The sequence below is a fragment of the Candidatus Binatia bacterium genome (assembly GCA_023150935.1).
Lineage (GTDB): Bacteria > Desulfobacterota > Binatia > HRBIN30 > HRBIN30 > JAKLJW01.
The window spans coordinates 56,482-114,152 of sequence record JAKLJW010000003.1 but is presented as its reverse complement, the minus strand read 5'-3'; the positions used below and the strand labels follow the sequence as shown (position 1 = coordinate 114,152).

General features: G+C 67.1%; 51 protein-coding genes, 2 tRNA genes and 1 pseudogene (2 of these 54 only partly in view). 34 read left to right on the top strand and 20 right to left on the bottom strand.

The features are described 5' to 3' along the window. From L6Q96_03730 to L6Q96_03680, 11 genes are all read right to left on the bottom strand, one after another. Positions 1-1,057, bottom strand: partial view of a molybdopterin-dependent oxidoreductase gene (locus L6Q96_03730; protein ID MCK6553684.1) — the 5' portion only. Its footprint begins 1,889 nt before the window's first position; the window shows 1,057 of its 2,946 coding nt (coding positions 1-1,057); it begins with the start codon at positions 1,055-1,057; its stop codon lies off the left edge, out of view. Between the two features lie 84 nt (positions 1,058-1,141). Next, positions 1,142-3,283: an ATP-binding protein gene (locus L6Q96_03725; protein MCK6553683.1), complete on the bottom strand. Its 2,142-nt coding sequence runs from the start codon at positions 3,281-3,283 to the stop codon at positions 1,142-1,144. Further along, complete coding sequence (locus tag L6Q96_03720) at positions 3,280-4,218, bottom strand: ABC transporter substrate-binding protein (GenBank protein MCK6553682.1); 939 nt, start codon at positions 4,216-4,218, stop codon at positions 3,280-3,282. Before L6Q96_03720 ends, L6Q96_03725 begins: the two co-directional genes overlap by 4 nt. An 11-nt stretch (positions 4,219-4,229) precedes the next feature. Further along, positions 4,230-6,257, bottom strand: a complete 2,028-nt coding sequence (locus L6Q96_03715) for a TonB-dependent receptor (protein ID MCK6553681.1) — start codon at positions 6,255-6,257, stop codon at positions 4,230-4,232. Between the two features lie 69 nt (positions 6,258-6,326). Next, entirely contained in the window at positions 6,327-6,542 is a 216-nt protein-coding gene (locus L6Q96_03710; protein MCK6553680.1) for a hypothetical protein, read from the bottom strand. Positions 6,543-6,652: 110 nt separating this feature from the next. Further along, a complete protein-coding gene (locus L6Q96_03705; GenBank protein ID MCK6553679.1) occupies positions 6,653-7,453 on the bottom strand; it encodes an SDR family oxidoreductase in 801 nt (266 codons plus the stop codon). Between the two features lie 54 nt (positions 7,454-7,507). Then, complete coding sequence (locus L6Q96_03700; protein ID MCK6553678.1) at positions 7,508-8,599, bottom strand: Gfo/Idh/MocA family oxidoreductase; 1,092 nt, start codon at positions 8,597-8,599, stop codon at positions 7,508-7,510. A 28-nt stretch (positions 8,600-8,627) separates the two neighbouring features. Then, positions 8,628-9,863 carry an acyl-CoA dehydrogenase family protein gene (locus L6Q96_03695; protein MCK6553677.1) on the bottom strand — a complete coding sequence of 412 codons (1,236 nt, stop codon included), beginning with the start codon at positions 9,861-9,863 and terminating at the stop codon, positions 8,628-8,630. 33 nt (positions 9,864-9,896) lie between these two features. After that, positions 9,897-10,991, bottom strand: a complete 1,095-nt coding sequence (locus tag L6Q96_03690) for an acyl-CoA dehydrogenase family protein (protein ID MCK6553676.1) — start codon at positions 10,989-10,991, stop codon at positions 9,897-9,899. Next, positions 10,991-11,665: a TetR/AcrR family transcriptional regulator gene (locus L6Q96_03685; GenBank protein MCK6553675.1), complete on the bottom strand. Its 675-nt coding sequence runs from the start codon at positions 11,663-11,665 to the stop codon at positions 10,991-10,993. The genes L6Q96_03690 and L6Q96_03685 overlap by 1 nt, the downstream gene beginning before the upstream one ends. 193 nt (positions 11,666-11,858) lie before the next feature. Then, positions 11,859-12,446 (bottom strand): hypothetical protein, encoded by a 588-nt coding sequence (locus L6Q96_03680; protein MCK6553674.1) that lies wholly within the window; start codon positions 12,444-12,446, stop codon positions 11,859-11,861. 520 nt (positions 12,447-12,966) lie between these two features. On the opposite strand from L6Q96_03680, the gene L6Q96_03675 reads away from it, so the two are divergent. The 5 genes from L6Q96_03675 to L6Q96_03655 all read left to right on the top strand — a co-directional run bounded on the left by L6Q96_03675 (position 12,967) and on the right by L6Q96_03655 (position 19,121). Next, the gene (locus tag L6Q96_03675; protein MCK6553673.1) at positions 12,967-14,133 is read left to right on the top strand and encodes a tetratricopeptide repeat protein; all 1,167 of its coding nucleotides are present in this window, start codon (positions 12,967-12,969) and stop codon (positions 14,131-14,133) included. Between the two features lie 49 nt (positions 14,134-14,182). Then, positions 14,183-15,223, top strand: coding sequence for a uroporphyrinogen decarboxylase (hemE, locus tag L6Q96_03670; protein MCK6553672.1), 1,041 nt, complete (start codon positions 14,183-14,185; stop codon positions 15,221-15,223). Positions 15,224-15,318: 95 nt separating this feature from the next. Next, positions 15,319-16,296, top strand: coding sequence for a ferrochelatase (gene hemH, locus L6Q96_03665; protein ID MCK6553671.1), 978 nt, complete (start codon positions 15,319-15,321; stop codon positions 16,294-16,296). Next, a complete protein-coding gene (hemG, locus tag L6Q96_03660) occupies positions 16,293-17,717 on the top strand; it encodes a protoporphyrinogen oxidase (GenBank protein ID MCK6553670.1) in 1,425 nt (474 codons plus the stop codon). Before hemH ends, hemG begins: the two co-directional genes overlap by 4 nt. Positions 17,718-17,765: 48 nt before the next feature. Then, complete coding sequence (locus tag L6Q96_03655) at positions 17,766-19,121, top strand: beta-lactamase family protein (protein MCK6553669.1); 1,356 nt, start codon at positions 17,766-17,768, stop codon at positions 19,119-19,121. Between the two features lie 116 nt (positions 19,122-19,237). On the opposite strand, the gene L6Q96_03650 is transcribed toward L6Q96_03655, so the two are convergent. The 4 genes from L6Q96_03650 to L6Q96_03635 all read right to left on the bottom strand — a co-directional run bounded on the left by L6Q96_03650 (position 19,238) and on the right by L6Q96_03635 (position 22,302). Then, positions 19,238-20,014, bottom strand: a complete 777-nt coding sequence (locus tag L6Q96_03650; protein MCK6553668.1) for a hypothetical protein — start codon at positions 20,012-20,014, stop codon at positions 19,238-19,240. A 2-nt stretch (positions 20,015-20,016) separates the two neighbouring features. Beyond that, a complete protein-coding gene (locus L6Q96_03645; protein MCK6553667.1) occupies positions 20,017-20,952 on the bottom strand; it encodes a histone deacetylase in 936 nt (311 codons plus the stop codon). A gap of 787 nt (positions 20,953-21,739) precedes the next feature. Further along, positions 21,740-22,024: a DUF2442 domain-containing protein gene (locus L6Q96_03640; GenBank protein MCK6553666.1), complete on the bottom strand. Its 285-nt coding sequence runs from the start codon at positions 22,022-22,024 to the stop codon at positions 21,740-21,742. Positions 22,025-22,032: 8 nt separating this feature from the next. Further along, the gene (locus L6Q96_03635) at positions 22,033-22,302 is read right to left on the bottom strand and encodes a DUF4160 domain-containing protein (protein ID MCK6553665.1); all 270 of its coding nucleotides are present in this window, start codon (positions 22,300-22,302) and stop codon (positions 22,033-22,035) included. Positions 22,303-22,848: 546 nt separating this feature from the next. Here L6Q96_03635 and L6Q96_03630 point away from each other — a divergent pair. The 19 genes from L6Q96_03630 to L6Q96_03540 all read left to right on the top strand — a co-directional run bounded on the left by L6Q96_03630 (position 22,849) and on the right by L6Q96_03540 (position 41,721). Further along, positions 22,849-23,001 carry a hypothetical protein gene (locus L6Q96_03630; protein ID MCK6553664.1) on the top strand — a complete coding sequence of 51 codons (153 nt, stop codon included), beginning with the start codon at positions 22,849-22,851 and terminating at the stop codon, positions 22,999-23,001. Between the two features lie 86 nt (positions 23,002-23,087). Continuing rightward, the gene (locus L6Q96_03625; protein MCK6553663.1) at positions 23,088-24,644 is read left to right on the top strand and encodes a wax ester/triacylglycerol synthase family O-acyltransferase; all 1,557 of its coding nucleotides are present in this window, start codon (positions 23,088-23,090) and stop codon (positions 24,642-24,644) included. Next, the gene (locus L6Q96_03620; protein MCK6553662.1) at positions 24,641-26,119 is read left to right on the top strand and encodes a TonB-dependent receptor; all 1,479 of its coding nucleotides are present in this window, start codon (positions 24,641-24,643) and stop codon (positions 26,117-26,119) included. Before L6Q96_03625 ends, L6Q96_03620 begins: the two co-directional genes overlap by 4 nt. Before the next feature lie 640 nt (positions 26,120-26,759). Beyond that, a complete protein-coding gene (locus L6Q96_03615) occupies positions 26,760-27,077 on the top strand; it encodes a nucleotidyltransferase family protein (GenBank protein ID MCK6553661.1) in 318 nt (105 codons plus the stop codon). Further along, entirely contained in the window at positions 27,058-27,408 is a 351-nt protein-coding gene (locus tag L6Q96_03610) for a DUF86 domain-containing protein (GenBank protein ID MCK6553660.1), read from the top strand. Before L6Q96_03615 ends, L6Q96_03610 begins: the two co-directional genes overlap by 20 nt. 659 nt (positions 27,409-28,067) lie before the next feature. Next, complete coding sequence (locus L6Q96_03605) at positions 28,068-28,325, top strand: hypothetical protein (protein ID MCK6553659.1); 258 nt, start codon at positions 28,068-28,070, stop codon at positions 28,323-28,325. Continuing rightward, complete coding sequence (locus L6Q96_03600; GenBank protein MCK6553658.1) at positions 28,322-28,651, top strand: type II toxin-antitoxin system PemK/MazF family toxin; 330 nt, start codon at positions 28,322-28,324, stop codon at positions 28,649-28,651. The genes L6Q96_03605 and L6Q96_03600 overlap by 4 nt, the downstream gene beginning before the upstream one ends. Before the next feature lie 291 nt (positions 28,652-28,942). Next, the gene (locus L6Q96_03595; GenBank protein MCK6553657.1) at positions 28,943-31,609 is read left to right on the top strand and encodes a valine--tRNA ligase; all 2,667 of its coding nucleotides are present in this window, start codon (positions 28,943-28,945) and stop codon (positions 31,607-31,609) included. Further along, the gene (gene nadC, locus L6Q96_03590) at positions 31,606-32,451 is read left to right on the top strand and encodes a carboxylating nicotinate-nucleotide diphosphorylase (protein ID MCK6553656.1); all 846 of its coding nucleotides are present in this window, start codon (positions 31,606-31,608) and stop codon (positions 32,449-32,451) included. Before L6Q96_03595 ends, nadC begins: the two co-directional genes overlap by 4 nt. 4 nt (positions 32,452-32,455) lie before the next feature. Beyond that, the gene (locus L6Q96_03585; protein MCK6553655.1) at positions 32,456-33,307 is read left to right on the top strand and encodes a biotin--[acetyl-CoA-carboxylase] ligase; all 852 of its coding nucleotides are present in this window, start codon (positions 32,456-32,458) and stop codon (positions 33,305-33,307) included. Between the two features lie 5 nt (positions 33,308-33,312). Further along, complete coding sequence (locus tag L6Q96_03580; protein MCK6553654.1) at positions 33,313-34,095, top strand: type III pantothenate kinase; 783 nt, start codon at positions 33,313-33,315, stop codon at positions 34,093-34,095. Positions 34,096-34,107: 12 nt separating this feature from the next. Further along, positions 34,108-36,192: an elongation factor G gene (gene fusA / locus L6Q96_03575; protein MCK6553653.1), complete on the top strand. Its 2,085-nt coding sequence runs from the start codon at positions 34,108-34,110 to the stop codon at positions 36,190-36,192. After that, positions 36,189-36,755, top strand: a complete 567-nt coding sequence (locus L6Q96_03570) for a hypothetical protein (GenBank protein ID MCK6553652.1) — start codon at positions 36,189-36,191, stop codon at positions 36,753-36,755. Before fusA ends, L6Q96_03570 begins: the two co-directional genes overlap by 4 nt. A 73-nt stretch (positions 36,756-36,828) precedes the next feature. Continuing rightward, complete coding sequence (locus L6Q96_03565) at positions 36,829-37,905, top strand: glycosyltransferase (protein MCK6553651.1); 1,077 nt, start codon at positions 36,829-36,831, stop codon at positions 37,903-37,905. 10 nt (positions 37,906-37,915) lie between these two features. Next, positions 37,916-38,737 (top strand): hypothetical protein, encoded by an 822-nt coding sequence (locus tag L6Q96_03560; protein ID MCK6553650.1) that lies wholly within the window; start codon positions 37,916-37,918, stop codon positions 38,735-38,737. Between the two features lie 274 nt (positions 38,738-39,011). Further along, on the top strand, positions 39,012-39,968 hold the full coding sequence (gene cysK / locus L6Q96_03555) for a cysteine synthase A (protein ID MCK6553649.1): 957 nt from the start codon (positions 39,012-39,014) through the stop codon (positions 39,966-39,968). 79 nt (positions 39,969-40,047) lie between these two features. Next, positions 40,048-40,122 (top strand) — tRNA-Arg (locus L6Q96_03550). A gap of 131 nt (positions 40,123-40,253) precedes the next feature. Beyond that, positions 40,254-40,427 (top strand): hypothetical protein, encoded by a 174-nt coding sequence (locus tag L6Q96_03545; GenBank protein MCK6553648.1) that lies wholly within the window; start codon positions 40,254-40,256, stop codon positions 40,425-40,427. A gap of 217 nt (positions 40,428-40,644) precedes the next feature. Continuing rightward, complete coding sequence (locus L6Q96_03540) at positions 40,645-41,721, top strand: Zn-dependent alcohol dehydrogenase (protein MCK6553647.1); 1,077 nt, start codon at positions 40,645-40,647, stop codon at positions 41,719-41,721. A gap of 13 nt (positions 41,722-41,734) precedes the next feature. Here the strand turns inward: L6Q96_03540 and cysS are convergent, their stop codons facing one another. Both cysS and acs read right to left on the bottom strand, forming a co-directional pair. Then, positions 41,735-43,150, bottom strand: coding sequence for a cysteine--tRNA ligase (gene cysS / locus L6Q96_03535; GenBank protein ID MCK6553646.1), 1,416 nt, complete (start codon positions 43,148-43,150; stop codon positions 41,735-41,737). Between the two features lie 351 nt (positions 43,151-43,501). Continuing rightward, a complete protein-coding gene (acs, locus tag L6Q96_03530) occupies positions 43,502-45,451 on the bottom strand; it encodes an acetate--CoA ligase (protein ID MCK6553645.1) in 1,950 nt (649 codons plus the stop codon). Positions 45,452-45,648: 197 nt separating this feature from the next. Here acs and L6Q96_03525 point away from each other — a divergent pair, with 197 nt between their 5' ends. The 7 genes and pseudogenes from L6Q96_03525 (at position 45,649) to L6Q96_03495 (ending at position 51,475) form a co-directional block, all read left to right on the top strand. Further along, positions 45,649-45,918, top strand: coding sequence for a hypothetical protein (locus L6Q96_03525; protein ID MCK6553644.1), 270 nt, complete (start codon positions 45,649-45,651; stop codon positions 45,916-45,918). 95 nt (positions 45,919-46,013) lie between these two features. Beyond that, positions 46,014-46,086, top strand: a tRNA-Ala gene (locus L6Q96_03520). 125 nt (positions 46,087-46,211) lie between these two features. Next, the gene (locus tag L6Q96_03515) at positions 46,212-46,406 is read left to right on the top strand and encodes a hypothetical protein (GenBank protein ID MCK6553643.1); all 195 of its coding nucleotides are present in this window, start codon (positions 46,212-46,214) and stop codon (positions 46,404-46,406) included. Between the two features lie 83 nt (positions 46,407-46,489). Then, positions 46,490-46,684: a hypothetical protein gene (locus L6Q96_03510; GenBank protein ID MCK6553642.1), complete on the top strand. Its 195-nt coding sequence runs from the start codon at positions 46,490-46,492 to the stop codon at positions 46,682-46,684. 182 nt (positions 46,685-46,866) lie between these two features. Then, entirely contained in the window at positions 46,867-49,185 is a 2,319-nt protein-coding gene (locus L6Q96_03505) for a DNA topoisomerase IV subunit A (protein ID MCK6553641.1), read from the top strand. Between the two features lie 32 nt (positions 49,186-49,217). Next, positions 49,218-51,119, top strand: a complete 1,902-nt coding sequence (locus L6Q96_03500) for a type IIA DNA topoisomerase subunit B (protein ID MCK6553640.1) — start codon at positions 49,218-49,220, stop codon at positions 51,117-51,119. A 200-nt stretch (positions 51,120-51,319) separates the two neighbouring features. After that, positions 51,320-51,475, top strand: a pseudogene (locus L6Q96_03495) (ATP-binding protein). A gap of 1,515 nt (positions 51,476-52,990) precedes the next feature. On the opposite strand, the gene L6Q96_03490 reads toward L6Q96_03495, so the two are convergent. From L6Q96_03490 to L6Q96_03480, 3 genes are all read right to left on the bottom strand, one after another. Then, on the bottom strand, positions 52,991-53,242 hold the full coding sequence (locus tag L6Q96_03490; protein MCK6553639.1) for a DUF433 domain-containing protein: 252 nt from the start codon (positions 53,240-53,242) through the stop codon (positions 52,991-52,993). Between the two features lie 348 nt (positions 53,243-53,590). Next, entirely contained in the window at positions 53,591-54,037 is a 447-nt protein-coding gene (locus tag L6Q96_03485; GenBank protein ID MCK6553638.1) for a hypothetical protein, read from the bottom strand. A 128-nt stretch (positions 54,038-54,165) separates the two neighbouring features. Continuing rightward, positions 54,166-54,384, bottom strand: a complete 219-nt coding sequence (locus tag L6Q96_03480) for a hypothetical protein (GenBank protein ID MCK6553637.1) — start codon at positions 54,382-54,384, stop codon at positions 54,166-54,168. Positions 54,385-54,572: 188 nt separating this feature from the next. Between L6Q96_03480 and L6Q96_03475 the strand changes: the two genes are divergently transcribed. The 3 genes from L6Q96_03475 to L6Q96_03465 all read left to right on the top strand — a co-directional run. Next, the gene (locus L6Q96_03475; protein MCK6553636.1) at positions 54,573-55,121 is read left to right on the top strand and encodes a tetratricopeptide repeat protein; all 549 of its coding nucleotides are present in this window, start codon (positions 54,573-54,575) and stop codon (positions 55,119-55,121) included. A gap of 333 nt (positions 55,122-55,454) precedes the next feature. Further along, positions 55,455-57,110: a hypothetical protein gene (locus tag L6Q96_03470; GenBank protein ID MCK6553635.1), complete on the top strand. Its 1,656-nt coding sequence runs from the start codon at positions 55,455-55,457 to the stop codon at positions 57,108-57,110. A gap of 67 nt (positions 57,111-57,177) precedes the next feature. Further along, a protein-coding gene (locus tag L6Q96_03465) for a 2-hydroxychromene-2-carboxylate isomerase (protein MCK6553634.1) crosses the window boundary here: on the top strand, positions 57,178-57,671 show its 5' portion. Its footprint extends 43 nt past the window's final position; 494 of the gene's 537 nt are visible here — the first part of the coding sequence; the start codon lies at positions 57,178-57,180; the stop codon falls past the right edge of the window.

The following is a 57,671-nucleotide window of genomic DNA, read 5'->3' as shown; positions in this document are numbered from 1 at the left end:
CGTAAAAATAGAGCTGGTCTTCGCGGCCGCCGTCGACGTCCTCGGCGCGCAGGTAGCGGCCGGTGTCGCCGCGGACGAGCAGGGCCAGGTCGGTCTGCTCGCGTACGAAGGGGGCGTCGAGAAGACCTTCGGCGAGAATCGCCTGACAGATGCCGAGCCAGAAGGCCGCGTCGGTGCCGGGCCCGAGCGGGACATGGACATCGGCGGCGAGCGCCGTAGCGTTGTAGTCGGGCGCCAGCAGGACGATCTCGCTGCCGTTGTACCGCGCCTCGGTGAGGAAGTGGTACATCGGCGTGCCGGTGTAGGAGAGGTTGGAGTTGGTGAGCACGATCAGTTCGGCGTCCTGGAAGTTGTCCGCCGAGTAACCCAACTGCATCGTGCCGAAGGTGTGGAGGATCCCCTTGAGATCGTCGCCGATGGCGACGTTGAGGTCGGTGGTCAGCGCTCCGATCTCGTAGGCCAGTCGTTGAATTCCCGACAGCGCGACCGAGCCGGCGTGGATGTGCGGGGCGTCGACGATGACGCTCTGCGGTCCCTCCTTCCGGTGAGCGTCGAGTATCGCGTCGGCGATCCGGGTCAGGGCATCGTCCCACGAGATGCGCTGCCAGCGTCCCTCGCCGCGGGCGCCGAGGCGCCGCATCGGGTAAAGTACGCGGTCCGGACTCGCCAGGGCATGATGAAAACCGCAGCCTTTCTGGCAGCCCTGCGGATTGAAGTCGGGATATCCGGGCCCGGACGCCGCGGTGCTGGCGGTCTGCTCCTCGCGCCAGACGACCCCGTCACGGGAGAACACCCGGAACGAACAGCCGCCGGGAAAGCACTGGTTGGTGTGCGAGCCCCAGGTGACACGGTCCCAGCGCCACTGGTCGCGGTAGACGTCCTCCCAGGCGTCGTAGGCGGGTGCCGCGCTCGCCGCCGCACGCGGAAGAGCCTCTCCGGCATGGGCCGGACGCGGAGAGCTTCCGAGCCGGAGCAAGGCCAGGGACAGGCCCGCACCGCCGCCGAGTCGGAGGAAGTCGCGACGGGAGATCGGCTGAGGAGGTGGCGGCTGCGTCATCGAATCGCGCGTCTTGCCGTATTCCGGGCGGTGCCGCGAAACACGATCGAACACTACGCTGATACGATGCCGGCTGACGTTGGGTCAACGGGGTGTTTGCGAGACGTCGCGTATCTTCGACACGGCCGGTTCGCGCGCGAGGGCGCTTTCGGCACGGGCGGCGTGCTCTTCCATCAGCCGTTCCATGGTTGCCGCCAGTGCGGCGGCTTCGACCGGCTTGGAGAGGTAGGCGTCCATTCCCGCTGCCAGGCAACGTTGCTCGTCGCCCTTAACGGCGTGCGCGGTGAGGGCGACAATCGGCAGGTGCGCGCCCGTAGCCTTCTCGCGTTCGCGGATTGCCGCCGTGGCTTCGAAGCCGCCCAGACGCGGCATCTGCACGTCCATGAGTGCCAGGTCGAAGCGCTCCCGGTCGAGCGCCGCAAGGGCCGCGTTGCCGTCCGCGGCGACCACGGCAGTATGACCGAGCTTCTCGAGCACGCGGACGATCAGCTTCTGATTGATCGCGTTGTCCTCCGCCACGAGGACGTGCAGGGCCCTTGTGGCCGGCGCCACCGCGGTCGGCGACGGCGGTGCGACGACGGCCGGAGCCGGCTTGCGAACGGCCGTGGCCTTACGCAGCTTCGCGGCGAAATGGAAGGCGCTGCCGCGGCCCAGATCGCTCTCGACCCACATCCTGCCGCCCATCAGGTCCACCAGCTTGGCCGAGATCGCCAGTCCGAGCCCGGTGCCGCCGTAGTTGCGCGTCAGGGAGTTGTCCGCCTGCTCGAAGGCGTTGAAGATGCTCAGTTGTTTGTCGCGCGGGATGCCGATGCCGGTGTCGCGGACGGTGAAATGCAGATCGATCTCGTCGTTGGCCGCCGGCGATGCGTTCTCGACTTCGATGGATACGGAGCCGCGGTCGGTGAACTTGATGGCGTTGCCGACGAGGTTGATCAGGACCTGCTGCAGGCGGCGGCCGTCGCCGACTATGACTTCGGGGACATCCGCTCCGATAGCGTAGGTGAGCGTCAGGCCCTTTTGCGTCGCGCGGATTCCCAGCGGTTTGGTCACCGCGTCGAGAGCGTGGCGCAGGTCGAACTCGCCCACATCGAGCTCGAAACGGCCGGCTTCGATCTTCGAGAAATCGAGGATGTCGTTGATGATCTCGAGAAGCGTGGAGGCGCTCTCTCTGACCGTGGCGGCATACTCGTGCTGCTCCTCGTTGAGCGGGGTGTCGAGCAGCAGGTCGATCATGCCCATGACGCCGTTCATCGGCGTGCGGATCTCGTGACTGACGTTGGCAAGGAACTCCGACTTGGCACGGTTGCCCGCCTCGGCCGCCGTCTTGGCTTCCATCAGGTCGCGGTTCATCGCTTCCAGGCGCTCGGTTCGTGCCCGGACCCGTTCCTCGAGGGTGCGGTTGTGCTCCTCGATTTCCGCCCGACTACGCGCCAGGCTTTGCACCATCTCGTTGAACGACTCCGCAAGATGCCCGACTTCATCGCTTCTACTCACGGGTACCGTGGTGTGCAGCTCGCCGCCGGCGATCTTCTCGGTGGCCTTCGCCAGGGCGGCCAGCGGCCGCGTGATGGCCTTGGCGAAGAGCACCGCCATGGCAATACCTATCAACGTCACCAACGCGGTGAACGAAGCGGCGGTCACGAAGACTCGCTGGCGCAGCGCCCGCAGCGGCGCGGAAGACACGCCCACGATCGCCGTGCCGATCTCGCGCCGCGGCGCGCGCGCCAGCCGTTCCTCGACCGCAGAGTCGCCGAGGAAGCCAAGCTCCTCGCGCTGCAGCGGTGCGTCCGTCGTTACCACCGGCGCCCGGAATTCCCACACCTCGGCGGGCCGGCCGGTCCAACTGTCCGCAGCTTCCTCCGATCCCTCCACGGTGGCTCCCGTGCCCGCGTCGCCCGCGATCGACAGGAGCTGGCGCCCGGTGCGGTCGACGACCCGGCATCGAACCACATCGGGGTGCGCGCACGCTGCACCTGCAATCCGCGCCAGGCCGTCGACGTCGCCGCTCAACACAGTGAGTTCGGCCTGAAGGGCAAAGTGATCGGCGATGGTCTGGCCACGATTGCGCATGCTCGTACGGATCTCGTCCAGACTGCGCTGCACGAGCACCCAGCTCAAAACGACGCAGGCCCCGACCATGAGCAGCGACATCGCCACCGCCAGGCGGGTCGAAAAACCCCAGGTCGTCGATGCGTGGCGGGCCTTCGCCGGCGCCGCGGCGTTCACCGGATTACCTCCCGGGCCTCCGATTGCAGGTCGGGCGGGATGTTCACACCAAGATGTTCGGCCGTGCGGAGGTTGAGCGCAAGCCCAACTTTGCGCGGCACCGCCGTCGGCACGGGCGCGTCGCCGGCTCGGAGCACGGCCACTGCCACCTCCCCGGTCTGCTTGCCGATGTCGGTGTAGTCCGACGACAGAGCGGCCAGCGCCCCGGCGCGCACTTGCGCGGTTGACAGCCCGAACAGCGGTTTGCCGCGGCGCATGGTGGCAAGGATCAACGCCGAAGTGTTTTGCGACGTAAACACGTGGCCGTCGGCTACCGACCACAGTACGTCGACCTCGTTCATGAGCTTTTCCAACTCCGCAAGCGCGCGGGTCGGATCGTCGACCTGTCGGCCAACCAGTTCGAAGCCGTGGCGGGCGGCGGTGCCGCGCGCCTCCTCGACCACCGCGCCGGTCTCGGCAGGGTGGTACAAAACGCCGACGCGGAGTCGGTTCGGAAACAACCGGCGCAGGTAGGCGAACTGCACGTCGAGCGGGATGTCCAGCGATGCCCCGGTCACGCGGCGTCCCGGAACCGAGAGGAAACCGCTCTGTTGCGGATAGAGCACCATCGAGAACACCAGCGGCGCCGCGACATCTTCCTTCAATGCCGCGGCCGTGGCCAGCGAGCCGATGGTCACCACCAACTGCGGCGCGGCGCGGCGCACGTCGGCGAACACCGGCGCGCCGCGAGCCGGGTCGCCGTCCAGATCGAAGGTGAGCACCTCGGGCTGCGGCGCGGCGCCGGCCAGCACCGCCACAATCGCCTTCATGGCCTCGTCGAAGGGACCGACGGAACTGCTCTTGACGATCGCCACACGCGGCACGCTGCCGGCAGCCGCCCACTCGGCGACCAGCAGGCTGAGGATCGCCAAAAAACGCTTGAGGCCGGATTTCATGGCGCCAGCGTTCAGAAAGCGTATCGAACCTGAACCCGGAACGTGAAGCCGTTCTGCCGGATCACGTTTTCGCGCAGGTCCGGCCCCCCCGGATCGGCATAAGTCTGATCGAAGAGGTTGTAGAATCCGGCCGACACCCCCAGACCTTCGAGGGGCGTAGCGTAGTTCAGGTTGAGATTGGCGATCGTTGTGGTGGCGACGTCGCTGCCTTGCAGGGTCCTGCGCGGCCCGACGATGTCCAACTCCGCACCCCCCTGCACTCCGAACGGCAGCGGGAAGGTCGCGCCCAGATGGCCGAGGTTCTGGGGCGAGTTGGTCAGGCGCCCGCCACCCGCCCGGCGGGCGTCCTGCAACGAGTACGAGGCCCCGGCCATGACATCGTGGGGCAACGGCACGCGAACCTCGATTTCGAAACCGGCGGCGTGCGCGTCGCCGCTGTTCAGGTAAGCGTACGTGTCCGGCAGATCTTGCACCGCTTCGAGGGAGATCAGATCGGCCAGGTCCCAGTAATACACCGACGCGGCGGCACTGACGCCGTACCAGAGATCCTGCTCCAGCACGCCCTCGTAAGTCGTGATCGTTTCCGGCTCGATGTCGGGGTTGGCGATGAAGCTAAAGCCTTCGCTGGAGGTCTGATAGTAAAGCTCGAACGGACTCGGGGCGCGGAATGCCTGACCGAACAGGAACTTCGCGTTTGTGGTCGGTCGCGGCTTCCACATGAGAGCCGCGCGCGGGCTCGCCTGCTGGAAGCGGTTGTAGTAACGGTCGAATCGTACTCCGACGAGCAGAGTGAGGTCGTACGGCAGTCCCCATTCGTCCTGGGCGTAGACGCCCCAGTTGTTCAGGTCGTGCGCGTCGTCGAGCAGGACGTCGCCCGGCACGTCGTAGTTTTCCTGCGAGAGGTCGGGGTAGTAGGACGCCTCGGTGCCGAGCATCAGGTAGTTGCGGGCGAAGATCTCGTACTCGGCGCGCAACTCACCACCCAGCCAGTTGCTCAAGGCGAGGTCCTCGTTCTGGTAGCGCTCGTCGCCGCTGCCGTAAACGAAGATGCCGTGGTAGCGGTAGCCGTCGTAGAAAAGGCGGGCCGACGCCTGCAACTTCGGGAGCAAATCGCGCAAGGTGTACTGCGCTTCGGCAAACCAGCGCTCGTCGATCTGGTCGTTGCCCGGATCGTTGAAGGTGGTGTCGAAGCTGCCGGTCGGGATGTTCTTGTCGCGCCGGTTGGCGCCGCCCTGCACGAACAGGTCGCCATAGCGGGCGCTGACGAAGACGTCGTAGGCGCTCTCCCCGTCGACGTCGACGGCGATGCCGTTGTTGGTCTCGGGCGATTGATAGGCCGGGAAATACAGCTCGTGCGGGCCCGCGATGTCGACGATCGAGCCGCTGGCGAAGACCTCGATCCCATTGCCGAACACATGACCCGCCGACACCTGTCCGCGCAGGCGCTGGAAGCTGCCCACCTCGAAAAGCGCCCGCACACCGGGGAGATCGCGGGCGCCGGTGGTGATCACGTTGATGACGGCAAACATGGCGCTGCCGCCGTAAAGCGCCGAGCCGGGACCGCGCACGACTTCGATGCGTTCGATCGCTTCCATGTCGATGCCGAAATCGAAGCCGACCGGCGCCTGCTGGTAGACGGAGTTGTTGTACGTATGGCCGTTGACGAGCAGCAGGAGGCGGTTGTTGTAGTCGCCGGGGAGCTGAAAACCGCGCACGCCGATGTAGTCGTAACTGCGGTCGTAAGTGCTGTAGAAGCCGCGCAGCGAACGCAGCGCCTCGGCCAGGGTGCGATAACCGAAGCGCCTGATGTCCGCGCGCGTGATGACGCTGACGGCGGCCGGAGCGTCCGACACGCGTTGCTCGCGCTTGGCCGCCGCGGTGATGACCGGTTCGTCGAACAGCAGCATTTCGCGCTGCGCAGACACCGGCGGCGGCTCCTCCGCGCGCGCCCGGACGTCGGTACACAAACCGACAACGCAGACCGCAGCGATGCCCAGCAGGATGCGTATCGGGTCAGGCCGGCCCCGGGGCAGACACATGGGCGCACCATACAGCAGGGCGCATGCGGTGGGCAAAGCGACCGCAGGCACCAGACGGCGGCCGCCCGGTCAAACGTCCCAGACGACGTACTCGTCCAGGTCCTGCCCGTCGACCTTGATGTGGTAAGGGCCGGCAACCCGCAGGTCGCGCGCCGCCGAGTTGCCGGACAGACGCAGGCGGGTACGGTCGAGTTCGATGGCGGCACGCAGCGCGGCCTCGTTCGGCGCAGCGGCGCCGCGCGGAACGCGCAAGACGGTCAGGGCGGACGGGCTACCGGCAGACATGCAGTCGATTGACCTCCGCGTTCCTATTACGAACGTGCCGCGGCACGGTCAACCGGGGCGGCGTGAAGCCGGGAGCGTGGAGCGGGAAGCGCGCCGCGCCGAGCCGGGGGTTACCGGCGGCGGCCGCCGATCGTCGTACGTTTCGTGTTACGACGCATGAACTCCGGCGCCAGTGCCTTGACGACGTAGCCGGCGCCGATAAACCGCGGCACGGTGATCTCTCTCTTGCCGCGAGCGAGGGCTTCCACGACGGCATCGACCACGCGACGCGGCGCCGTCAGCGTACGCCGCGCCACGGCAGGCATGCGCTTCAAAGCCTCCGCATCGAAGAAATCCGTGTCGATCGCTCCCGGGCAGACGGTGAGCACGTGAACTCCCGCGTCCTCGACCTCGATCGACAGCGCCTCGGCGAGACCGACCATGGCGAACTTCGAGGCCGCGTAGGCGCTCTCGTCCGGCACGCCGATCTTGCCGGCGACCGAGGCCATGAAGACGATCCAGCCCGCTCCCCGCTCGACCATCTGGGGCAGCAACGCCTTGGTAGCGTACACCGTGCCGAGGAAGTTGACGCGGACGATGCGTTCGATGTCGTCGACGTCCCAATCGAGGAAGCGGCGATGGCGTCCGTAGCCGGCGTTGTTCACCAGGATGTCGACGCCGCCGAACTTGCGTACCGCCAGATCCGCCGCCGCGAAGACCTGGGTGCGGTCGGCAACGTCGCAGGGCAGCACGAGGGCGCGGCTCCCGAGACGCTCGATTTCGGCGGCCACGCCGGCCAGTTCGGTTTCGCGCCGCGCCACCAGGGCGAGGTTGGCTCCGGCGGCCGCGAAACGCACCGCCAGCAGCCGGCCCATGCCGCTCGATGCTCCGGTCACGAACGCCGTCTTGCCGCCGTAAGACGTCAGACGCATGGCAGCAGGGTAAACGGACCGGTCGAAAAGTCGAGGCGTCGACTTCGGGACCCCTCAGACGAATCCGCCACCGCCGATCTCCATCTCCTTGCCGCTGCGCGCGGCTTCGTAGACTGCGGCGGCGAGCTGTTGGGCGGCGAGCCCTTCACGTAACGTCGGGCCGATGCGGGGCCCGCCGAGCACGGCGTTAACAAAGGCGTGATCCTGGACGAGATACGGTACGCCGGCCCACACGTGCAGCTCGGCAGGCAGGCTCGGGTACAGCTCGATGAAACGGCGCTGCACCTCGTCCGCGGCGACCTCCGCTTCCACGTCGTCCCCGAACTGGCAGCGCATCGGTCCCCCCATGTCATGGTCGCTGGCGACGAATGCGCTCTGGCAGAAGATCTCCAGACGGCGGTTGGAAGGTCGCTGCACCATGTCGTGCCACAGGTTCAGCAGTTGTGCCCGCAGTCCGGTGCCGAACTCCAGTTCGACGGCGACGTAGTCCTCGATCCCGGCATGGCCGGCGTGGTTCTGCTCCCACGCGCGTAGCCGGCGTACCGGCCCGAACATCCACGTCAGCAGGTCGAGGTCGTGGACCCCGTGTTCGACGAGCGTGCCGCCGGCGGTGAGGCTGCGGTCGGCGCGCCAGGCGCTGCTGTGCAGGCCGCGAATCGGGAAGCACTGGTCGTCGCGGAAGAACACCGCTCGTGGGGGCCCGGCGCGCGGGTCGCGCGCGAGAGCACGCATGACCGTGTAGACGGCGGAAAAGCGGAGCACGAGCCCGATCTGCGCCGTGACGCCGGTGGCCTCCGCGGCGGCGACCATGCCGGCCGCTTCGGCGGGGTCCATGGCCAGCGGTTTCTCGCAGAACAGGTGCAGGCCGCGCTCCGCGGCGGCGTGGACGAGCGCGGCGTGGTGGCGTGTCGGCGCGCACACGAAGACGGCGTTGATGTCCGCGTGGCGGATCAGATCGAGGCCGTCGGCGAATCGTGCCGCGTAGCCGTAGGCCTCGGCGCAGCGATCGCGCGCGGCGCCATCGGGGTCGGCCACCGCGACGAGCGCGAGCCGCTCGCCGAAGAAATGACGGAGCTGTTGCAGCGCCGCGGAGTGCGTGTGCCCGATGACGCCGGCGCCGATCAGACCGACGGCTGCGGTGGACATGGACGGCTGGTCGCTCCCGGCGCCGCGCTCAATTGAGCTCCTTGCTCGAATACCCCAGGATGCGACGGGCGACGACCATGAGGTTGATTTGCTGGGTACCTTCGAAAATGTCGTTGATCTTGGCGTCGCGCATCCACTTCTCGAGCAGCAACTGGCGCGAGTAGCCCAGCGGCCCGAGTATCTCCACGGCCTTTTGCGTCACCTGGGTCACCGCCAGGCCGGCCTTGGCCTTCGCCATGGACGCCTCGAGGTTGTTGCGCATACCCTGGTCCATCATCCACGAAGCCCGCCACGTCAGCAGGCGGGCGGCCTGGAGGTTTGCTTCCATTTCCATGAAGTCGCGCTCGATGGCCGTGAGCCGGGCCCGTGCGATCCCATAGCGAACTTTCACGCCTTCCTTTTCCAGGGCCTCGCGGGTGAAGTCGAGCGCCGCGCGGCCGATGCCGATGGCGCTGGCCGCAACGGCGGGTCGGGTGGCGTCGAAGGTCGCCATGGCGCCCTTGAAGCCCTCTGTCGTTTCCTGCACCACCGGGCTACCGAGGATATTGTCGCTCGGGATGCGGCAGTCCTCGAAGACGATCATCGCCGTGTCCGAAGCGCGGATGCCCATCTTGTTCTCGCACTTCACGACGGTCATGCCGGGGGTGTTGTTCTCGACGACGAACGCCTTGATGCCGGCGCGTCCCGCCGACTTGTCGACGGTGGCCCAGACGACGACGAAGCCCTCGGACTTCTCGGCCGCCATGAGGCCGCTGGTCACGAAGATCTTCGTGCCGTTGAGGACGTACGAATCGCCGTCGCGCCGCGCGGTCGTCTGAATGGCGGCGGTGTCCGAACCGCAGTGCGGTTCGGTGTAGGCCATCGCGCCCCATTTCGGCTTGCCGCTCTTGAAGCGGTCGAGAAAGCGCTGGCGCTGCTCGGGAGTGCCGGCGGCGGCGACAGCGGCGCCGCCGAGCCCCGGATTGGGGATCGACAGGTAGAGGCCGGCATCGCCCCACGAAAGCTCCTCGATGGCAACCGCCGCCAGCAGGCCGCGCTGCGGCGCCGCACTCGGTTCCTGATCGGCTTTCTTCTTCTTGCCGTCGCCGCCGATGGAGACCGGGCTGTTGCGCGAGGCCTCCCACATCATGTTGAGGAAGTCCCACGGCTTTTCGTGCTCGTTTTCGTCGAACTGGTGCGACAACGGCCGCATGTACTGCTCGGCCACCATGTGCACCATGTCGCGGTTGTTCTTGATTTCCGGCGAAAGCTCGAAATCGATCATTGCGAATCTCCTTCCTACGGGCGCCCGGACGCCTCAGAGCATTACGAGACCTTCGAACGTGACGAAGCCGCGGCCGTTGCGGAGCCACATCTCCACGGGATGTTCGCGGATGTAGCCGTGGCCGCCGAGGATCTGCACGGCGTTATCGGTAACCTTCAACGCAACGTTGGCGGCGTAGTTCTTGGCCAGATAGGCCTCGCGGGTGGCATCGAGGCCGCGGTCGATGCGCCAGGCGGCCTCCCAGGCGAGCAGCCGGGCGGCGTCGATTTCGATGGCCATCTCGGCCAGCATGAAGGCGATCGCCTGCTTGCGGGCAATGGCCATGCCGAAGGCGTGCCGCTCCCTGGCGTAGTCGCGGGCGTATTCGAATGCCGCCCGGGCGACGCCCACGGCCATGGCCGCGAGGCCGACGCGCCAGTGATTGGCCAGCGCGAGGACGTTGGCATCGTCGCCGCCGAGGCGATGAGCCGCCGGTACGCGGCAGCTCTCGAGCGTGAGTGTGTACGTCGCCAGGGCCTTGATGCCCATGTGCTGCTCGCGCTCTCCGATGGTCAGGCCCGGCGTGTCGCGGTCGACGATGAACGCGCCCACGCCGCCGCCGTCGGTCCGGGCAGTGACGACGATACGATCGGCCTGATCGGCCAGCGGCACGTAACACTTGGTTCCGTCGAGAACGTAGCCGCCATTGCTCCGGTGGGCGGTGGTGGCCGGCTCGGTGGCGTCGAAGTCGAAGCGCGGCTCCATGACCGCGGCCGTGCCGGTGCGGAAGCTGTTGCCGGTGTACGCACCGAGAACGCTTGTTTGTTGCTCCGCCGAACCCAGCATGAGCACGGGCCACACCGCCAGCCGCGGGGTCAGCAGGTGCATGGCGACGGCGAGGTCTCCCCAGGCCAGCTCTTCGGCGATGAGCGCGCCGGTGACCGCGGATCGAGTGTCGCCGTGGCCGCCGTGAGCCTCGGGAATGGAGCTCTGGACGAGGCCGAGTTCCCAGCCCTGTTGCACGATAGCGGCAGGCACGGCGCCATTTTCGTCGGCGTCGCGGGCGTGCGGACGGATCTGCTCGTGCGCGAAACTGGCGATGGTGTCGCGAATGAGTTGCTGCTCTTCGCTGGGTTGGAAACTGACCATTACTTCCTCCTTGCTGTGACCCGGCGGCGCGCTCCTCCGGAGGGTGCCCGGGTGGCGCCGCGCGGCGGCGCACCCGTCAGCCAGGCGATGTACTGCTCGACAAAAGCGTCGACGGTGGCGGCGAGATCGAAGGCCGCCCCGTCCTGGTAGAACTGGATCTCGGCCCCCATGACGGCCCCCGTCCAGACGGCGGCGGCCGTAACGGGGTCGACCCGCGGACCGAAGGTCCCGCGTTCCTGCCCGAACTCGATGATGCCGCTCACGAACTTGCGGAAGCGGTGCATCATTGCCTGAAACTCGGCGGCCAGGCGCGGGTTGGTGTCGAACGCCTCCACCATGACGGTGACGATGAGGCGGCGGTGGTTGGACTTGGTGGCGTGGTCGACGCAGATGCGCGCCAACTGGCGGAGCGCGGCGACCGGGTCGGTGACGGGAGTGAGATCGGCGCTGACGCGGTGCTCGAATTGGCCGATGCGGTTCAGGACGGCCTCGAACAGCAGCTCTTCCTTGTCGGTGAAATGGTAGTACAGAGCGCCTTTGGTGACCCCGGCGGCGCGAGCGATCCGCGCAATCGACGTCGGCTGATACCCGTAGCGGGCGAAACAATCGATAGCGACGTCCATAAGGTCCCGGCGTGCATCGACGGCACGTCCGGGCCGAGCCGGAACCTGCATACTGAACGTTCAGTATGCGCGTGTACACGCTATTGCAAGGGGGTCGGACCGGCGCCGCACCACGTGTACCCGCACCGGGACGTTGCGCCCCTCGTCGTCGGGTTCGCGCATCTCTTGGGCTTCGACTTGCAGGCCGGCGGCGGCGCAGGCGCGGGCGAAGCCGACGCGCGGCGCCTCTCGGCGCCGCCCGGCGTCAGTCCTCGCCCTCGTCGCCCCACTCTACCGGCTTTTCCTCCTCGTACATGATCGCAATGATCTGCTGGCCGGGGTTACGGGCGTCTTCGGCGATCGTCACATTGGCGATCAGCGATCCCTTCTTGTAGGTCGCAAAGCCATAATTCGGACGCGAGATCTGCTGCGTCACCTTGAAGCCCGACTGCGCCATCTTGTCCTGGTAGAACGCGAAGACTTCATCGACCTTGCCGGTGGTGCTGAACAGGACGTTGTTGGCGTCGTTGGCGAGGCTTTGAACCTGGGTTACCTGCGCATCCTTGAACACGGGTACATCGGACGGGAAGTTCGAAGGCAGCGCCACGGGCTCCGCCGTGGGCGTCTTGGCGACCGCCGCCGCCGGCGCAGTCGGCGTGGCCGCCGTTCGTCCGGCAACCGTCGCCGTGGCGCTCGCGCTGGCGCCTCCCGCCTGAAATCCGCTCTTGCGCTCCGGCACGCCGGCCGGTGCGGTCGTGGGTGGCGGCGGGTTTTGATTTCGGCACGTACAGGACGCGAAGAGGACAGCGGCCAGGAGTACCCCGGTTCCGGCAACGGCCAACGTACGCATCACGAATCCTCCTTCGTCAGACGCGTCCGCAGACGCCCCGACCGTCTATAGCCGATCAAGCGACAAAGCACAGCAACCATAGTCGCAGACGAGAAGCGGGCGACAAAATTCGAGCCGCACGGAGTACCTCGCGGCGGTGGAGAGGCGAGCGTGCACACGACCTGGCGGTCATCTCGAGACGATGAAGACGCGGTCCCCTCTGTGGGGTCGGGGTCGGAATCGCTATCGGGGTCGAGGGAATCGGACCGATACCGATGCCGATACCGACGCCGACCCCGATGGTTGCCCGCCATTGCGCTTGCCCGTCCCCGGTTCCCGCCCCCCCCCAATTTCCGGAAGAGGAGTCGAGGAATTGGGGGCCTTGGGACCGTGGGGGCTTGGCGGGGGGAGGGCGGGTTGTTACGGTGTGCAGCCGTTACGCAGCCTGGCCGCCGGACGATGACGAACGACGAACCTCGTACGACGAGCGAAGCTCTCCCTGACGACGAATAAGGTCCTCCGCGCGACGACTTTGTGAGCAGGCATGGCGAAGCGGTTCTGTACTCACTGCGGGAAAGCGTTGGTCATCGGGGCGCGTTTCTGCGTTGCCTGCGGGCAGGCGGCCGACGGTGCGGTGCAACGCGGTTTCCGCCGGCGCTGGCCCTCGGCACGCACCGCACCGCTCACGGTCACGCTCGTCGTGCTGCTGGTGGGTGGTGGCGCCGTGGTCGCGGGCCGCATGTCGCCGCGGCCGCAGCCGCGCTTGCCCGGCCGTGGCGGACCGCTGGCCGGCACGTCCGATACTGCGGCCGGCGAACAGCAACTGCCGAGCGGACACCCGCCGTTGCAGATCCCGGACGACGTCCGCGACGCGATTCGCGGTCTGTCGGAGCGGGCTGCCGCCGCCCCTGCGGACGTCGCCCTGTGGAAGCAGCTTGGCGAAGTGCAGTACCGCGCCGGGCTCGTCGATCCCACCTACCTGGGCGCCGCCGAGACAACATATAAACACGTACTGGCGCACCAGCCCGACGATCTCGACGCCCTGCGCGGCCTTGGGAATGTCGCCTTCGATCGGCAGCAACCGGAAGCGGCGATCGGCTACTACGAACGCGTGCTCGCAGCGCGGCCCGACGACCGCGACGTGCGCACCGATCTCGGGACGATGTATCTCACCGCCGGGCGAACCCGGGAAGCCATCGACACTTACGAGGCCGTGCTCAAAGCGCACCCCGGTTTCTTCCAGGCGCAGTTCAATCTTGCCCTTGCCTACCGGGCCGCCGGCGAACCGTTGCGAGTCGTCGCCGCCCTCGAGCGGGCGCAGGCCCTGGCCCCCGACGAAAGCACCCGTCAGCAGGTGACCGAGGCGATTGCCCGGCTGAAGGCGGCGCCGCCAACGGCGGCGGGGGCGCCCGCCGCGCCGACCGCCGCGGGGCCCCTGAGCTTCCAGGCCGACACGGAGCGGCTCTTCCGCGAGAACCCCGTGCTCGGACCGAAGGTGCAGAGCATAGAATGGCCGGATCCGCTGACGGTCCGGGTACTGGTCGCCAACTTCCCGATGGACCGGATGGGCGAGGCGATGCACACGACGTTCGTCGAGCGCATGCAAGGCCGATTGCGCGAGAAGAAGGCCGCGCACGGCGTGACCGCCAGTGCCCGCATCGACTTCATCGACGCGCCGACCGGCGCGGTCATGGCAACCGTGACCGAATGACCGCGCGGTACCTTGACCCGTCCTGGGCGCCAACGTAGCTAGGAGTATCTTGAGCGACGCGCCGTTCCTCCGCGCCTGCCGGCGCGAACCGACACCGTTTACGCCGATCTGGTTGATGCGCCAGGCGGGCCGGTACATGCCCGAGTACCGCGCCGTGCGTTCGCGCTTCGGCTTTCTCGATCTCTGCAAGGATCCGGCTGCCGCCGCCGAGGTGACGGTCACGGCGGCAGAACGGCTCGGGGTGGACGCGGCGATCGTCTTTGCCGACATCCTGCTCATCCTCGAGCCTTTCGGCGTCGGCCTCGAGTACTCGAAAAACGATGGGCCGGTGCTGCACAACCCCGTGCGCACGCCCGCGGACATCGACCGTTTGCCGGCGGTGGACGCCGCCGCCGCGGTCCCTTTCGTCTACGACGCGGTCCGCGCCGCTCGGGCCGCCCTGAAGGTGCCGCTGATCGGCTTCGCGGGCGCCCCGTTCACGTTGGCGTCTTACGTCATCGAGGGCGGCGGTTCGCGCAACTACGTTCACACCAAGACCCTCATGTACGGGGCGCCCGAGTCGTGGCACACGCTGATGCGCCGTCTCGTCGGCGCCGTGGCCGGTTACCTCAATGCGCAGATCGCGGCCGGTGCCGAGGCGGTGCAGCTCTTCGACAGTTGGGTCGGCTGCCTGGCTCCCGACGACTACGAACGTTACGTGCTGCCGCACATGCAGCGACTGTTCGGCGCTCTAACCCCGGGCGTACCCGCGATCCACTTCGGTACCGGCACCTCTGGCCTACTGGAGTTGATGCGCCGCGCCGGCGGCGATGTCATCGGCGTCGACTGGCGGGTCGATCTCGCCAGCGCCTGGGATCGCCTCGGTACCGATGTGGCCGTTCAGGGCAATCTCGATCCGCTCGCCCTGTTCGCTCCGCTCCACGAGCTGCGCGACCGTGCTGTCCGCGTACTCGAGCGGGCTCGCGGCCGCCACGGCCACATCTTCAACCTCGGTCACGGTATCCTCCCCGGTACCCCGGTCGACCAGGTCATTGCACTGGTCGATATGGTCCACGAAATGAGCGGAAAGAAGGGAGCCGCGGGTTCGTGAGTCGCCGCGCGTCGATCGGCCGTCGTCTTTCGCGGCGGCGGCCCTCGCGCCTCGGACCCCGGACGTGAGCCCCCGGAATCCGCCGCCCTGTCCGCATGAACCGCCAGCCTCCCGCCGCCGCTTTCGATGCCGTCCTGCTCATCGCCTTTGGCGGACCGACGTGCATGGATGACGTGCGGCCGTTCATCGCGAACGTGCTCGGGGGGCGGCCTGTACCTCCGGAGCGTCTCGAGTCGGTCGTCGGGCACTATGCGCTCATCGGTGGCCGCTCGCCGTTGAACGACCTCACCTTCCGGCAGGCAGACGCCCTGGCCGCCGCACTGCGCACCGATGGGCTGGCCCTTCCCGTTTACGTCGGCATGCGCAACTGGAATCCGTATCTCCGGGAAACTCTGGCTCGGATGGCCGGCGACGGCATCCGGCGCGCCGTCGGGATAATCCTCTCGCCGTTGCAGTGCGACGCGAGTTGGGCGCGTTACATGCGCGACGCCGCGGCCGCGCGCCACGAGGTCGGCGATGCCGCGCCGCAACTCGATTATGCCGCCGGCTGGAACACACATCCGTTGTTCGTCGAAGCCATGGCGGACAACCTTTCCCGGACGCTGGAGGCTGTACCCGCGGCCCGCGTGGCGGCCGCGGCAGTCGTCTTCACGGCGCACAGCATTCCCGTGTCGATGGCGGCATCGGCGCCGTACGCGGCGCAGTTCGAGGAAACCGCCGCGCTCGTCGCCCGGCATGCGGGCGTGAGCCGTTGGTCACTCGCGTATCAGAGCCGCAGCGGCAATCCGCGCGATCCGTGGTTGGAGCCGGACATCCTCGGGGTCGTACGCGCGCAGGCCAGCGCCGGGGTGCGTGACGTCGTCGTGGTGCCGATCGGTTTCGTTTGCGATCACGTCGAGGTGCTGTACGACCTCGACATCGAGGCCCGGCAGGCGGCCGCAGCGGCGGCAGTCGGCTTCCACCGCGTACCGGCGGTGAACGCGCACCCGGCCTTCGTGCGCATGCTGGTCGATCTGGTCCGCCGCACAACCGCCGCTGCGGATGCCTCTACCGCGCCGGGGTCGGAGACATGAGCGTCCCTCGCGTGCCGCGTATCGCGGTCATCGGCGGCGGTGTTGCCGGCCTGGCTGCGGCGCATCGTTGCGTGGAGATCAGCCGCGAGCGACGGCAACCGATCGCCCTCACGTTGCTCGAAGCTCAGCCCCGGTTGGGCGGATCGATCGACACCGAATGCGTCGACGGCTTCGTCATCGAAGCCGGACCGGATTCGTTCATCTCCGAGAAGCCCTGGGCGTTGCGTCTGTGCGAGCGCATCGGCCTAGGGCCGCGGCTCGTGCGCACCAACGACGAGTCGCGGCGAACCTTCGTGGTTCACGACGGTCGTCTGCACCCGTTACCCGACGGCTTCCTGCTGCTCGCACCGACGCAGTTCTGGCCGCTGGTGAGGTCGGGGCTGTTCACCTGGCCGGGCAAGTTGCGGATGGCCCTCGACCTGCTGTTGCCGCGCCGGCCGGCGGCCGGAGACGAGAGCCTCGGATCGTTCGTTACGCGGCGGCTCGGTCGAGAGGCTCTCGATCGGGTCGCCCAGCCGCTGGTCGGCGGCATCTACACGGCCGATCCCGACCGGCTCAGTCTGGCGGCCACGATGCCGCGCTTCCTGGAGATGGAGCGCACCCGGCGCAGTCTGATCTGGGCGATGTGGTCGCAGGCGCGTCGCGCGCCGGCGAGCCGCGGAAACAGCGGGGCGCGCTGGAGTCTGTTTGTGAGTATAGACGACGGTATGCAGGTGCTGGTGGACGCCCTGGCGGCAAAGCTGCCGCCGCAGGGCGTGCGGCTGCGTACGCCCATCAGGGCCGTGGTGCCGGGCTCGCCCTGGCGACTCGTCCTGGCCGACGGCTCGACGCTGGAAGCCGACGCTGTCGTCATGGCCACGCCGGCCCACGGCACGGCGCGGGCGCTGGCCGACTTCGCCCCCGCGCTGGCCGAGGAGTTGCGCGGCATTCCGTACGCGTCGTCGGCGACCGTAAGTCTGGCCTACCGCCGCGAGCAAATTCCCAACCCGCTCGACGGCTTCGGCTTCGTGGTGCCGCTGACCGAGGCGCGCGCGCTGGTGGCGTGTACATACAGCAGCGTCAAGTATCCGGGGCGGGCGCCGGACGGCCATGTCTTGCTGCGGGCGTTCGTCGGCGGCGCGTTGCAGGAGTCGCTATTTCACCAGGACGATGGGGCGATGGCGGCAAGTATTCGGCGCGAGCTCGAAGCCCTGCTCGGGATCGCCAGCGAGCCGCTGCTGACGCGCATTCACCGGCATCCGCAGGCAATGCCGCAGTATCACGTCGGCCATCTCGAACGCCTGCAGCGTATCGACGCACGACTCGCGCCGCACGCGGGTCTGGCGCTCGCCGGCAATGCCTATCGCGGCGTCGGCATCCCCGACTGCATTCGCGGCGGCGAGGATGCCGCCGAGCGGGTGTGGGCCGGTCTGCCCGGTTGATGCCCCCGACACGTGCCTTTTTCGCCAGCCTGCGGTAGCGTCCCCGCCATGCCTTTCACCCTGATGACGCGGTGCCGGGTGGCCGCCGATCTCGCTGCTGTCACCACCGCACGGGCCGACCGCGAGGTCGACCCGCGCAGTGTCGGAGTCAGGCCGTCGGCAGTGGCGAGGATCTGGAACGCCGTCGAGTCGCTCTATCAGACCGGTATTCACCCGGCCATCGCCCTCTGCGTGCGGCGGCGGGGCGAAGTGCTGCTCGATCGGGCGATCGGTCACGCCGCGGGCAACGGACCCGGCGATCCCCCCGACGCGCGTCAGGTGCTGGCCCGACCCGACACGCCGTTCACCATCTTCTCGACCTCCAAGTCGATTACCGCGATGCTCATCCACCTCCTCGACGAGCGCAACCTCATCCGGCTCGACGATCCGGTGTGCGAGTACATCCCGGAATTCCGCGCCCACGGCAAACACACGATCACCATCCGGCACGTGCTGACGCACCGGGCCGGGATTCCCGACCTGCCCCCGGAGATCATGGAACTCGATGCGCTCGACCAGCCCGAGCGCATCGTCAAGGTCCTCTGTGCGGCGCGGCCGAGTTCCCGACCCGGGGCACGACTGGCGTACCACGCCATCTCCGGCGGTTTCGTCCTCGGCGAGGTGGTGCGCCGGGTCACCGGAGCCGACATCCGGCGGTTGCTGCACGAAGCGGTCGTCGAACCGCTCGGCTGGCGTTGCTTCAGTTACGGCGCCGCGGCGCGCGACTTGCGGCGCGTCGCGACCAACTACTTCACCGGTCCGCCGCCCCTGCCGCCCCTGTCGGGTTTGCTGCGTCGCGCGCTCGGCGTCGATTTCCAAACCTGCACGGAGCTGTCTAACGACCCGCGGTTCCTTACCGGCATCATCCCGGCGGGCAACGTCGTGACCACCGCCGACGAGCTGTGCCAGTTCTATCAGCTACTGCTGAACGGCGGCGAATTGGACGGCGTGCGGGTTTTTCAACCGCGCACCGTGCGGCGGGCAACCCTTGAGCAGTCGTATCTCGAGGTCGACCTGACCCTGGGGGTGCCCGTGCGCTACGGCATGGGGTTCATGCTCGGCGGCGGACGGCTGCTCAGCATGTACGGACCGGACACCGACCACGCCTTCGGCCACCTCGGCTTTACCAACATCGTGGCCTGGGCGGATCCGGAACGGCAGGTGGCGGCCGCATTGCTGACCAGCGGCAAACCGCTCATCTACCCGCAGCTCTATTACCTCTGGAACGTGCTCCGGCAGATCGGTTTGGCGTGTCCACGGGGACCGTACGAGTGGCCGCCGCGCGTGCGCCTCGTGCCGGTGCACGTGCGTGCTGCGACCCCACGTGTCCTGCCGCGGCGTAAGCGCGTTACGACCTCGGCCTGACGCTCGCTCGAGCGGCGGCTCGGACGGCGGCCGCGGAAACCGGGGAGCGCCGGCGCCACTCGTCGGCGGCCAGGCTCCTTGTCGCGTTGCCCGTTGCGGGAACTCGGCAGACCGTCTCACGCCGGGGTGGCGATGCTGGCGCGCGTGGCGGCAAGGGCGTCGGGGTCCCACGTAAAGCGATGTGCGGCGTAGGACGCCGCTACCTGGTCGGCATAGCTCGTCGAGTGGAAGTAGGCGACGATTTCCGGCGCGATCGGGAACACGAGGTAGCCGGGCTCCCACTGTGCCACCGCACCGTGCGCGTCGCGTACCCCGCCGCCGACGAGCGCGAGCGAGGCGTCGCCGAGCGGCAGCGCCGCGAGATCGCGGAGCAGGGCCTCGAAGCGGCCCTGCTCCTTGCCATCTAGAAACAGGAACAACCGCGACCGAAAGAAAATGACCGCGTCGTGGAAGAACTTCGGGACGTTGGCAACACCGTCCATTTGCAGCTCCCCGGCCATACGAACGACAACGCGGAAGGCGTGCCGTAGCACACCGAGTCCCGGATGGCGCTGCAAAGGCAGGGGCGGCCGAGCGGCCGAGAAGCGTGCGGTCGGGTCCTGCTCGCGCACCCAGTGCACGACGGCAAAGTCGAGCGCGCGCTCCAGCGCATATCCCCGGGCGGCGAAGAACTCCGGGCGCACCACGGCCTCTCCCACGCAGGCGTCCAACAGCAGGTACCGAACGCCACACTTGCAGCCGTAAAGGAGCGCGTGCGGCAGGGCGCGGCCCGCGGTCTCGACTTCCACCGCACAGCTCGTAAAACCCTTGCGCGCCAGGATGTCCAATACCCCCGCTTCCTCCAGAAGATGCCGAACGCCGGGGCCATCGTAGGTGCCGAGGACGCCGCCCATGCTCACTCCCACGGCGCGTCGGCGGCCAGCAGCCAGCGGAAGTAGTTGAAGTGGATGCGCCAGCTCTGCGGGCCGTAGCCGCCGGCCGTTACCACGAGCATCGGAATGCCGCGGCCCCAGACTGCCTGGGTAACGAAACGGTCGCGCGCGAGCATGCCCGCTTCGGTGACCTTGAAGTCGCCGAGCAGGTCGCCCTCGAACGGATCGCTGCCGGCCACGTACACCGCGAAATCGGGCGAGAAGTCGCGCACGATCCCCGGCAGGTGCTCGGCCAGCGTGCCGAGGTACGCGTCGTCGCCGGTACCCGAGGGTAATTCGATGTCAAGGTTGTTGCGCTTGGCGATCCAGCACCAGTTGCCGGCGTGGATGGAGAACGTGAATACCGATTCGTCGTTGGCGAAGATCACGGCGTTGCCGTTGCCGTGATGGTAGTCGAGATCGACGATCAGCACGCGGTGTACAAGACGGGCGCGCTGCAGCAGGCGGATGGCAATGGCGACGTCGGCGATGGCGCAGAAACCCTCGGCTTTGTCGGCCTGGGCGTGGTGGTAGCCGCCGCCGAGGTTGACCGCGAGGGCGCGCTCCGCGACCGCGAGGCGGGCGCCGCGGACAGTGCCCCCGGTGGCAAACAAGAACGGATCGGCAAGGCGCGCGTCCCAGGGATGCGCGGGGTCGAGGAAGAGCAGACGGGCCAGCGTTTCCGGACGGGCGATCTGTTCGAGGTAGTCCGGGCTGTGCACGCTCAAGAGCTCGTTACCGGAGACGCGGTCGGGGGCGACGAAATCGGCTTGCTGTGCCAGCCGGTCGTCGATCAGGGCGCGATGAATGCGCCTGGGCTTCTCGGTATCGAAGGTGTGCCGGGCCCCGGCTTCGAGGACGTCGTACACGTACTCCGGACGAAACAGGAGCCGGACGTGCGGGCGGGTCTGGTGTGGCATTGGCGGGCACTCCCCGGTCAGTGCGGCCGGCGGTGCCCGGCCGCCCTCGACCACCGCGCACTGGACTCGCCCCAACCCGGTTCGAACTTCTGCATCGTTCCGCGCCCTCGGCCCTTCGGCGGCAACGATCCGGCGCTGCCGACCGCGTCGCCGACCCTGTTTCGTACGGCCATTCAGCCTCAATCGAAACAGAATTTCACCACGAACACGCGGACGCAAGGCGAGCGGTCTGTCCTTCCGCCCGCACCGGCCTTTCCCCGTTCGTGCCGAACCTCGAAGAGGCTCAGCCCAAGTCTTCTTCGGGACGTCAGCGGCGGGTCGTTACCCGGTCGGCATCGGAATCGCTATCGACATCGGGATCGAATTTCGCCGCGGACCGATTCCGATCCCGATTCCGACCCCGCCCCCGGGGGGCAAGTCCAACGCCCCTGGCGCTCAGGCGACGGCGTACTGTTCGCCCTCCGGGAACTCTCGAATTTGCAGGATCGCAGCTTGAAACGTTTCGATGAAACGAAGACGGACATCGTGCCGGTCAGCCGCGCACCTTTCCGCCGTCGATCTCCGTATCTCGCCCGACACGAGGCTGGGCACGAGAGCGTGCGCCAGTCGTAAGCGTGCCTGCTGCGCAAGTGTCAAAGCGGCATTCTCGATTTCATCAGGCCGCATTTTCGTCCTCCGAATCGCCTGGACCGGAGCGTACGCCGACTAGGCTGCGCGGCCGGGCGCGAGGTCTCAGCCTCCTCCCACGTCGTGAAAGCCGAACGCCGGCAATCAGCGGCGCACGGCTTCATCGCGCGTCCGCCGGATTGCCCTGTTCGACCCGACGGGTCGTGGCTACGATCGGCTGCCCCTCGACATAGAGGGTGTCGTAACTGAGGTCCAACCCGTTCGCCCACTCCACCGAGCCCGCGACAGCTCGTACGGCGCGAAATGCATCGCGGTCGCGGAGGCGCACGAAGATGCCGCGATCGAGATACGGCTTCACGTCGAAGCGCCGCGATTCGCCGTTTTCAAACGACACCTCCAACTCGTAGTCGTCCAGCGCGCGTACGGACTTCACGTGTGGGTTCATCGATCCTCCTAGGTCAGCGGGTCGATCCTGAAGAGCTCCTCGCCGTTGACGGCGAGCTGCCAATCGGCCAGCAGCTCGTCGCTGTGTATCTCGATCCAGGCCTGCACGAGCCGCGTCTTCCCGGCAGGGAGCTTGCCAGCCAGAACGTCTCCGGTGAGAATCGAGAACACCGCCTCATCTCCGGAGCATTCCGCGTGCACGTGCGGAACGTGGTGCTGCTTGTCGTCGAAGAAGTACATCCGCACCACGATCCCGTAGAACATCGCCAGGATCGGCATGGTCGTCTGTCACCTGGCTCACCGTAGCACGTCGCCCCGGGCATGCCGAACGAGTGAGGGCTCGTCCGCCATCCGGCTCGACGCGTCGCCACGCGAGCCAGCACAGCGCCGGCAGCCGGGTGGCGGAAAGGCCCCGCCTTCGCCAGGGCTTCGGCGGGCCTGCCCGTTGAACTGAACCGCTGGCTGCTGACGGTGTTCCCCACAGGCTATGGGGATTCTGTGGCGTCTGGGAGTGGGGGGAGCAAACGGCAGCGCCGAACGACACGGGGTGAGGCGAGGCCGGGGTCGGGGCAGAGGGGGCGAGTGCGGCGTAAGATGGAGCCGTGGCGTGGATTCAAGGGACCGACCGCAGGCGGTTCCGAGCGCGTGAAGCGACGCACTGCTGCGGAATTCCCGCCCGTCATATAAGGACACCCTGCCTCAAAACATGCGGCCAGGGTCAAGGTGTACGAGGGGAGAAGAATGTCTCCGTAACTGCATGCCACACGGCACGACACTTGCTCGCTCTTAGTATACAAAGGGCCCTTCGCCTGGGGATGGAGGTGCATGATGGAGCGGGCGGTACAGATGGCGGAGATGGCAGTGGAGGCGGATCGGGAGACACTGAGGCTGCCGCTCGCGGGCCTCGTCGCGGCGGTAGTCCTCGGTGGGGCGCTGTGGGCGGCGATCGCGTGGTCCGTGTGGTCGCTAATCGGTTAGCTCCGGTAAACCGCTGAAGTTGCGGGGCGACGGGTTGAACTGCCCACCGGGCGGCGAGATAATCCGCCTGCCGGGAGGCCACGTTCATGCCGTACGCCCACTACGAGCGCCTGAGCGCGCTCGACACCGCGTTCCTCGATGTCGAAGACGACAATGCGCACATGCACGTTGGAGCGGTGTCGCTCCTCGATGCGGGTCCGCTGCTGAAAGCCGACGGTACGGTCGACATTGAAGAGATTCGCGGGTTCATCGAGGCCAGCATCCACCGCATCCCGCGCTACCGCCAGCGCCTCGACACGGTTCCGGTGTTCGGCAATCGCATCTGGGTCGACGATCAGCGCTTCAACCTGAACTACCACGTGCGGCACGTGGGCCTGCCGTATCCGGGAGACGAGCGCCTGCTGAAGCGGCTCGCCGGCCGGATCATGTCGCAGAAGCTCGATCGCGGGAAGCCGCTGTGGGAGCTGTGGGTCGTCGAAGGGGTGGAAGGCGGCAAGCTGGCGATGATCAACAAGGCGCACCATTGCCTGACCGACGGCATCGGCAGCGTGGAGCTGTTGGGAACGCTCATGCGCCCGGCGCCCGAGCAGCGGCGGGAGGCTGAGGAACGGCACCGCTGGCTTCCCCGTCCCGTCCCGAGTGCCGGTGACCTGGTTCGCGGCGAGCTGGCGCGGCGCGTCACCGAGCCACTGGCAGCTCTTGGCGCGGCCGGCGCGGGCGTGCGCGACCCTTTGGGCTCCATCGAAAAGCTGCGCAACGCCGTTCTCGGTCTGGGCGAGGCGCTCGCCCCCGGCTTGCGTCCGGCGTCGCCGACCCCGCTGAACACCGATATCGGTCCGCACCGCCGCTTCGACTGGTTGACCATGGACCTGAACGCCGTGAAAGCGGTGAAGAACCGGCTCGGCGGAACCGTCAACGACGTTGTGCTGGCGATCGTCGGCGGCGCTCTCAGGCGCTTCCTGCGCGCCCGCGGGCTACGGGTCGACGACCTCGACTTCCGGGCCATGATTCCGGTCAACTTCCGCTCGGAAGGCGAGCGCGACCGTCTCGGCAACCGCATCACGATGATGGTCGCATCGCTGCCCGTCAACGAGCGCGACCCCCGCGCCCGTCTGGCGCGCGTGATCGAGACCACCCGCGACCTGAAGAAGTCGCGCCAGCCGACCGGTATCAAGACCCTCGAGGAACTCAGTGACCTTACCCTGACGACGCTGTTCACGGCGTTCAGCCGGTTTTCGACCCGGACGCGGCCGTACAACGTCGTCGTCACCAACGTGCCGGGGCCGCAGATCCCGATCTATTTCCTCGGGGCGCCGATGCACTCGATCTTTCCGCTGGTTCCCCTGAGCAACGACCAGGCGCTCGGCATCGCCCTGTTTAGCTACAACAGCTCGCTGTTCTGGGGCTTCAACTCCGACTGGGACGCGATGCCCGACTTGCACGAGGTGGTGGCGGCGATCGAGACGGAGTTCGGGCGTCTCGAGGAAGCTGCGGGCGCGGGGCCGCTCGAGGTCCGTGCGGACGGCAACGGCGAAGAGGCCGACGCTTCGCCGCGTCGCAAGCCGGCGAAACGCGGCCGGGCTTTGCCGCCCAGGGTCGAGTCGGCAAGACGCGGCAACGGAGCGGTGCGTCGCGCGCGTTGAGTGTCGCCGCCGCGGCGATCCGTCGACAGCGCGGCGTGCGCGCGGATTACGGTACCCCGAGCCACAGGAGAGGCGTTACCGCCGTGCTCAGCACCCACGAGAAGGTCCGGCGCATCAACCTCGACCAGCGCCCTTACGGCACGTTCGCCGAAATCGGCGCCGGGCAGGAAGTGGCGCGCTGGTTCTTCCGCGTCGACGGTGCCGCCGGAACGGTCGCCAAGAGCATCTCGGCCTACGACATGGCAGTCAGCGACGCCTTCTACGGGCAGACCCATCGCTACGTCAGTCGCGAACGGCTCGAGGCCATGCTCGCCGCCGAATTCGACCTTGTCTGCGACCGGCTGCGGACTCAGCGCGGCGGTTCCTGCACCTTCTTTGCCTTCGCCGACACCGTGGCAACGCGAAGTTACAGTCGTCACGACGACGGCCACGGCTGGTTGGGCGTGCGCTTCGAGACCGCGCCCGGAGGGCCGCCATCGGAGATCATCGTCCACGTCATCCTCAAGGATCGCGACCGTGTGCACGAGCAGGAGGCACTGGGAATCGTCGGCGTCAACCTGCTGTTCGGCGCGCTGTACCACCATGACGACGCGCCCGTGGTGCTGATCGGTCTGCTCGACCACCTCGGACGCGAGCGGGTCGAGATCGACATGATCAAGTGCACCGGCCCGGCGTTCGGCGCGGTCGACAACCGCCTGCTCAGCCTGCTGCTGGTGCAGCACCACCTCACCGATGCCGCCATGTTCACGGCGGCAGGCGAAGTCGTGCAGCCCGGAGAGGTCCTCTACAAGAAACCGGTCGTCCTCGAACGTGGCCGCTTCCGGCCGATCACCCGGCTGTCGCTCGACATCGTCGAAAAGGCGGACGCGCAAATGCGGGCCGATCCGGCGCTTGCGGACCAGGCGCCGGTGACGCTCATGGAGATGACGCTGCGCGGGTTGGCGGCGGGAAAGGGCATCGATCACGCCGACTTTCTGGCACGCGTAGACCTGCTGGCGGCGCTCGGAAAGACCGTGCTGGTATCGGACTACCGGCGGTTCTTCCGATTGGCCGAGTACCTGCGGCGAGCGACACAACAGCGCATTGCCATCGCGCTCGGTATGCCGAGCCTCATCGAGTTCGCCGACCCCGATTTGTACGCCGACCTCGACGGCGGCATCGTCGAGGCGATGGGCCGACTCTTCGGGCGCGACCTGCGTTTCTACGTGTACCCGACACGCGAGACGTCGGGCGGACCGATAACCTCGCTCGATACGTGGAGTCCGCCGCCGCCGACCTCGCATCTGTTTGCCTATCTGCGCGCGCGCGACTTGCTCGTACCCATCGAGCGCTACGAGGAAGACTACCTGCACATTTCGCCGCACGAGGTGGCGGCGCGCATCGCGGCGGGCGATCGGACCTGGGAGTCGCTGGTCCCGCCGCCGGCTGCCGCCACGATTCGTGACCGCAAGCTCTTCGGCTGGCCGGGTTCGTAGCCTCCCGAGCTGGTAGCGGGTCGGACCATTGCAAGATGCGGAAAGATCAGGATTTCACTCCCCGGGATCCTACCCTGCAGAGGCTTAGCGACGCGTTTTCTGGGGCAGGACGATCCGTGTAAGAGGCGGCAACGCCCGCGCTGTGGGTGTCCTGCAGGCGCACGGGGTCTACAGGGGGTGCGGCGAGATACCCACTCGCCCCGGAGCGGTGGGTGTCCAATGTGCCTCCACCAATGTGCGGTTCCCGGAGCGGTGGGTGTCCAATGTGCGTCCAATGTGCGGCCAGGAGCGGTGGGTGTCCAATGTGCGTCCAATGTGCGGCCACCTTCCCACGCTGGCCCCGGGCGCGGCTCGCCGTGATCGCGCAATCACGGGTGTCTCGGATATCGCGGATATCGGATGCCTACCGTTTGTCACCCCGGCGAAAAGCCTGCACCGGACCCGATCCGGGGCCACTTTGCGAAGCCGCGGAAGCCCGATGCGGATACGCCCGACCCCGCGGCGACTCGGCCCACTCGGCCCAACGTCCCGAGTCGAATCCCCGGGAACCTACGTCCGCTCTGGGTCCCCTCGTTGGAAAACTTCGGCCGGACACCCGCGCCGCTTCACTCCCGCCCCGCTTTTCCATAGGATGTCACCGATGAAGACCGCCGCCACAAATCGGGACGATGTGATCGAGCGCTGTAGGCAGGCGGAACCCGACATCCGCAGGCTGGGCGTCCGGCGGATTGCGCTGTTCGGCTCCCTGGTGCGCGGAGAAGCGAACGCCGACAGCGACGTGGACCTGCTGGTCGAGTTCGAGCCGGGCGGCAAGAGCTTCGATCGTTTCCTCGCCCTTTCGGACCTGCTCGAGCACCTGCTGGGACGGCGTGTGGAGCTCGTGACCACGGAGGCCCTCAGCCCCTATATCGGACCCCACATCCTGGCCGAGGCTGCGGATGTCGTTCGAGCCGCTTGAGTATCTGCGGCACATCCTCGCGGAGGCCGACTACCTGACCGAGCAGACCGCCTCGATCAGCAAGGACGACTTCCTGAAGAATGAAACGCTCCGCCGAGCGTTTGTGCGCAGCCTGGAAGTCATTGGCGAGGCAACCAAGAAACTGCCGGACGAGTTCCGAGCCCGGTATCCGCAGGTCGAGTGGCGTGCGATGGCGGGCATGCGCGATCGGTTGATTCACGGCTACTTCGGCGTCGACCACGACCTCGTCTGGGAAGCGGCGACACAGAAAGTCCCGGAGCTCAGGGTCGCGCTCAGGCGGATTCTCCAAGGCGCCGGCAAGCGTGATTGAGCCCGCCTGGAGGACGTTCTTTTCGAGACACCCGCGATTCATACCTTCCCACGCTGGCCCCGGCCGCGGCTCGCCGTGATCGCGCAATCACGGGTGTCTCGGATATCTTCCTCTCGGATATCGCGGATATCGGATGCCTACCGTTTGTCACCCCGGCGAAAAGCCTGCACCGGACCCGATCTGGCAGTGGTAGCGGGTCGGACCATTGCAAGATGCGGAAAGATCAGGATTTGACTCCCCGGGATCTTACCCTGCAGAGGCTTATCGACGCGTTTTCTGGGGCAGGACGATCCGTGTAAGAGGCGGCAACGCCCGCGCTGTGGGTGTCCTGCAGGCACATCTCCTGCAGGCGCATTGCGCTGTGGGTGTCCTGCAGGTGTCCTGCAGGTGGGTGTCCTGCTGTGGGTGTCCTGCAGGTGCTGAGGCGCACGGGGTCTACAGGGGGTGCGGCTAGATACCCACTCGCCCCGGAGCCGTGGGTGTCCAATGTGCGGTTTCAATGTGCGGTTTTCTCCAATGTGCGGTTTTCGTGGGTGCCCAATGCGGTTTCCCCGGCGAGTGCGCCATCCCGACGACGATGAGTAGGGGCTCCAGTGGGTCGGCCTGCCCAAGCCGAGAAGAGCAGAGACTACCGATTGTATCTCCATACAGGTCTCTATATGTTGAGTTATATGAAGCAGATGCTGATCGAGATCGACGACGAGTTGGCGGTGCGATTGGAGCGCGTCGCCCCGGCCCGCTCCCGACGGCGCTCGGAGTTCGTTCGCGCCGCCATCGCGAGGGCGCTTTCCGAGTTGGAAGAGCAGCGCACCGCGGAGGCGTACCGGCGGCAGCCCGATGGCACCGACGATGCCTATCTGGATCCACGCGTCTGGGAGCCGGGGGCGTCCTACCGAAGAAAGGCGAAGAGCCGGTGAGGCAGTACGAGATCCGCTGGGCGAACCTCCCGGCGCCGATCGGTCGTCGCCCGGTGCTGCTGCTGACCCGCACGCCAGCCTACGCCTATCTGAACAAAGTCATCGTCGCAGAGGTGACCACGACGATTCGCGACATCGCGCAGGAGGTCCCACTCGGGCCGGAGGAGGGCCTCGACCGGTTGTCGGTTGCGAATCTCGATAACCTCCACGTCGTCGCGAAGGCCATCCTGGGCGCGCGATTGGGAGGCATCGCCCCACGGCGCCAGCGCGAGATCAAGCGCGCGCTGGGCCACGCGCTCGCCTGGCCCGAATTGCAGCGCCTCTGACGGCCGCTGGCCGGCGTCTGTATGCCCCCCCTGACGGATGCTCGGCAGGCCGGGGCAAGGGCCAGCGAAAACCGCATGGGTGGCCGTCCTGTACTGCCCGAGGCTAACCCCTCGATATGCCCCTGAGAAGACGGGGCTACTCGGGGCGAACGGAAAGCGTCGTACGGAATACGTCGCCGTAATTGTGCCCATCGCTACTTAGCGCCGGATTGCGGGCACCGGCGCGCCGGTTGCGAAGCTCAGTCCTTTTAGATAGCCAAGTCGAACGCCCGCTGCGTGCGGGCTTCGCCTATGGCAGAGCTCAGTAAGACTTACGATCCGGCCCTCGTCGAAGACAAGTGGTACGCGGTATGGGAGGCGCGGGGCTACTTCTCGGCCGACGAAACCCGCCCCGGCCCTCGCTTCTGCATCGTCATTCCGCCGCCGAACATCACCGGTGTGCTCACCATGGGGCACGTCCTCAACAACACGATTCAGGACATCCTGGTGCGCTTCAAACGCATGGACGGCCATGTCACGCTCTGGCTTCCGGGCACCGACCATGCGGGCATCGCCACGCAAAACGTCGTCGAGAAGCAACTCGCGACGGAAGGCCTGAGCCGTCACGACCTCGGCCGCGAAGGGTTCGAGCATCGCGTCTGGGCGTGGAAGGAACGTTACGGCAGCACCATCCTGCGCCAGCTCAAGAAACTCGGCTCCTCGTGCGACTGGCGCCGCGAACGCTTCACCATGGACCCGGGGTTGTCGCAGGCCGTGCGCGAGGTGTTCGTGCGCCTCTACGAGCGCGGACTCATTTACCGCGGCCAGCGCATTATCCACTGGTGCCCCCGCTGTCACACCGCCCTCTCCGACGAGGAAGCGGAGACCACGGATGGCGGCGAGCCCGGCAGTCTCTGGCACATCCGCTATCCCGCCGCCGACGGCCGAGGCGACGGCGTGGTCGTGGCAACGACGCGCCCGGAGACGATGCTCGGCGACACCGGCGTCGCCGTCAATCCCGACGACGACCGCTACCGCGCGCTACTCGGCCGCCACGTCGTCCTCCCCTTGATGGAGCGCGCGATCCCCGTCGTCGCCGACCCTCTCGTCGACCCGGCCTTCGGCACCGGGGCCGTAAAGGTAACCCCGGCCCACGACGCGAACGATTTCGAAATGGGCCGGCGTCACGGTCTGGACCCGCTGGTCATCATGACCACCGACGGCAAGATCGACGCCAACGGCGGCGCCTATGCCGGCCTAGATCGCTTCGCGGCCCGGAAACGGATCGTCGCCGACCTCGAAGCCCGCGGCCTCCTCGAAAAGACCGAGCCCTACCGCGTCCCCATTCGGCGCTGCCAGCGCTGCAATACGGTGGTCGAGCCTTACCTCTCGCAGCAGTGGTTCGTCCGCATGCAGCCGCTCGCCGTACCGGCGATTGCGGCGGTACGCAACGGTGGGCTGCGGCTCTCGCCCGAGCGCTGGGTGGGTGTCTACCTGCACTGGCTCGAAAACATCCGCGACTGGTGCATCAGCCGGCAACTGTGGTGGGGCCACCGTATACCCGTGTGGTACTGCGACGCCTGCGGCAAAGAGACAGTAGCGCGTACCGACCCGACGCAATGCGGGCACTGCAACAGCGACCGCATCGCCCAGGACCCCGACGTCCTCGATACCTGGTTCAGCTCCTGGCTGTGGCCGTTCTCGACCATGGGATGGCCCGAGCAGACGCCGACGCTGACCCGGTTCTACCCGACCGATACGCTGGTCACCGCGGCGGACATCATCTTCTTCTGGGTCGCCCGCATGGTCATGGCTGGCTACGAGTTCATGGGCGAACGCCCCTTCGGCGAGGTCTACTTCAACAGTCTCGTGCGCGACGTGCAGGGCCGCAAGATGTCCAAGTCGCTCGGCAACTCGCCCGATCCACTCGACGTCATTGCGACCTACGGAGCCGACGCTCTGCGGTTCACCATCGTATCGTTGGCACCGCCGGGCGAGGACGTGCGTTACGCCGTCGAGAAGACCGACCTCGGCCGCCACTTCGCCAACAAGATCTGGAACGCCGCCCGCTTCGTGCTGATGAACGCTCAGGTCGACGAAGTGCCGCCGCTGTCGACCTTGCCGAACGCGCAGATCGGACTGCCGGAGCGCTGGATACTGTCGCGCCTGCAAACCGTGGCCGCCGAAGTTCGCGCCGCCTTCGAGGCCTTCCGTTTCAACGATGCGGCCATGGCTCTCTATCAGTTCCTGTGGCGGGAGTACTGCGACTGGTACGTCGAAATCAGCAAGCTTGCTCTCAACGGCGCCGACGCGGCGGCCCGCGGGGCAACGCAGGCGGTGCTGGTGCACACCCTCGAGCAGGCTCTGCGCCTGCTGCACCCGTTCATGCCCTTCTTGACCGAGGAGATCTGGCAGGCTCTGCCGCTGGCGCGTGGTGCCGACAGTATCATGGTCGCACCGTACCCGAAGCCCGATGCGGAACGGCGCGATGCCGCCGCCGAGGCGGCCATCGAGCAACTGATCGGCACGGTTCGCAGCGTGCGCAACATCCGGGCCGAGCTTGGCATCCCGCCGACGGCCGAACTGGCCGTGCGCATCGCCGCCGACGGCCGCGAGACGGACGTCGGGCGCCTCGAACCGTACATCAAGATGCTCGCCCGGGTCGGACGCGTCGAGATGCTGCCCGCCGGCGAACGCCCGTCTGGCGAACCATCGGCCCTGGTGCCCGGGTTGGGCGATATCTTCGTGCCCCTGCGCGGCGTCGTCGACGCCGACAGCGTCCGCAAGCGGCTCGAGAAGGACCTCGCCAAGGTCGACAAGGAACTCTCGGGCGTTGACGCGAAACTGGGCCGTACCGACTTCATCGAACGAGCCCCCGCTGAGGTCGTCGAAAAGGAGCGCCAGCGTGCCGCCACTCTGCGCGAACGCGAAGGCATGCTCCGACGGCACCTGACCAGCCTCGGAGCGGGCGTCTCATGACCCCTGCCGACCTGCCCAGCGTCGATGCGCTGCTGCGGCTGGCTCTCGCCGAGGACCTCGGGGCGGGCGACGTGACCACGCGCCTCACGGTGCCTGCCGACGCACAGGCGGCGGCGCAGATCGCCGCCAAGGACACTGCGGTCATCGCCGGCGTGCCCCTGGTGCGCAAGCTCTGCGACCTTACCGGTGGCGGCGTCGCGGTGCACGAACGAGTCGGCGACGGCGCTCGGGTGCGCAGCGGCGACGCGCTCGTCGCTCTCACGGGTCCCGCCCACACGCTGCTTGCGGTCGAGCGGGTCGCGCTCAATCTCCTGCAACACCTCTCGGGCATCGCGACGATGACGGCGCGCTTCGTCGGCCTCGTCGCCGGCACCCGCTGCCGCATCGTCGATACGCGCAAGACGCTCCCCGGCCTGCGCATTCTGCAGAAGTATGCGGTGCGCGCCGGCGGCGGGTCGAACCACCGCTTCGGACTCGCCGACGGCATCCTCATCAAGGGCAATCACATCGCTGCCGCCGGCGGACTGGCGCAGGCGGTCCGCGCGGCGCGGGCCGGCGCTCCGCACGGGCTGCGGGTCGAAGTGGAATGCCGCGATCTCGACGAGGTGGGTGCGGCCTTGCAGGCCGGCGCCGAACTGGTCCTGCTCGACAACATGACCGTGCCGCAACTTGCCGAAGCGGTCCAGTACATCAATCGCCGCGCCCTCGTCGAAGCGTCCGGCGGCGTGAACGAGGACACGGTTGCCGCCATCGCCGCCACCGGCGTCGATCTCGTCTCGGTCGGCGCGCTGACCCATTCGGTCCGCGCCGCCGACATCCACATGGTGTTGACCCTCGGGTAGGCGAATGCAGCACGACGCCTCGACTGCCGCCGTCCTCGCCGTGCACCACGTGCCGCTCGACGTTGACGGCCTGCGCAGTCGCCGGGCCGGAAGCCGATTCGGAGGCGTCGTACACTACGCCGAAGCCCTCGGATCGACCAACGACCGTGCCCGCGAGCTGGCCGTGGACGGCGCTGCCGAGGGCACCGTGGTCATTGCCGAACGGCAGACCCACGGGCGCGGGCGGCTGGGCCGTTCGTGGGTGTCGCCGCCGTACCGTAACCTGTATGTCTCCATCGTCCTGCGGCCCCCGATTCCCGCCCAGCAGGCGCCGCAGCTCGCGCTGATCGTCGGCCTGGCGACGGCGGAGACGGTGCGCGTTTGGACCGATGCGGCAGGTCTCAAGTGGCCGAACGACGTCGTCATCGGCGGTCGCAAGGTGTCGGGCATACTCACCGAGATGGAAGCCGCCGGCGGCGACGTGCGTTTCGTGATCGCCGGCATCGGAGTCAACCTGAACAGCGTCGCCGCGGACTTTCCTCCCGAGCTGCGCGACCGTGCCATGGGTCTGTGTACGGCTGCAGGCGGCGCCGTCGACCGCGCCGCTTTCGCCGCCGAGCTGCTGGCCCGGATCGAGGCCCGTTACGAAACGTACCTGACCATGGGTTTCGCGGCCCTGCGTCCGGCCTGGGAAAGCCTGTCGTGTCTGCACGGCCGGCCGGTGCGCGTCGTCGACGGGGCGCGGCCGGTCGAGGGCGTTGTGGCCGGGTTGACCGAAAGCGGCGCCCTGCGGCTGGTCGACGCCGCGGGGCGGGAGACGTGCGTGCTGGCCGGCGACGTTACCGTGGTCGACGGGTACGCCGACTTGCGAGGATGACGGGCATGACCGCGACGCGATCTCCACTCTTTCTCGCCATTGACGTGGGCAACACGCAGACGGTTCTCGGGGTGTACGACGGTGCCCGGCTGAGCGATCACTGGCGCTTGCAGACCGACCGTGACCGGACGACCGACGAATACGGAGTCCTGGTGCGCGAGTTGCTGCGCGACGTCCGCGGCACCATCGGCGGCATCGCCGTATCGTGCGTGGTGCCCCCGATGGCGCGAACCGTCGACGATTTCTGCCGGGCGTATCTCGGCACCGCGCCGCTGTTCGTCGGACCGGGAGTGCGCACCGGCATGCCGATCCTTTACGACAAGCCGCAGGAGGTCGGGGCGGACCGTATCGTCAATGCCATTGCCGCCTACGAGCGGACGAAGACCACGACGATCATCGTCGACTTCGGCACCGCGACGACCTTCGACTACGTATCGGAAAAGGGCGAGTACGTGGGCGGCGTGATCGCCCCCGGGCTCGGCATCGCCAGCGAAGCGCTGTTCCAGCGCGCTGCCAAGCTTTATCCCGTCGAGCTGGCAAAGCCGAAGCACGTCGTCGGCCGCAACACCGTGCACGCCATCCAGTCGGGGCTCGTGTACGGGTACGTGGCGCTCGTCGACGGGTTGGTGCACCGCATCCAGAAAGAGAACAAGGTACAGGCGCGGGTCATTGCCACCGGAGGCTTTGCCACCCTGCTTGCACCGGAGTCCGAAACCATTCACGAAGTCGACGAGTTCATCACGCTCGACGGTTTGCGTCTCATCTACGAACGCAACCTCGATGATTGAGCCGGAGGAGACATGGCTGGTGACGTGACCAGGATTCGCAGTGTCGGGATCGTCGGGCAGGGCGGGGTCGGCAAGACCACGCTCGCCGATGCGGTGTTGTTTGCCGGGGGAGCCGTGAACCGCGTCGGACGGCCCGACGACGGGACCTCGAACTTCGATTTCGAACCCGAGGAGATCCGCCGCAAGATCTCGTTGAGCACCGCGTTCTACCACCTCGGTTGGAAGGGCCACGAGATCACCCTGCTCGATATGCCCGGCTACGCCAACTTCGTCATGGATAGCCTCAACTGCCTGCGCGCCTGTACCGGGGTGGTCTTCGTCCTGGCGCCTGCCGCGGGCGAGCTCCGCGTCGAGGCGGAGAAGCTGTGGGCCCGCGGGCGCGAACTCGGCCTGCCGGCCATCGCCGTCGTATCGCGCATGGATCGCGAGTTCGCCGACTTCGATGCGGCGGTAGCCGACTTCCGCAAGGTGCTCGGCGTCAAGGCGGTGCCGATTCAATGGCCCATCGGCAGCGCGGAAACGTTCCGCGGCGTTGTCGACCTGCTCGCCAACCGGGCCCTGATCGCGCAGAGCGACGGCAGTATGAAGGCCGAGGACATTCCCGCCGACAGCGCCCAGGCGGCGGCCGCGGCGCGCGAACGCATGATCGAGCTGGCGGCGGAGGCCACCGACGAACTCACCGAGAAGTACCTCGAGAACGGGACGCTCACCGACGACGAGCTCGCGACCGCGTTGCGCGAAGGCTGCCTCAGCGGCCGCCTCGTGCCCGTGCTGTGCGCCAGCGGCGCCAAAACCGTCGGACTGCAAGCGTTGCTCGACGCGTGCGTCAGTTACCTGGCCTCGGCCGCGGAGCTGGGAACTGTCACCGGCGAGGACCCGAAGATCAAGGAGCCGGTCGAGCGGCTTCCCGAGGCAAACGAGGCGTTCTCCGGCCTGGTGTTCAAGACCACCGTCGACCCGTTCGCCGGCAAGCTGTCGATCGTGCGCGTACTGTCCGGGACCCTGCACGCCGACTCGACGGTGTTGAACGTCAACAAGGATGCCAGGGAGCGTCTCGGGCACGTCTTCCAGCTCGCCGGCAAGAAGCAGACGCAGGTGCAGCAAGCGCTGCCCGGCGAGATCGTGGCAATTCCCAAACTGAAGGACACCGCCAGCGGCGACACGCTTGCCGACGAGAAGGCGCCCTTGCAGTATCCGCCGCTGTTGCACGCGCCGCCGGCGATCTCCTTCGCCGTCGAACCGAAGACCCGCGGCGACGAAGACAAGGCGACCCAGGCTTTGCAGCGGCTGATGGAGGAGGACCCTTCGCTCGAGATGCACCGCGACCCGCAGACCCGCGAGCTGATTCTCTCCGGTGTCGGCCAACTGCACATCGAAGTCGTCATCGAGCGGATGAAGCGCAAGTACGGCGCCGACGTCGAGCTGAAGGCGCCGAAGGTGCCGTACAAGGAAACGATCAAGGGCCGCGCCAAGGCGCAGGGCAAACTCAAGAAACAGACGGGCGGGCGCGGCCAGTACGGCGACGCCTGGCTCGAAGTCGAAGCCCTGCCGCGCGGCTCGGGGTTCGAGTTCGTCGACAAGATCGTCGGCGGTGTGGTGCCGCGTCAGTATATCCCCGCCGTGGAAAAGGGCGTGCGCGAAGCCCTGCACGAGGGCATCCTTGCCGGTTATCCGGTGGTCGACGTGCGCGTGACGCTCTTCGACGGCTCGTACCACGACGTCGACTCGTCGGAAATGGCCTTCAAGATCGCCGCCTCACTCGGCTTCAAGAGCGCCGTGCAGCAGGCCAAGCCGGTCTTGCTCGAGCCGGTGATGGCCCTCGAAGTGAGCGTACCCGACGACTGCATGGGGGACGTCATCGGCGACCTGAACAGCCGGCGCGGCAAGGTGCTCGGGGTCGACAGTAAGGCCGGCGCGCAGCTCATCCGAGCCCACGTGCCGATGTCCGAAGTCCTCTCGTACTCGCCCGATCTCCGCTCAATGACCAGCGGTCGCGGATCGTTCACGGTCGCCTTCTCGCATTACGAGGAGTTGCCGGCGCACCTCGCGGAAAAGGTCGTCAAGGAAGCGGAGGCGGCACGCGCGGCCAAGGCATGAGCAACGATACCGGCACGCCCGAGCCGCCACGCGCGGCCGACGTCGACATCGCAACCGCGGAGGCGATCGCGGCCGAGATTGAACGCGGCGACGACACGTATGTCGTTCCGGACGAGTTGCTCGTCGAGCCGGAGAAGGGGACGGCGGTCAACAAGAGCCTTTATGCGCAGATTCAGGCGATGACCGTCGGCGAGCGGATCAAGTTGTCGCTGCGCGGCAACCGCGACGCGCGCATGATCCTGATTCGCGACAGCAACCGGCTCATTCAGCGCTTCGTGCTGCGGAACCCGCGCATCACCGAAGACGAGGTCGTCATGGTGGCGCGCAACCGCAGCGTCGACAGCGAACTGCTCAAGACGATCGGCGAGAACAAGAACTGGCGCCGCAACTATCAGATACGCCTCGGGCTGGTGAGCAACCCGAAGACCCCGCTGTCGGTTTCTCTCGGCCTTATGGGCGGGTTGCTGGAGCGCGATCTCCGCCTCGTGGCGCGCAGCAAGAACGTCTCGACGACGATCTCGGGCCAGGCCAGGCGCCTCCTCGCGCAACGCCGGCCGGGATGAATCGGAGGCGGCGGAGAGGACTTGAGGGCTTGCGGCGTGGGGGAGTCGGGGGGAATCGGTCGCGGCGGCGTGAATGCACATTTGCCTGATGAACTCGGCCTCCGGCTGGGGTGGGGGCGAGCGGATGTTCCTCGAGCTGGGCGAGGGATTCCTTGCTGCCGGTCATGCCGTGACGCTCGTTTGCCGACCGGGTAGCGCGCTGGCGGCGCGCGCGGCGGGAAACGTCGAGACCTGTGAACTGCGATGCAGGAGCGATTTCGATATCGGCTCGCTGCGGGCGGTTCACGCCCTGCTGCGCCGGCGCCGGTCGGCCGCACTGCTGTGCAACTGGGGGCGCGACTGTGTGCTCGGCGGCCTTGCCGCCCGCCTGCGCGGTGTGCCCGCGATCCGCGTCAAGGCGATGGAGGATACGCGTCCGAACCTGCGGAACCGGATCATCTACGGCGGGCTGCTCTCGGGGGTCGTTTCCGTGTCGCGGGCCGTCGACTCCGGACTCACCGCGGTCGGCGTGCCGCCGGAACGCCGGTACGTCGTCTACAACGGCATTGCCGTGCGCCCACCGGCGATCGATCGTGCCGCCGCGCGGGCCCGGTTCGACCTTGCCGCCGGGGATTTCGCGGCCGCGTTCACCGGCCGCCTGGTGCCGGAGAAGGGCGTCGATCTGCTGCCGTCGATCGTGGCCGCGGTGCGAGCCGCGGGCGTACCGCTGCGTTTGCTGCTGGCCGGTGACGGACCGCTGCGCGGTGCCGTCGAGGGTGCCGTCGCGGCGGCGGGTCTGGCCGATTGCGTCGCCTTCCTCGGCTTCGTCGACGATCCACTGACGGTCCTGCGCGCCGCCGACGCGGCGATCATGCCGTCACGCACCGAGGCCTTTCCGGTCGCCGCGCTCGAAGCGCTGGCTATGCAGGTGCCCCTGGTGGCGTGCGCCGCCGGCGGACTCGCGGAGATCGTCACCCACGAACGGTCGGGCCTGCTCGTCCCCGTCGGCGACGTCCGCGCTCTTGCCGCCCAGCTCGTCCGTCTGTACCGCGAGACAGGTGTGGGGCAACGTCTGGCCGCGGGCGGTGCGGCCCGCGCCGCGGAACTGTCGCGAGAACGGATGATCGATCGCTACCTGGAGATCGTCCGAGCCCTGTCGCGTCGCGCGTGAGGTCCGGCACATGACCGCGGCAATCGCACGCATTCAGATCTTCGGCGAGCGCTGCTCGGGAACGAACTACCTCGAGCATCTGCTGCGCCGGAACGTGCCCGACGTGCCTCTGACCTGGGACTTCGGATGGAAGCATTTCTTCCACAAACCCGGGGTCGAGACGGCGGCCGATTGCCTGTTCGTCGTCGTCTATCGCAACCCCTTCGATTGGCTACGCAGCCTCAACCGCAGCCCGTGGCACGCCGCGCCCGCGTTGTGGAACCTCGACTTCGCGGCGTTCGTCCGTGCGCCGTGGTGGTGCGTATACGACGAGCACTGGCCGGTCGAGCGCGGCGATCCGCGCTACGGCACGGAACTGATGTTCGAACGGTCGCCGGAGACCGGCGAGCGGTTTGCCAACGTAGTACGGTTGCGGAGCGCCAAGATCCGCAACTGGGAAGCCCTGCGCGAGGTGGCGGCAAACACCGCCTACGTGCGTTACGAGGACCTCAATGCCCGCCCGGCGGAGTTCGTGGAGTCGCTGTGCAGCCGGTTCGGGCTGCCGCGGTTGCCGACGTTCCATGCGGTGAGCGAGGACAAGGGTAAGCGCCGGCGGTATCGGCCCAAGACCTACACGGCCATAGCGGAGGCGGACCTGGAGTTCATTCTCGCCGAACTGGATGTACCGCTCGAGACGCGCATCGGGTACGACGTCCGGGCTCTGGCGGAGCGGGTGCGTGCGGAACGGAGCCGGCCCCGGGCAGCGGGGTCGCTCGGACAGCGCCTGCTGCCGCGGGCGTTGTACCGGCTGGATCGCCGGATCGCGAAGTGGTGGCGGTCCCGCTGGACCTGACGCGGTCGGGCGAGCTTGGCGGTCGCTGCCGGTCAGGTGGCGGCGCCGGTGTGCCGGCGGTTTGGTGCGCGGCGGGGAGGTTCATGGTGCCGGCGGCGAAGCCGGGGATGGGAAGAGGCCGGCGTGCGGGCGAGGCTCGCTTGCAACGCCGCGCGCTTCGCGCCTATGGTGCGGCGATCGCTCGTAACCTCTGTCGGACGTCGGCGGCGAGGGCAGCCGGCGTCGGTTTCGGTGTGGTCTGGCGCGTTACCTCTGGACTCAAGGAGATCGCACGGTGATCTACGACGACAACTCACTCAGCATCGGCCGTACGCCGTTGGTCAGGCTGAATCGGATCACGGGCGGCGCCCCGGTTACCATGCTGGCCAAGGTCGAGGGCCGTAACCCGGCGTACTCGGTCAAGTGCCGCATCGGGGCGGCGATGGTATGGGACGCCGAGCAACGCGGTGTGCTCGGCCCGGGCAAGGAAATCATCGAGCCGACCAGCGGCAACACCGGTATTGCTCTGGCCTTCGTGGCGGCGGCGCGTGGCTACCCGGTAACGCTGACGATGCCGGAGACGATGTCTATCGAACGGCGCAAGGTATTGCTGGCCTTCGGTGCGAAGCTGGTGTTGACCGAGGGGGCGCTCGGCATGAAGGGGGCGGTGGCCAGGGCGGAGGAGATCGCCGCCTCGGATCCGGGCCGTTACGTGTTGCTGCAGCAGTTTCAGAACCCGGCGAACCCGGACATCCACTTCAAGACGACGGGTCCGGAGATCTGGGAGGATACGAAGGGGGCGATCGACGTGCTGGTGTCGGGCATCGGCACCGGCGGCACGATCACCGGGGTGTCCAGGTACATCAAGGCCGTGAAGGGCAAACCGATCGTTGCGGTCGGAGTGGAACCGGTCACCAGTCCGGTGATCACGCAGAAGCTCGCCAACCAGCCGTTGCAGGCCGGCCGGCACAAGATTCAGGGTATCGGCGCGGGTTTCATTCCGGGCACGCTCGACCTGAACGTGGTCGACCGGGTGGAGATGGTGGGCGACGACGAGTCGATGGAGATGGGGCGCCGCCTGGCCTCCGAGGAGGGCATTCTGGCGGGGATTTCGTGCGGGGCGGCGGTGGCTGCGGCGGTGCGGCTGGCCCGGCTGCCGGAGTTCAAGGGGAAGACCTTCGTGGTGATTCTGCCCGATTCGGGCGAGCGGTACTTGAGCACGGCCCTTTACGAGGGACTAGTCGACGCCTGATCGCCCGCGCCGGGGTTGTAGCGCGGTGCCGGCGCGGGTTGCATCGGAAGGGCGATTCGGCTTTGACCGGCGGCGGTATGCGCCCGTAGCTCAGGTGGACTAGAGCGGCTGGCTTCGAACCAGTAGGTCGGGAGTTCGAATCTCTCCGGGCGCATGACGATGCGTCCAGGGCGCGAGTCGCCGCCTGGCGGCTCGCGCCTGGCGCTTCGGGGTTGACAGCGCGGCGTTCCTGGCCCATTGGCGGACATGGCCAAGTCCGATTCCTCGTCGCAGGGGACGATGCTCATGTCCGCGCTGCTGGTACTGGCGCTGGCGTTCGCAGGGGCGTGGATCTACGTAACGGCCGAGCCGGGCGACAGCGGGATGTGGTTGGTCCCCTGGTTCGCCGGTGCGGCGGCCGTTGTCATCGTCGTCGGTTTCATTAACCTCCTCCGCGGACGGGGGCGGGGCGGCGGCTGAGGGCGCTGCCGCGGCAGCGGCGGCCCCTGTTCTTGCGCGAGACAAACGTGTAGCTTCTCCCCTCGATGCGCAGCTACAGCACCGGTTCTTCGCCCTGCCGGGAGAGAGACGAGGGAAAGAGGTCGGTGGACGCGAGCCGCCAGCTCGACCTCCCCCCGACTTCCTGTCTGCCCGGGACGGGGGACCGCGCCGCATACTACAATCCCGGAGGGAACACATGAGAGGTGCAGTCTACGTTGGCGATCCCCAGGCCCTGGTCATCGAGGAGTTGAAGCCGAATCCACCGGGACCGCGCGATGTCGTCGTCGAGATCGGAGCGAGCGGCGTGTGTCACTCGGACCTGTCGTTGATGCGCGGGTACGTACCGACGCCGCCGGGCATGGTGCTCGGCCACGAGGGTGCGGGCCGTGTCGTCGAGGTTGGCGCCGAAGTGTCGCGAGTGAAGAAGGGCGACCGTGTCGTTGCCTCGTTCGTGCCCGCCTGTGGTGCGTGCTGGCACTGCCTGCGCGAGGAGTCGCAGCTCTGCGAAAGTGAGAGCGAGATCGGCATGCAGTTGCGCGGCTTGCGCGGGGACGGAAGCCCGTTCTTCACCATGACCGGTTTGGGCACTTTCTCCGACGTGATGACGGTAAATGAGGCGTCGGTGGTAAAGGTCGAGACCGATCTGCCCGACGCGCAACTGGCGCTCATCGGCTGCGGCGTGACCACCGGTGTGGGTGCGGCATTGAACACGGCGCGGGTACGCCCGGGTGCGAGCGTCGCGGTAGTGGGTTGCGGCGGTGTCGGGCAGGCGGTGATTCAGGGGGCGCGCATCGCCGGCGCCGGCCGCATCATTGCGATCGATCCGCAGCCGCTGAAGCGGGAGACTGCCAGGAAGCTCGGGGCCACGGACGTCATCGATCCCTCGGCGGGCGACCCGGCGGAGCAGGTCAGGGCACTTACCGGCGGGCGCGGGGCCGATTACGCGTTCGAGGTGATCGGGCTTCCGGAAACCATCGTTACCACGTACATGCTGGCCCGCCGCGGCGGGGAAGTGATCATCGTCGGCATGGCCCGCGTTGATGCGCAATTCACGCTGCCCGCATTCGACATCTTCTGGAACGAGAAGACGGTGAAGGGCTGCAAGTATGGTTCGGCGCAGGTGCGGAGCGACTTCCCCCGCTTCGTCGAATTGATCGAAACGCACCGACTCGATATCTCGGCCATGGTGTCGAAGACGATCAAGCTCGAAGACGTGAACGACGCCTTCCGTGCCATGGAGGCCGGCGAGGTCATCCGCAGCGTTATCGTGTGACCTGCCGGCGGCCTCAGCGCTCGACCTTCCAGATCGTTCCGGCGGGGGTGTCTTCGAGGACGATGCGGCGGCGCTTGAGGTCGTCGCGGATGCGGTCGGCCTCGGCGAAGTTGCGCGCCTTGCGCGCGGCGACGCGGGCGGCGACCAGCGCGTCGATTTCTGCTGAGTCGATGGACGCGGCGTCGAGGTAGTTCCGCTTGGCGCGCTCGAGGAAGGCGGCGGGTTCGGTGCTGCCGACCCCGAGCACGTTGGCGATCGCGCCGACGGCGCGCCGGCGGGTCGCTGCCGCTTCGAGTTGTCCTTCGTCGAGCAGTCGATTGATGTCCCGCACCGTCTCGAAGACGACGCCGAGCGCCCGTGCCGTGTTGAGGTCGTCGTCCATGGCGGTGCGAAAGGCGTCGAGCGTCGCCGCCTCGGGTTGCGCCGCTGCCGCCGTGGGCGTCGCGGCATCGCAGCGGGCGAGCGTCTCGTAGAGCCGCGTCAGTGCCCTGGCCGACTCGTCGAGCCGTTCCGGGGCGAAATCGAGCGGGCTGCGATAGTGGGTGCCGAGCACGAAGAGCCGCACCGCCTCGCCGCCGGCGCGCCCGGCCGCCTCCTGCACGGTCATGAAGTTGCCGAGCGATTTCGACATCTTCTCCTGGTTGATGGTCACCATGCCGTTGTGCACCCAGTAACGGGCGAAGGCGCAACCGGCGGCACCCTCGGACTGCGCGATCTCGTTCTCGTGGTGCGGGAAGATGAGGTCGGTGCCGCCGCCGTGAATGTCGAACGGCTGCCCGAGGTATTTCGTGCTCATGACCGAGCACTCGATGTGCCAGCCGGGCCGGCCCGGGCCCCAGGGACTGTCCCACGCCGGCTCGCCCGGCTTGCTGCTCTTCCACAGAGCGAAGTCGGCGGGATGACGCTTGCGCGCATCGACCTCGATGCGCGAGCCGGCGACCATGTCCTCGAGCTTGCGTTTGGCGAGCTTGCCGTAACCGGGGAACCGGTCGACGGCGTAGTAGACGTCGCCGTCGACCGGGTAGGCCAGTCCACGGGCGATTAGATCGCCGATGAGCGCGACCATGCCGTCGATGTGTTGCGTGGCCCGGGGTTCGAGGTTCGGCGGCAGGCAACCCAGCGCTTCGACGTCTTCGGCAAACGCGCGGATGTTGGCTTCGGCGACATCGATGGCCGCCCGGCCGCTGCTCTGCGCGCGGGCGATGATCTTATCGTCGACGTCGGTGAAATTGCGGACGAAGGTGACGTCGTAGCCGGTGAAACGCAGGTAGCGGAACAGGACGTCGAAGGTGACGAGGGCGCGGGCGTGGCCGATGTGAGAGCGGTCGTAGACGGTGACTCCGCAGACGTACATGCCGACCTTGCCGGGAACGAGCGGCACGAACTCCTCGAGGCGGCCGGTGAGAGTGTTGTGGAGATATAGGGACATGTTTGGGGGCGATTGGCGGTCGGGACGTCGGGTGATTACGACATCAGGCGGTTGGATTGCCAGGCGGTTCGTGCGGGCCTTTCGCGAATCCGACGCGGCCCCTCGATACGGCCCCTGAAGAGACGGGGCCTACTCGGGGCGAACGGTGAAGAATACTCACGTTCTGTTGTCTTCGTGGGACCCGTTCGCCCCGAGTACCGGCCCCTCCCTTGGGGCCGGTGTATCGAGGGGCGCCCACTTGGTACGGACGGTTGTGTCTCAGGAGCGCCGTCTCTTTCCGGCGCGTGGCGCGGCACGAAAGCGGTCATGAACAATTCAGGTTATCCGCCTCACCTTACCACAGCTATTCGGTCACTCCTCCTCCTCGCGCAGTTTCGCGAGCACCGAGAGGTCTTCCAGGGTGGTTGTGTCGCCGATGGTTTCTTTGCCGCCGGCGATATCGCGCAGCAGGCGGCGCATGATCTTGCCGCTGCGCGTCTTCGGCAAGGCGTCGGCAAAGCGAATGTCCTCGGGGCGGGCAAAGGCGCCGATTTCGCGGGCGACGTGCTCGCGCAGTTGCAGGCGCAGTTCGTCGGTCGCCTTGTGGCCGTGTTCGAGGGAGACGAAGGCGACAATCGCCTGGCCTTTCAGCGGGTCGGGCCGACCGACGACGGCGGCTTCGGCCACGGCCTGGTGGCTGACCAGGGCGCTTTCGACTTCCATCGTACCGAGGCGGTGGCCGGCGACGTTAACGACGTCGTCGACACGACCCATGATCCAGAAGTAGCCGTCGGCGTCGCGCCGCGCCCCGTCGCCGGTGAAGTACATGCCGGGGATCTGACTCCAGTACTGCTGCACGTAGCGGTCGGGGTCGCCGTAGATGGTGCGCAGCATGCCGGGCCACGGGCGTTTGATGACGAGAAGGCCGCCCTGGTTGGCCTCGACCGGTTTGCCCTCGCGGGTGACGACATCGACATCGATGCCCGGAAACGGGCGGGTGGCGGAGCCGGGCTTGGTCGGGGTGACCCCGGGGAGCGGCGTGATCATGATGCCGCCGGTTTCCGTCTGCCACCACGTATCGACGATCGGACAACGGCCCTTGCCGATTTCTTCGTGGTACCAGATCCACGCCTCGGGGTTGATCGGCTCGCCGACGCTGCCGAGCAGCCGTAAGCTCTGCAGGGAGTGTTTCTGCGGCCAGTGTCTTCCCCACTTGATGAAGCTCCGGATCGCCGTGGGAGCCGTGTAAAAGACGGTCACGCCGTACTTGTCGATGATCTGCCAGTTGCGGTCCGGCTCGGGGAAGTTCGGCGCCCCTTCGTACATCAGGGTGGTCGCTCCGTTGGCGAGGATACCGTAGGCGACGTAGCTATGACCGGTGACCCAACCGATGTCGGCCGTGCACCAGAAGGTATCTTCTTCCTTGAGATCGAAGATCCACTTCGAGGTCGCGTACGTGTGCACCATGAAGCCGCCCGTGGTGTGCACCACACCTTTGGGCTTTCCGGTGGTGCCGCTGGTGTACAGGATGAAGAGCGGGTGCTCGGAGTCGAGGGCTTCGGCGGGGCAGGTCGCGTCGGCCTCCTCCATGAGTTCGTGCCACCAGCGGTCGCGGCCGCCTTTCATGGGAACGGTCTCGCCGGTGCGGCGCACGACGACCACGTTCTCGACCGACGGCGTGTCGCGAAGCGCGGCGTCGGCATTCGCTTTCAGCGGCACCACGGCCCCACGCCGGTAGCCGCCGTCGGCGGTGACGACGAGCTTTGCCTGCGCGTCGTTGAGGCGATCGCGCAGGGCGTCGGCGCTGAAGCCGCCGAAGATGACACTGTGGGTGGCCCCGATACGGGCGCAGGCGAGCATGGCGATCGGCAGCTCGGGGATCATGGGCAGGTAAAGACCCACGCGGTCCCCTTTGGTGACGCCGAAGCGCTTGAGGACGTTGGCGAAGCGACAGACTTCGCGGTGCAGGTCGTGAAAGGTCAGGGTGCGAGCGTCGCCCGGCTCGCCTTCCCAGACGATGGCGGCTTTGTTGCGCCGCCACGAACCGAGGTGGCGATCAATGCAGTTGTGCGCGATGTTGGTTGTCGCGCCGACGAACCACCGCGCAAAGGGCGGCTTCCAATCGAGCACGGTGCGCCAGGGTGTGAACCAATCGAGTTCGGAGGCCAGATCGCTCCAGAACCGTTCGGGGTCCTCGGCGGCCGCGCGTACAAGCCGCTCGTAATCCGCCACGGAGCCCACGTGCGCCTGTCGGCTGAAGTCGGCAGGCGGCGGAAACACCCGGTTTTCGTTCAGCAGGGATTCGATGTCAGGCTGGGACATTGAGCGCTACCTTTCTCCACAGGGGCGGTCGGAAGTGAGTCGCATGGTCCCCCGGGGCGGGTCAAGCCGCCCGTCGTCCACGATGGGCTGGAGTTCCCGCCACAACTTTTCGGCACCACGGGATCGAGCGCCACGATTTTGAACAGATTCCGCCGGTCGCTTCCACCCGGCCGTCAATCTGCGTGAGGGGCCGGAGTGTGGCACGCCGGGTGCAGCTGGCATGGACAAATACACTGCACGAGGTGGGGGCGGTGCGCGAAAACTGGTATTTCGTAGGGAATTCAAGGACCGGGGAATGCAGCGATGCGGTGGCCCGGTCGGCGGCGGCGGCGTGCGATCGACTCGGATGGGATCGGTCGGAGTGCGTGGTGATCCTGGTGGGCACCCCGCCGACCTCGCGCCGGGCGACGTACTGTATGCGTGGGCCGCTACCGGGGTTGGCCGAGGCGCCCCGGTACCTTTGCTGACCCGATTGGCGCGGCGGCGACGCGCCCCGGTCGGTCTTGCCAGACCCGGGCGAGTTGTGTAAGTCCCTGACTCACCGCGACCAAGGCGGAGGTCTGGGGCCGTAGCTCAGTTGGGAGAGCGCTAGAATCGCACTCTAGAGGTCGAGGGTTCGACTCCCTTCGGCTCCATTTAATGCTGTCGCCGCGCAAGCGGCGACGGCGCCCCACGATAATCGTGGCGTTCGGCTTCCGTTCCGTACACGTACTCAGCGAAGCGGTACACGTACTCGTACACGGACCGGGGGCACGCAGCGATGAAAGTGAGCCACGGGCGGGTGCACGCCTACGAGGAAGTGGCCGTGTACGAGTACGTGAACGAGTACGAGTACGGGTGGGAGGCCGGCCTGGCGGCGCCCGCGGGTGGAGTGCCGAACCAGTCACTGCACGCGACGGCGGGCCCCGGGCGATTCTGCCGGATTGAGGCTGCCCCTCGTGCCCGCCGCACGTGAGTTCCGGGCGTTGGGGTTCCCCTCCGTACACGTACTCAGCGAAGCGGTACACGTACTCGTACACGGACCGGGGGCACGCAGCGATGAAAGTGAGCCACGGGGGGGTGCACGCCTACGAGGAAGTGGCGGTGTACGAGTACGTGAACGAGTACGAGTACGGGGGGGAGGCCGGCCTGGCGGCGCCCGCGGGTGGAGTGCCGAACCAGTCACTGCACGCGACGGCGGGCCCCGGGCCATTCTGCCGGATTGAGGCTGCCCCTCGTGCCCGCCGCGCGTGAGTTCCGGGCGATAGGCGGCGATCCGTGCGTAACGGGGCGTGCCCCGGTGGTGCACGTTTCGCATCGCGAGGGTGCTCGACCGGCCGGGTGCGGTCGACTATAGTCGCCCCGATGATGGGTGGTGGGGAGGCGGAGGTTGCCTGCCTCAGGCCACGCTGAACAACTGAATTCGGGTGTCAACCGTGCAGCAGAAAACGCCGCAGCACATCGCGTCGGTCGATCTCAGTGCAACCGCCGAAGAGCGGTACCTTGTCTATGCCCTGAGTGTCATCACCTCGCGGGCTCTGCCCGACGTGCGTGACGGTCTCAAACCCGTACAACGCCGGATTCTTTACGCCATGTTCCAGAACCTGCGCCTGACCGCCGGGACGCGCCCGCGCAAGTCGGCCGCCGTCGTCGGCGAGGTGCTGGGGAAATACCATCCGCACGGCGATCAGGCTGCCTACGATGCCATGGTGCGTCTCGCGCAGCCGTTCGCGTTGCGCTACCCGCTGGTGCACGGCGAGGGTAACTTCGGCTCGCTCGACGGCGACAGCCCGGCCGCCATGCGTTACACCGAGGCCCGGCTGACACCGGTCGCCGAGGAACTGCTGCGCGACATCCGCCACGAGACGGTCGAGTTCCGCGACAACTACGACGCGACGTTGCGCGAGCCGATCGTGCTGCCGGCGGCGATTCCGCAATTGCTGATCAACGGCAGCACCGGGATCGCGGTGGGGATGGCAACCAACATCCCGCCGCACAATCTCGGCGAGGTGGTGGCCGCGCTGGTGGCCCTCATCAAGGACCCGGACCTGACGACGAAGGACCTGTGCAAGTTCGTCAAGGGGCCGGACTTCCCGACCGGCGGCGAGATCCTCAATTCGCGCGGCGAAATTCGCGGCATTTACGAAACCGGCCACGGCGCTATCCGACTGCGCGGGCAGTACGAAGCCGCGGTCGAGAAGCGGCGCCGCAGACTGATCGTCACCTCGATCCCGTACACGGTAAACAAGTCGCGCATCGTCGAGGAAATCGCCGAGCACATCGTGAGCCGGCGCCTGCCGCAGGCGACCGACGTGCGCGACGAATCGACCGATCGCGTGCGCATCGTGGTCGAGATCAAGCCCGACGCCTCCGCCGAAGCCGTCATGGCGTATCTCTTCAAGCACACCAGCCTGCAGATCAACTTCAACGTCAATCTGACGGCTCTGGTGCCGACCGATCCCGCCGGAGTGGGCCAGCCGGCGCGACTCACGCTCAAGGACCTCTGCCGACACTTCCTCGATTTTCGCCTCGCCGTGGTGACGCGGCGCCTGCAACACGAGTTGCGCGAGTTGCAGGCGCGGCTCCACATCCTTGCCGGTTTCCTCAAGCTGTTCGACAACCTCGACCGAGCCATCAAACTGATCCGCCAGGCCGCGTCGCGGCAGGACGCGGCGGCGAAGTTAATGAAGGAGTTCGGTCTCGACGAGGTGCAGGCGGACGCGGTGCTCGAGACGCGCCTCTATCAGCTTGCCCGTCTGGAAATCGACAAGATCCGCGAGGAGCAACGCGCCAAGCAAGCGCGCGCGAAAGAGATCGAGCGACTCCTGGCCAGTGCGAAGGCACGCTGGGGGATCGTCGAAGCGGAACTGCTCGAGGTGGCGAAGAAGTATGCCGACCCCCGCCGCACCGTGCTCAGCGCCGGAGCGGAGCTGGTCTACGACGCCGAGGCGTACGTGGTGCACGAGGACGCGACGGTGGTGATCACGCGCGACGGGTGGATGAAGCGCCTCGGCGAAGTCAAGGATCCGTCCAGCACCCGCGTGCGCGAGGGCGACGCCGCGAAGTGGATCCTGCGCGGCAACACCCGCGATAACGTCGCGTTGTTCTCCAACTTCGGCGTGGTGTACGTCCTCAAGGTGGCCGACGTGCCGGCCACCACCGGGTACGGCGAACCGGTACAGTCGCAGCTCAATTTCAAGGATGGGGAACGGGTCGTCGCCGCCGGCCTGGTTCCGGCGGCAAGCGGCGAGACCGCGGAGGACGGCCCGCGCTGGCTGGTGACGACCGCCGGAGGGATGGGGTTCTTCTGCCGTCCCGACCTGACCGAGACCACCCGCAACGGCCGCCGCATCGCGCGTACCCGTGAAGGCGACGAGGTCGTCGTCGTGGCTGCGGGCGAGGGCGACACGATCACCGCCGTGACCAGCGGCGGCAAGCTGCTCTGTTTCGCTGCCGAGGAGCTACCGGAACTGTCCGGCGCCGGACGGGGGGTCATTCTGATGCGCCTCGATGCGGACGACCGCCTGGTCGGCGCGGTCTGCCACCTGCGCGCAGATCTGCCGATCGCCGTAGCCGAGGACGGCAGCGAGCGGCGCTTCCAGACGCCCGAGCTGGCTCACCGCGCCCAGAAGGGCCGCAAGACCCTCGCCCGCTTCAAACCCGTGACACTGGTTCCACGCCCGGCGCCCCCCACCGACCGCCAGGACCCGCCAGCGAAGCCTAACCAGAGCCAGGGCTCCCTCTTCGACCCGTAATCCCCCAGGACCCCGAGCCCCAGAGCCCTCCAATGTCCAAATACACCGCCAAAGACATCACCGTTCTCGAAGGCCTCGAGCCGGTCCGCAAGCGACCGGGCATGTACATCGGTGGCGTCGACTCCACCGGACTCCATCACCTGCTGTGGGAGCTGCTCGACAACGCCGTCGACGAGGCGATGAACGGCTACTGCGATAAGGTGACGGTAACGCTTCATCCCGACGGCAGCACGATCACGGTGGCCGACAACGGCCGCGGTATCCCGGTCGACGTGCACCCGAAGCACAAGCGCCCGGCTCTGGAACTCATCCTGACCACGCTGCACGCCGGTGGCAAGTTCGAGAACCGCAACTACTTTCATGCCGGCGGGCTGCACGGCGTCGGCGCTTCGGTGGTGACGGCACTGGCGTCGTCGATGACCGTGACGGTCAAGCGTGACGGAGCGACGTGGACGCAATCGTTCGCGCGCGGGGTGGCGACGAGCAAGTTGAAGAAGGAGGGAGCGGCCCGCGGCAGCGGGACGACGATTACCTTCACCGCCGATCCGCAGATCTTTCCGGATACCGCGTTCAAGCCGAAGGTGATTCGCGAGCGCCTCGAAGCGCGTTCGTACCTGCACCGCGGCCTGACGCTGGTGTTCGAAAACGCTGCGGAGAAGCAGACGGAAACCTTCTGCCACGAACGCGGGATCGCCGAGTATATCGAGCGCCAGATCGCCGAGGGCGGTAAGCAGCAGGTGGCGGAGCCGTTTTACGCCGAGCGCAAGGACGGCTTCATCGTCGAGTGCGCTCTGGCCTGGACCGAGGCTACCGAGGAACGCCTCCTGTCGTTCGTCAACGGAATTCCGACGCCGTCGGGTGGGACGCACGAGAACGGCCTGAAGGGCGGCCTGGTCAAGGCCGTTCGCAACTACGTGTCGGTGCAGAACCTGCTGCCCAAGGGACTGACGCTGGCGGCCGAGGACATCCGCGAAGGGCTGGTCGGCATCCTGAGCCTGTACGTGCAGCAGCCGCAGTTCCAGGGTCAGACGAAGGATCGCCTCAACAACCCCGAGGTGACCGCGCCCATCGACACGTTCATTCGTGGTGGGTTGGAGAACTACCTGCACAGCAACCCGACGCAGGCAAAGGCGATTGCAAACCGGGTCATTTTGGCGGCGCGAGCGCGCAGCGCTTCCCGGGCCGCCGTGGAGCAGGTGCAGCGGAAGACGGCGGTGTCGCACCGGCTCAACCTGCCGGGCAAGCTGGCAGACTGCAGCTCTACCGACCCCGGGGAGAGCGAGCTGTTCATAGTCGAGGGCGACTCCGCCGGTGGGTCGGCGAAGCAAGGCCGTAACCGCGAGTTTCAGGCCATCCTGCCGCTGCGCGGCAAGGTCTTGAACGCCGAGCAGGCGTCGACGAGCAAGGTGCTGTCGAACAAGGAACTCACGGACATGATTTCCGCGCTCGGCTGCGGCTTCGGCAAGGACTTCGATGCTGCGAAGCTGCGTTACGGAAAGGTCTGCCTGTTGATGGATGCCGATGCGGACGGGCATCACATCTGTACCCTGCTGCTGACGTTCTTCTACCGCCACCTGCCTGAACTGATCCGGCGCGGCCACGTGTTCATCGCGCAGCCGCCGCTGTACCGGATCGAGATCGGCAAGGAAGTACACTGGGCTCTCGACGAAGCCGCGCGCGATCGAATCGTGGCGAGTGCGAACGGGAAGTCGGCGACCATCACGCGGTTCAAGGGCCTTGGCGAGATGAATCCGTCCACGTTGAAGGAGACGACGCTCGACCCGGCGCGCCGGGCATTGTTGCGCGTGCAGGTGGATGACCCGGCGCGCACCGAGGGGACGATCCAGACGCTGATGGGCAAGGACGTCGAGCCGCGCTTCAAGTTCATCATGGAGCGCGCTCCGCGGGTTGGAGTCGACGAAGTCGACGTGTAGCGGCCCGCAACCCCAGGATATGACCGGACGTACCCCATCCGAATTCTGCGCGCCCCGCGCAGAAATTCGGCGACAGCGATACAGGACAGGCCCTTCGAGACGCCGCCAGAGAAGGGCGGCTCCTACCAATGAACCGGCGCGCTCTCCGAAGTTGGGGGCCTTCGATACGGGCCCTGAAAAGACGGGCCCTACTCAGGCCGAACGGATGCCCCTGCGGCTACCACGGCGATGCCCAGAAGGAATGCTCGTGCAGCCCCGTACAGATTCAGCGCTACCGCGCGCGCATCTCCGGGCCGCTGCTCGACCGTATCGACATTCAGATCGAGGTGCCGGCGGTGCGCTACCGCGAGCTGGCGGTCGACGAAGTAGAAGTAGAGGTGCAGGCATTTGTGCCAGGCGGGTTGCACGAACGGGTGCGCCTCCTTCCAGACCAGCGAGAACGTCCGGCACGGCTCGAGCACGGAGAACACGCACACCAGACCCTCGGTGATCCCGTCGCGCGCGGCGATCTGCCGCGCCAGCTCCTCCTTGCGGGTCGGCGCCGTCAGATACTGATGCGGGCGACCTGCCGCGCTGGCCATGGCGAGCGCCTGCTTCTTGACCCTCTCGGCCTGGGTGATCAAGAAGGTCTTCAGCGTCCAGCGGTGAACCTGCTTGAGCTTGAGGAACTCCGCCATGGTGTAGCCGCTCATGAGAGGAATGTAGCCGCGGAACAGCACCCGATCGAAGCACGACAGCACGCCACGGATCGACTTCTCATGCTTGGCGACAAAGGCATCCATGGCGCCGATCGAACCCCAGCCGCCGTCTCCACGCAAGCGACGCCGACCCAATGGGGGCGGGGGGGGGGTTGTCCACAAGCGGACGGACCGAGCGCGGGGCGGCGGGGTGCGGGCTCCCCACGAGGCCCGTGGCGGGGCGGGGAGCGATCATCGTGGCACACCGCCCCCGCCCGCTTGTGGGCGACTCCGGGGCGGCGCACACGGTGTGGATGCAGGCGCGCCCGACACAACCTGTTTCACAGTGACCCGCGACGCATCACTTCCCCTCGCGGCTCCCCGCAATCGCCACCCTCGTTGGTTGCGGCCGCAGGTCCGCGTTAGCCGGCATAAACGCCCTGTTTTCCATAATCCCCATACTTAGACGTTCCCACCCCTGCGACCGGCCACGTGGAAATTTCGGACAGCCCATTTATACGGACCGGGCTTTCCCTGCGACAGCCGCTTGATCTGGGCCATCTCCTTTTCGAGCGCGGAGAGCCGTGCTTCGATCCGCTCGGACGCCATACCTATCACCGCCACTATCTTCAAACCCTATCGCAATGCGGCCACCACGACACCGGCGCGGCCTCTTCGAGGATCGCTGTTCGACACGATGCTTCCGGTTCGCCATTCTGCCGGGCTAGCCGGATCGGACACCGCCATCCTCAGCGACCCCGACTGTGGCGCCGGCACTTTCTCGCAACTCTGAACAGCTGGTGAGCCAGCTCGTTGCCCCATCCAATCTTCCTCCTGCTCATCGGCGCCTTATTCGGACACGGCCGGGCTGCAAAACCGCGAAACAACCCGGCAGTTCGTCTCCCCGTTTCGCAACCAGATCGAGAACCGCCGATGCGAGGCCAGACCGCGCTCGCGCGGGGAAACGTAGCAGCAGGACACCTTCGGTAGCCTTCATGCTCGCAAATACGAGCTGCCCGAAATCCTTGTCTTCTGTGATCAGAATCGTTCCCCTTTGAAGAGCGAGCTTCAGCACCTCCTCGTCTACGGCTCGGGGAGCTATTTCTGCGATCGCTGCGACGTTGTGTCCGGAGTTACGCAGACCGCGGACGACCGAGAAGTCGCAGCTCTCGTCGGCCACAAAACGCATCGGACTCAGCGGCTTGCGCGCTTACGTGGCGGTTCAAGAAGCACGGTTTCTTCATGAGCGAGTGTGTCCGCCGCGTAGCCGATGGCGGCCTTGATGTCGTCGGCAGTGAGGCGCGGGTACGCATCGAGGAGATCCTTCTCCAGAGCCCCTTCGCTCAACTTGCGGAGGATCAACTCGACTGGGATCCGCGTTCCACGGATCACCGGCTTCCCCATCATCACCTTCGGATTGGTTTCGATCCTGTGCGTCACCGTCATGGCCACCTCGTTCAGTCCTGCGTCCCTGCCATCCGGCCAGTGATCATACCCGCGGCGAAAGCCATTTTCGAGGGCGTTCGCGCCGCACTCGCGGCACTCATCTAGATCCGGTCCGCCGGCGGTACCGTGGGGTTCCGAACAGCTGATGCGCGAACTCCCTGCCCCAGCCACGGGCCAGTTGCTGGCGGAGTTCCTCTTTGGGGAAACCACCGACCTGGCGAACAGCCTCCTTGCGGATCTCTCGCGCGACCTTTCTCGACGCGCTTTCGTTCTGCCCTTTCATATCCTTTGCCTCCTTCACGCCGTCTGAAGGGATCGTTTTGTAACACACATCGACAACAATGCCGTTTACGGTGACACCGCTCGCCCCGGGGCCGAGCCGCCCACGGTAATCGGCGAGGCGTTAACGAAACTGTTGTCCGCCGGAGTGTCGATCGTGATCGGCGCCAGCGAGGGCGATCCCGTTGCGGTCGGGCTCGGGAGCAGGGTGCCGGTAGGGGTCGGTGTCGCGGTCGCCGCAAACGCGCATGAGCAGCTGGCCATACAGCCACTGGCCGCCTCGACAGCGCACAACGCATCCCAGCGTACGGCGCAGCAGAAGACGTCGAGTGTGCATACGCACTCACTGCAGCTCGCCTCGTTGCAGCTGGCTGTCTCCGTCGCGGTGCAGCAATCGCCCGGCGTTGGGGTCGGCGTGGGCGGACCGGCGATCGATAGCGAGAACGATCCCTCCTCGCTCCCCCATCCGTCCACGGCGATGATGGCCGTCTGGTTGGCATTGAGGTCGAGGGACACCTCCGGAACCTCGCTCTGACTGCCGACACAGGTGAGCTCCGCTCCTGTGCATGTGCTGTCCCGCACGGAGAGAATGGCAGAGTACTGGGCGGTAATCCGGATCGTGTAGGTACCGGTGGCGGCTGCGGTCAGACGGTAGGTGGCATCGGGGGCGGCATGTGTTCCGTCGCCGAGGGTGTCACGGAGGCCGTGGCCGTATGTGTCGGGGTCGGGGTACGACTGGCGGTCGTGGGTACCTCGGTCGGGGTCGGCTCCTGCGCACGGACACTCGTTCCCAGCACTGCCATCACGACCAGCAGTACCGGCAGTCCCCGCAGCGTCCGTATACTCGCTTCTCGTTCAGCCATGGTGTCCCCCCCCAGGCGCGGTATCGACTCGGTCGGTCAGGCCGGATCACGCGCGCCACCGCGCCCGCCGGGTCAACGGCGCGGCGTATACTCCGGCGCCCCGGAAAGACCGATGACTTCTGCGCGTTGCGCGACGTCTTTCGGCGATAGTAGATCGGACCGACATCGATGTGGTAACCAATGCGCCGATGCGACGCGCGCGACGGATCGTGCTGGCGCTGCTAATGCTGCTGGGCGGGTGTGCGGCCGCCGCGGCCGAGCGCTACGAGAAGCACTACCGGAGAGGGTGGGACGCTTACCACGCCGACGAGCGGCGCGAGGCGATCGAGGAGTTCCGGGCGGCGCTGGCGGCTTATCCGCAGTCGGCAGAAGCGCACAATGCGCTCGGCAAGGCGCTGTACGATGTCGGGGAGCGCGACGAGGCGATCGACGAATACGAATTGGCCCTGAGGTACCGGCCGTCGTTTGCGGAGGCGCGCAACAATCTCGGCGTGGCGCTGCTGGAGGCGAGCGACGTTACCGGTGCGGTCGCCCAGTTCCGCGAAGCGGTGGAGATCAGGCCGACCTACGCAGTCGCGCAGTACAACCTCTGCCTCGGCCTGGAGCTGCTCGGGCGGTTCGCCGATGCGTTGGCGCGGTGCCGGGAGGCGCAGCGCCTCGCGCCCTCCATGTCGGGATTGTCCGCGAGCATCGACAGATTGCAGGCGAAAATGGACGAAGCGGGGTGGGCACCTTAGTAGTGATGGGCACAATTACGGCGACGTATTCCGTACGACGCTTCCCGTTCGCCCCGAGTAGCCCCGTTTTCTCAGGGGCGTATCGAGGGGCAGCCTGGCGAGCGGCTTTGCGGCCCCGCCCCTCGATACGCCGCCGAAAAGATGGCGCTACTCGGGACGAACGGAATACGTCGCCGGACTAATGAACCGGAGTACTTAGCCCGGCGCCGGGCGCGGGGCGGAGAAGGCTGCTGACAATTCTTAATTTGACTCTCCGTAGTCCGGCTTCGTATAGCGATTATGTCCGTGTTAAACGAACCTCGCGGCCGGTCGCGGTGGCGAACGGAGGGTGTCATGCGCAATCGATCGCTTTGCCGAGTGCAACCGATCGCGGTGGCGATTCTGGTTCTGGGGGGTGCGCAGGGGGCGTACGCGGCCGACAACCCGGTCGGTCACGACAGCAGCGTTACGCGCTTCAGCCCGCGGACCGGCACCGGCGTGCAATACAGGATCAAGATCAAGGCCGGAGAAGACGGTAATCCCGCCACCCTCCCACTTCCCACCGACCCGGAGTCGCAAGGCGGAACCGTGGCGGTGGGGCGCGACGGCGGGGCGCTCCGCGACCCGCTCACGGCGGGAACGTGGACGGGACTGGGCCGGCCGGCGGGCTCCGGCGGGTGGAAATACAGGAACAGGGACGCTCCCGCCGGCGGTTCGGTCAGCCTGCTGATCGTCACCCCGCGCGCCATCAGGGTGGTCACCAAAGGCACCGGCACACTGCCCGCGCCGACGGCACCCAACGGCACCACGCAGACGGTCATAGTTCTCGACGACCAGACCTACTGCGCTGCCGCCGTGCCGCCGTACGTCAGGGAATCCGACGGGGCGAAGGTGCAATCGAAGGATCAGCCGCCCCCCGCCGCTTGTCCGCCTTGCCTGGTGGGTGCCGATACAGACGGCGACCGCCTGGACGACTGCTACGAGACCGACACCGGCGTCTTCGTCAGCCTCACGGATATCGGCACCGACCCGTTCGAAGACGACACCGACGGGGATTCGTTGAACGACGGCGACGAGTTGCTGGGCACGACAGCGGGCCTCGACCTGCCGGCGCTGGGCACCAATCCGCTGCGCAAGGATATCCTGATCGAGTACGACTGGTTCGACGACAGCCTGGAGTGCGGCGCGCACTCGCATCGACCCACGGCGACGGTCGCGGCGACGGTGACGGCCGCCCTGGCCGCGGGCCCGGTGAGCAACCCCGACGGCAGCACGGGGATCAACGTCATTAACGACTACGGTCAGGGCGGCGTGTTCGACGGCGGCAACCTGATCTACGATGCCGACGGGGTGTTCATGGGCGACGTGAACGGTGCGGAGTTCCTCGCCTACAAGTCGGCCAACTTCGCGTCCAACCGCCACGGCTATTTCCACTACGCAATCCTGCCCCACCGCTACAACTTCAACAGCTACAGCTCGGGGTATGCGGAGCTGTTCGGCGACGACATGATCGTGTCGCTATACTGCGCGAACTCGGACTGGAATGTGGCGACAACGATCGTGCACGAGCTTGGCCACAATCTGGCCCTCATGCACGGCGGCTCCGACAGTTGCAATTACAAGCCCAACTACAACTCGGTGATGAACTACCTCTATCAATTCCCTGGCATCGACACCGACTGCGATCCGATCGGCGACGGGCTGCTGAGTTACTCGGTCGGCGACCGCATCGTGTTGAACGAAGCGCATCTCGACGAGAGCAAGGGCACCTGCGGTGCGCCGGGCTGGGACTGGAACGGCAATAGCGTCATCGAGACGGATGTGAGCTACAACGTCAATCCGTTCGATCCTGAGGAAGATGTGTGGTGCCGCGGAACACTGACGGAACTGCGCGATCACAACGATTGGGCGCGGTTGGGATTCTTCGGCATCCTGGGAGGGGATGGGGCCGTCCCCATGCTGCAGCGCACCATCGAGTGCACCAACCCCGCGCCGCTGGACGATAACTGATCGGTTCCGGGAGGCCCATCTGGAATTCTGGTTCGAGTTCGCGAGCACATACTCCTACCCCGCAGCCATGCGCATCGAAGCGGCGGCGCGGGCGGCGGAGGTCGCACTAACCTGGCGGCCGTTCCTGCTCGGGCCGATCTTCAAGGCCCAGGGATGGAACGACTCGCCGTTCAATATCTATCCTGTCAAGGGTCGTTATATGTGGCGCGATCTCGAGCGGGTGTGTGCGGCGCAGGGCATCCCCTGGCAACGCCCATCGAGCTTTCCGCGCAACGGTCTGCTGGCGGCGCGAGTGGCATGCCGATTCGCCGCGCAGCCGTGGGTCTCCGAGTTCGTCCGGCGGGTGTATGCCGCCAACTTCGCCGAGGATCGCGATATTGCCGATCGAAGCGTCATAGCCGGCATCCTCGAATCGCTGGGCCGGCAACCGGCCGATGTCCTGGGCGCGGCGGAGTCTGCGGATGCCAGGGCACAACTGCGAACGACAACGGAACAGGCTCAGGCCCTCGGCATCTTCGGCGCTCCGACGTTCGTCGTCGGCACCGAGCTGTTCTGGGGGAA

Excerpts from the sequence above, each read along its gene's own strand:
- L6Q96_03720 (MCK6553682.1), bottom strand. The coding sequence starts at position 4,218 with ATGAAATCCGGCCTCAAGCGTTTTTTGGCGATCCTCAGCCTGCTGGTC.
- L6Q96_03715 (MCK6553681.1), bottom strand. The coding sequence starts at position 6,257 with ATGTGTCTGCCCCGGGGCCGGCCTGACCCGATACGCATCCTGCTGGGC.
- L6Q96_03710 (MCK6553680.1), bottom strand. The coding sequence starts at position 6,542 with ATGTCTGCCGGTAGCCCGTCCGCCCTGACCGTCTTGCGCGTTCCGCGC.
- L6Q96_03705 (MCK6553679.1), bottom strand. The coding sequence starts at position 7,453 with ATGCGTCTGACGTCTTACGGCGGCAAGACGGCGTTCGTGACCGGAGCA.
- L6Q96_03700 (MCK6553678.1), bottom strand. The coding sequence starts at position 8,599 with ATGTCCACCGCAGCCGTCGGTCTGATCGGCGCCGGCGTCATCGGGCAC.
- L6Q96_03695 (MCK6553677.1), bottom strand. The coding sequence starts at position 9,863 with ATGATCGATTTCGAGCTTTCGCCGGAAATCAAGAACAACCGCGACATG.
- L6Q96_03690 (MCK6553676.1), bottom strand. The coding sequence starts at position 10,991 with ATGGTCAGTTTCCAACCCAGCGAAGAGCAGCAACTCATTCGCGACACC.
- L6Q96_03685 (MCK6553675.1), bottom strand. The coding sequence starts at position 11,665 with ATGCAGGTTCCGGCTCGGCCCGGACGTGCCGTCGATGCACGCCGGGAC.
- L6Q96_03675 (MCK6553673.1), top strand. The coding sequence starts at position 12,967 with ATGGCGAAGCGGTTCTGTACTCACTGCGGGAAAGCGTTGGTCATCGGG.
- hemH (MCK6553671.1), top strand. The coding sequence starts at position 15,319 with ATGAACCGCCAGCCTCCCGCCGCCGCTTTCGATGCCGTCCTGCTCATC.
- hemG (MCK6553670.1), top strand. The coding sequence starts at position 16,293 with ATGAGCGTCCCTCGCGTGCCGCGTATCGCGGTCATCGGCGGCGGTGTT.
- L6Q96_03655 (MCK6553669.1), top strand. The coding sequence starts at position 17,766 with ATGCCTTTCACCCTGATGACGCGGTGCCGGGTGGCCGCCGATCTCGCT.
- L6Q96_03650 (MCK6553668.1), bottom strand. The coding sequence starts at position 20,014 with ATGGGCGGCGTCCTCGGCACCTACGATGGCCCCGGCGTTCGGCATCTT.
- L6Q96_03645 (MCK6553667.1), bottom strand. The coding sequence starts at position 20,952 with ATGCCACACCAGACCCGCCCGCACGTCCGGCTCCTGTTTCGTCCGGAG.
- L6Q96_03640 (MCK6553666.1), bottom strand. The coding sequence starts at position 22,024 with ATGAACCCACACGTGAAGTCCGTACGCGCGCTGGACGACTACGAGTTG.
- L6Q96_03635 (MCK6553665.1), bottom strand. The coding sequence starts at position 22,302 with ATGCCGATCCTGGCGATGTTCTACGGGATCGTGGTGCGGATGTACTTC.
- L6Q96_03630 (MCK6553664.1), top strand. The coding sequence starts at position 22,849 with ATGATGGAGCGGGCGGTACAGATGGCGGAGATGGCAGTGGAGGCGGAT.
- L6Q96_03625 (MCK6553663.1), top strand. The coding sequence starts at position 23,088 with ATGCCGTACGCCCACTACGAGCGCCTGAGCGCGCTCGACACCGCGTTC.
- L6Q96_03615 (MCK6553661.1), top strand. The coding sequence starts at position 26,760 with ATGAAGACCGCCGCCACAAATCGGGACGATGTGATCGAGCGCTGTAGG.
- L6Q96_03610 (MCK6553660.1), top strand. The coding sequence starts at position 27,058 with ATGTCGTTCGAGCCGCTTGAGTATCTGCGGCACATCCTCGCGGAGGCC.
- L6Q96_03605 (MCK6553659.1), top strand. The coding sequence starts at position 28,068 with ATGTTGAGTTATATGAAGCAGATGCTGATCGAGATCGACGACGAGTTG.
- L6Q96_03595 (MCK6553657.1), top strand. The coding sequence starts at position 28,943 with ATGGCAGAGCTCAGTAAGACTTACGATCCGGCCCTCGTCGAAGACAAG.
- nadC (MCK6553656.1), top strand. The coding sequence starts at position 31,606 with ATGACCCCTGCCGACCTGCCCAGCGTCGATGCGCTGCTGCGGCTGGCT.
- L6Q96_03585 (MCK6553655.1), top strand. The coding sequence starts at position 32,456 with ATGCAGCACGACGCCTCGACTGCCGCCGTCCTCGCCGTGCACCACGTG.
- L6Q96_03580 (MCK6553654.1), top strand. The coding sequence starts at position 33,313 with ATGACCGCGACGCGATCTCCACTCTTTCTCGCCATTGACGTGGGCAAC.
- fusA (MCK6553653.1), top strand. The coding sequence starts at position 34,108 with ATGGCTGGTGACGTGACCAGGATTCGCAGTGTCGGGATCGTCGGGCAG.
- L6Q96_03570 (MCK6553652.1), top strand. The coding sequence starts at position 36,189 with ATGAGCAACGATACCGGCACGCCCGAGCCGCCACGCGCGGCCGACGTC.
- L6Q96_03565 (MCK6553651.1), top strand. The coding sequence starts at position 36,829 with ATGCACATTTGCCTGATGAACTCGGCCTCCGGCTGGGGTGGGGGCGAG.
- L6Q96_03560 (MCK6553650.1), top strand. The coding sequence starts at position 37,916 with ATGACCGCGGCAATCGCACGCATTCAGATCTTCGGCGAGCGCTGCTCG.
- L6Q96_03545 (MCK6553648.1), top strand. The coding sequence starts at position 40,254 with ATGTCCGCGCTGCTGGTACTGGCGCTGGCGTTCGCAGGGGCGTGGATC.
- L6Q96_03540 (MCK6553647.1), top strand. The coding sequence starts at position 40,645 with ATGAGAGGTGCAGTCTACGTTGGCGATCCCCAGGCCCTGGTCATCGAG.
- cysS (MCK6553646.1), bottom strand. The coding sequence starts at position 43,150 with ATGTCCCTATATCTCCACAACACTCTCACCGGCCGCCTCGAGGAGTTC.
- acs (MCK6553645.1), bottom strand. The coding sequence starts at position 45,451 with ATGTCCCAGCCTGACATCGAATCCCTGCTGAACGAAAACCGGGTGTTT.
- L6Q96_03515 (MCK6553643.1), top strand. The coding sequence starts at position 46,212 with ATGAAAGTGAGCCACGGGCGGGTGCACGCCTACGAGGAAGTGGCCGTG.
- L6Q96_03510 (MCK6553642.1), top strand. The coding sequence starts at position 46,490 with ATGAAAGTGAGCCACGGGGGGGTGCACGCCTACGAGGAAGTGGCGGTG.
- L6Q96_03500 (MCK6553640.1), top strand. The coding sequence starts at position 49,218 with ATGTCCAAATACACCGCCAAAGACATCACCGTTCTCGAAGGCCTCGAG.
- L6Q96_03490 (MCK6553639.1), bottom strand. The coding sequence starts at position 53,242 with ATGACGGTGACGCACAGGATCGAAACCAATCCGAAGGTGATGATGGGG.
- L6Q96_03480 (MCK6553637.1), bottom strand. The coding sequence starts at position 54,384 with ATGGCTGAACGAGAAGCGAGTATACGGACGCTGCGGGGACTGCCGGTA.
- L6Q96_03475 (MCK6553636.1), top strand. The coding sequence starts at position 54,573 with ATGCGACGCGCGCGACGGATCGTGCTGGCGCTGCTAATGCTGCTGGGC.
- L6Q96_03470 (MCK6553635.1), top strand. The coding sequence starts at position 55,455 with ATGCGCAATCGATCGCTTTGCCGAGTGCAACCGATCGCGGTGGCGATT.